Here is a 56,490-nt window from a genome sequence, read left to right on the forward strand (position 1 = left end):
TTGTGGGAGAAGGTGGCATAGGCGGCCTACGGCCGCCGTCCTAGAAATACGCCGGCGCGTAGCGTCGGCTACGGCGCCGGATGAGGGGTATCTCTCGGCAGCCGAGCTCGTGGAGAGATACCCCTCACCCGGTTCGCGTTCCGCGAAGCCACCCTCTCCCACAGGGGGAGAGGGTAAGAGCGCTCCGCACGAGATTTGGTCAGCTTTTGAGCAGCGATGGGTTGCCGGGTCAAGCCCGGCAACGACGCATCGAGTCAGGCGAAATAGATCAACCCGAGCCAGTCGGCGACCAGCGCCGGCTTGTCCTCGCCCTCGATCTCCACCGTGACGTTGGTGCGGGACTGCAACTCGTTGGGCTTGCGCAGCTTGGCTTCGGCCAACACGAAACGGCCGCGGACGCGCTTGCCCGAGCGCACCGGCGAGATGAAGCGCAGCTTGTCGAAACCGTAATTGACGCCCATCGTGGTGCCGGCGATGACCGGCATCACCTCGTACGACATGATCGACAGCAGCGACATCGTCAGGAAGCCGTGGGCGATGGTGGTGCCGAAGGCGGTCTCTTTCTTCGCGCGCTCCGGATCGACATGGATGAACTGGTGATCCTCGATCACGTCGGCATAGGTGTCGATGCGGGGCTGGTCGACCAGGTGCCACGACGACACGCCGATCTCCTTGCCGACCATGGCCTGATAGGCTTCGAGGGAAATCGGCGGCTTCTTCCAGACTTCGTTCACTTAGGTCTCACTCCGTGTTTTCGGCAGCTCCGGAAAATCCTCTTCCCGGAATTCGCGACCGCGCAGGGGATCGTTGCGGTCGTCGTCGCGCTCCAGCCGTCTGAGCTGCACGCGGCGGATCTTGCCCGAGATCGTCTTCGGCAGCTCGGTGACGATTTCAAGGCGGCGGATGCGCTTGAACGGCGCAAGGCGCGTGTGCAGATGCCTGAAGATCGAGAGCGCGGTCTCGGGCGAGCGCTCCGCACCTGATGTCAGCAGCACAAAGGCCTTGGGGATCGCGAGCCGGATCGGGTCCGGGCTCGGCACCACCGCAGCTTCTGCGACGAGCTCATGCTCGAGCAGCACGCTCTCGAGCTCGAACGGGCTGATGCGATAATCGGAGGATTTGAACACGTCGTCGGAACGGCCAACGAAGGTGAGATAGCCATCCTCGTCCGCGAACACGACGTCACCGCTGCGGTAGAGCGCGCCTTCCGCGCCCGAAAGCTTGCCGTCGTCGCCCTGATAGCCCTGCATCAGGCCGGCCGGACGGTCAGCACCCAGCACCAGAGCCACCTCGCCCTCCGTCGCAGGATGGCCGTCGGCGTCGCTGACCTGCACGCGATAGCCCGGTAGCGGCCGGCCCATCGAGCCGACCTTGATCTTTTGGCCCGGCGAGTTGCCGGCCAGTGCGGTGGTCTCGGTCTGGCCGTAGCCGTCGCGGATGGTGAGACCCCAGGCGGCCTGCACCTGGTCGATCACTTCAGGATTGAGCGGCTCGCCGGCGCCGCAGACCTCGCGCAAGCTCACCTTGAACGCCGCAAGGTTCTCCTGGATGAACAGCCGCCACACCGTCGGCGGCGCGCACAGCGTGGTGACGCCGCAGCGGCCGATGGTGGCGAGCAGACCCTTGGCATCGAAGCGCGGCTGGTTGACCACGAACACGGTCGCGCCGGCATTCCAGGGCGCGAAAAAACAGCTCCAGGCGTGCTTGGCCCAGCCGGGCGATGAGATGTTGAGGTGGACGTCCCCGGGCTTCAGCCCGATCCAGTACATGGTCGAGAGATGGCCGACGGGATAGCTGCGCTGGCTGTGCAGCACCAGCTTTGGTTTCGCCGTGGTGCCCGAGGTGAAATAGAGCAGCATCGGGTCGTCGGCGTTGGTCGAACCGTCAGCCGTAAAGCTCTCCGAAGCCTTCGTTGCCTCGTCATAGGCAAGCCAGCCATCGGAGGCCGCACCGACGACGATGCGGACGATATTCTCAGCACCGAGGCTTGCGAATTTCGCGACCTGGTCTTGCGCCGCGACCACCGCCTTCGCCTTGCCGCGATCGAGCCGGTCGCGCAGCTCGTCCGCGGTGAGCAGCGTGGTGGCGGGAATCACGACGACGCCGAGCTTCATCGCCGCCAGCATCGTCTCCCACAACGGCACCACATTGCCGAGCAGCAGCAGCAGGTGGTCGCCGCGCTTCAGGCCCTGCGCGCGGAGGAAGTTTGCGACCTGGTTGGAGCGCTGCGAGAGCGCCGCGAAAGACAGCTTGGTTTGCTTGTCCTGTGCGGCATCGACGATCCAGAGCGCGGGCCGGTCCTTGGCGTCCGCATCCTTCGCGAGCTCGTCGAACCAGTCGAGCGCCCAATTGAAGGGAACTGGATCGGGCCAGCGGAAGTCTTTGACCGCTGTCTCGTAATCCGTGCGGTGTTTAAGCAGAAACGCGCGCGCGTCCTGAAATGTCGTCATTAGGCTTTCCCGGCTAGCCCCCTAACGTGCTTGATAATTCCGGAAAAATCCACCCCGCCCTGCCCGGCGGCATCGAAGGACTGATAGATCTCCTGCGCATGCTTGCCGAGCGGCGTGGCCGCGCCCGCGGCCTTGGCGGCGTCCTGCGCCAGCGTCAGATCCTTCACCATCAGCGCCGAGGCAAAGCCCGGCTTGTAATCGTTGTTGGCGGGCGAGGTCGGCACCGGGCCCGGCACCGGGCAATAGGTCGTCAGCGACCAGCATTGGCCCGACGAGGTCGAGGCGACGTCGAACAGCGCCTGATGCGAGAGCCCGAGCTTCTCACCGAGCGCAAAGGCCTCGCTGACCGCGATCATGGAAATGCCGAGGATCATGTTGTTGCAGATCTTTGCCGCCTGCCCGGCGCCGGCGCCGCCGCAATGCACGATCTTCTTGCCCATCTTCTCCAGCACGGGCTTTGCCGCCGCGAACGCGCTCTCCTCGCCGCCGCACATGAAGGTGAGCGTCGCGCCCTTGGCACCCCCCGTGCCGCCGGACACCGGCGCGTCGACCGAGAGCACGCCGTGCTTGGCCGCCAGCGCATGCGCCTGACGCGCGCTCTCGACGTCGATGGTGGAACTGTCGATGATCAGCGCGCCCTTGGCCATGGCCGGAACAACCTCGCTCCAGACGCCAAGCACGTGCTTGCCAGCCGGCAGCATGGTGACGACGACATCGGCTCCCTTCACTGCACCCGCGGCGCTGTCGGCAATGCCGGCGCCATCGGCCTTGGCCTGCGCGCGCGAGGCCTCGACGAGATCGAACGCGACGACCTTGTGGCCGGCCTTGACCAGATTGGCCGCCATCGGGCCGCCCATGTTGCCGAGACCGATGAATGCGATCGTGGCCATATCGATATCCTCCGCTAGACGTTTCGTTGTTTAGTTGAACTTCAGCTCGTCGGCGCCGATCTCGGCGAAATACGGCGCGATCATCGCCGGCGTCACGTCCTCGATGCGCGGCGGCGACCAGGTCGGATTGCGGTCCTTGTCGATCACGGCCGCGCGCACGCCTTCGCGGAAATCGTCGCTGCGGAAGACCTCCAGCGCGGCGCGATACTCGCGCACCAGGCACTCTTCCAGGCTCGATGCGGCGCGCGCGAGCCGCAGCAGCTTCAGCGTCACCACCATGCCGCGCGGCGATTTCTCGTTGAGCGTCTTCAGCGTCGCCTGCGCGAATTCGGAGCCGTCGCGCTTGAGCGCAGCGACGATGTCCTCCATGCGGTCGAAGCCGAACAGCGCGTCGATAACAGGCTCTTTCGCGGCGACCGGCCCCGCTGTCTCACCAGTCGCAAAACCGTTGATGAGCTTGCTCACGTCGGCCGCAGTCGCCCCCTGACCAACCTTCGTCAGCGCGTTGCGCAGCTCCGGCCATTTGGCGGCCGGCACCACGGCATCGGCGAACCTCGCGTGGATCGCATCGGGCCCGTTCATGGTCTGGCCGGTCAGGCCGAAATACGTGCCGATCTCGCCCGGCGAGCGCGACAACAGAAAGGTGCCGCCGACATCGGGGAAGAAGCCGAGCCCGACCTCGGGCATCGCGAGCCTGGTGCGGTCGGTGACGACGCGGTGGCTGGCATGGGCGGAGAGCCCGACGCCGCCGCCCATCACGATGCCGTCCATGAACGCGACATACGGTTTCGGAAACTTCTTGATCCGGGCGTTGAGGATGTACTCCTCGCGCCACAGGATCTTGCCGAGGTCGCCGTTGACCTTCGAGCTTTCCCAGAGCGTGCGGATATCGCCGCCGGCGCACAGGCCGCGCTCGCCGGCCCCCTCCAGCAGGATCACGGCGACGGCCGGATCAGCCTCGAAGCGGTCAAGCGCGGTCTCGATGTCCCGAAACATCTCCAGCGTCACGGCATTGATGGCCTTGGGGCGGTTGAGCCGGATCACGCCGGCCGCACCCTCGACGCGGGCGACCAGATCGCCCTCCTCCACTGAACTCATCGCGCGCCCTCGATCAGTTTGCGCGCCACGATGAGCCGCATGATTTCATTGGTGCCTTCGAGGATCTGGTGCACGCGCAGATCGCGCACGATCTTCTCGATACCGTATTCGCTGAGATAGCCGTAGCCGCCGTGGAGCTGGAGCGCCTGGTTGGCGACCTCGAAGCCGACATCGGTGCCGAAGCGCTTTGCCATCGCGCACAGCATGGTGGCATCGGGGTCCTTGCGGTCGAGCGCCGCCGCTGCACGCCACAGGAAGGTGCGCGCGGCCTCGAGCTCGATCGCCATGTCGGCGAGCCGGAATTGCAATGCCTGGAATTCGTCGAGACGTTTTCCAAAAGCCTTGCGCTCCTTCATGTAGGCGCGCGCCTTGTCGAGCGCGGTCTGCGCGCCGCCGAGCGAGCATGCGGTGATGTTGAGGCGGCCGCCGTCGAGGCCGGCCATCGCGATCTTGAAGCCGATGCCCTCCTCGCCGAGGCGGTTGGCGACCGGCACGCGCGCGTTCTCGAACATCACGGCGCGGGTCGGCTGCGCATTCCAGCCCATTTTGCGCTCATTGGCGCCGTAGGAGACGCCGGGCGTGTTGCCGTCGATCACGAGGGTCGAGATGCCGCCGGGGCCGTCACCGCCAGTCCGCACCATGGCGACAAGGAGATCCGTGCCGCCGGCGCCGGAGATGAACTGCTTCTGGCCGTTGAGGACGTAATGGTCGCCGTCGCGCACGGCACGGGTGCGCAGCGCTGCCGCATCGGAGCCGGCGCCCGGCTCGGTCAGGCAGTAGCTCGCGATCAGCTCCATCGAGCAGAGTTTTGGCAACCATTTGTGGCGCTGGGTGTCGCTGCCGAAGGCATCGATCATCCAGGACGCCATGTTGTGGATGGAGATGAAGGCCGAGGTGGTCGGACAGCCCGTCGCTAGCGCCTCGAAGATCAGCGCCGCGTCGAACCGCGTCATGGCGGAACCACCGACATCCTCGCGGATGTAGATGGCGCCCATGCCGAGGGTCGCCGCCTCGCGCATCACGTCGACGGGGAAATGCTTTTCCTCGTCCCAGCGCAACGCGTGCGGCGCGATCTTCTCGGCCGCAAACGCCAACGCCATGTCGCGAACCGCGACCTGATCCTCGTTCAGAGCGAACTGCATCCCCGGCCTCGCTCTTGAGAGGGTTACTTCATCAGCGGGATCGAGAACTCCGCACCTTCCTTGACGCCAGACGGCCAGCGCGAGGTCACCGTCTTGGTCTTGGTGTAGAAGCGGACCGAGTCCGGGCCGTGCTGGTTGAGATCGCCGAAGCCCGACTTCTTCCAGCCGCCGAAGGTGTAGTAGGCGATCGGCACCGGGATCGGCACGTTGACGCCGACCATGCCGACATTGACCTTGGCCGCGAAGTCGCGCGCGGCATCGCCGTCGCGGGTGAAGATGGCGACACCGTTGCCGTAGTCATGGTCCGACGGCAGCGCCAGCGCTTCCTTGTAGTCGTGCGCGCGCACGACCGAGAGCACGGGCCCAAAGATTTCTTCCTTGTAGATCCGCATGTCCTTGGTGACGTTGTCGAACAGCGAACCGCCGAGATAGAACCCCTTCTCGTAGCCCTGCATCTTGAAGCCGCGGCCGTCGACGGCGAGCGTCGCGCCTTCCTTGATGCCGATGTCGATGTAGCTCTTGACCTTCTCGACCGCCTCGCGCGTGACCAGCGGACCGTAGTCGGCGGACGGATCGATCGAGGTGCCGATCTTGAGCGACTCGACGCGCGGGATCAGCTTTTCCATCAGCCGGTCGGCGGTGGACTTGCCGACGGGAACGGCGACGGAGACGGCCATGCAACGCTCGCCGGCGGAGCCGTAGCCGGCGCCGATCAGCGCGTCGACTGCCTGGTCCATGTCCGCGTCGGGCATGATGATGGCGTGGTTCTTGGCGCCACCAAAACACTGGCAGCGCTTGCCGGTCTGGGCTGCGCGCTCGTAGATGTATTGCGCGATCGGCGTGGAGCCGACGAAGCCGATGGCCTTGATGTCGGGATCATCCAGGATGGCGTCGACCGCTTCCTTGTCGCCGTTGACGACGTTGAGGATGCCGGCCGGCAGGCCCGCCTCGATCATCAGCTCGGCGAGCATCATCGGCACGCCGGGGTCGCGCTCGGACGGCTTCAGGATGAAGGCATTGCCGCAGGCGATGGCGGGGGCGAACTTCCACATCGGGATCATCGCCGGGAAGTTGAACGGCGTGATACCGGCGACCACGCCGAGCGGCTGGCGCATGGAATAGATGTCGATGCCGGGGCCGGCGCCTTCGGTGTATTCGCCCTTCATCAGATGCGGGATGCCGCAGGCGAACTCGGCGACTTCGAGGCCACGCTGAATGTCGCCCTTGGCGTCCGGCACGGTCTTGCCATGCTCACGCGCGAGTAGCTCGGCGAGCTTATCGTAGTCGCGCTGCACCAGTTCCACGAACTTCATCATGACGCGGGCCCGGCGCTGCGGGTTGGTCGCGGCCCATTCCGGCTGCGCGGCGCGGGCGTTCTCGACGGCAGCGCGGACCTCGGCCTTTGACGCCAGCGCCACCTTGGCCTGGACGTCACCGGTCATCGGCTCGAATACGTCCGCCGTCCGGCCTGAGGTGCCCTTGACCTCCTTGCCACCGATGAAATGTCCGATTGAACGCATGGAATGATCTCCTGAGGTCGAGCGTGAACGCTTTGACAAATCCTATCGACCTGCATTTTATAGGATTCAAGTCTGAGATAATGCACCATAGATGTGCGAAAATGCTGGATCAAGGTAGCATCGACTGGGACGACTTCCGCTTCGTGCTGGCCATCGTGCGGGGCGGCTCGGTTTCGGCTGCGGCTAAACAGCTCGGAGTGGACCACGCCACCGTGATCCGCCGCGTCGACCGGCTGGAGAGACACCTCTCGGCAAAGCTGTTTGACCGGCGCAAGACCGGCTATCTCCTCACCGAGGCTGGCCAGCGCGTCGCCGACAGCGCGGAAGCCATGGAATCGACCATCGTCGCCAACCAGGAGCAGGTCGGCGGCTCGGTGGCACGGCTGACCGGAACGGTGCGGATCGGCGCGCCCGACGGGTTCGGCACCGCCTTCCTGGCGCCGCGGCTGGCGCCGTTCGCCGACCGCTATCCCGACCTCGATCTGCAACTTGTGGCCACCGCGCGGCTGTTCAGTCTCTCCAAGCGCGAAGCGGATATCGCGATCAGCCTGACCATGCCGAAGGAAGGCCGCATCGTCGGCCGCAAGCTCCTGGACTACCGCCTCGGGCTTTATGCGGCGCCGGCCTATCTCGACCGTTTCCCGAAAATCACCTCGCGGCAGGACCTGCCGCAGCATCGCTTCGTCGGCTATATCGAGGAGCTCCTGTTCACGCCCGAGCTCGATTACCTCCCGCAGGTATCGCCGCGGATTTCGGCGCGCTTCCGCAGCGCCAATCTGATCGCGCAGCTCAATTCGACGCTCGCGGGCTTCGGCATCGCCGTGCTCCCGCATTTCATGGCGAGCGATTATCCGCAGCTTGTCGCGGTGCTGCCGGAGGAGATATCGATCACGCGGACGTTCTGGATGCTGATGCACGCGGACAGCAAGGATCTCGCGCGGATCCGCGCGGTGGCCGATTACATCGGCGAGATCGTGGAGCGCGAGCGGGCGTTGTTTGCGGGAAGGTAACGACGGTCTCGTAGGGTGGGCAAAGGCGCCCTAGCGCCGTGCCCACCATCTCTCCACACTCGCGGCTACATGGTGGGCACGCTTCGCTTTGCCCACCCTACGGCACTGCCAAACCCTCATGGTGAGGAGGCGCGAAGCGCCGTCTCGAACCATGCAGGCCGACATCTCGCCCGCAGCCATCCTTCGAGACGACCGCTTCGCGGTCTCCTCAGGATGAGGTTCTGAGAGCGTAGTTGGCCTAATTCTGCTTCGCCTTCTTCGCCGCCGTCACCTTCGGCTCGCGCTTCGCGCCATCGAGCGCGCTGTCCTTGCCGGCCTTCAGCACCTCGTCCGACAGTTCGCTCGAGCCTGCAATGCGCGCCAGCAGCATGGTGCCGGCCATCGTGGCCAGCGTCGCGATCGCCTGCTTGCGCGCGGCCTTGCGCGGCAGGTTGGGGATGAAATCGGTCATCATCTCGACCATCTCGTCGAGCTTTCCGGCAAAGGCCTTGCGCGTCTTCGGGCTCTCGCGGGCGATCTCGGCGCCGAGCGCGGGAATAGAGCAGCCGTGGCCAGGATTGTCCCGATGCAGCGCCGAAAGATAAGTCTCGACGATCTGGGTCAGTTGCTTTTCGGGCGCGACCTGATCGGACTGCTTGCGCCAGTGCTCCATCGAGCGGTCCATGGCGTAGGCAAAGGCCTCGATCACCAGCGCCTCGCGCGAGTCGAAATGCGCGTAGAAGCCGCCATGGGTCAGGCCCGCCTCCTTCATGAGGTCGGCGACGCCGATGCCGTGAGCGCCTTTTTCGCGCAGCCGCACGGAGGCCTTCTTCACGATTCGGTCGTGGGTTTCCTGCTTGTGTTCCCGGGAATAGCGCATGCGGGTCTCATTGAATGTCGGAGATCATCTCATAACACAGAAATGGACCAGGCGGTGCATTAATTCATGTTAAGTTGTCGCGCCGATCATGGAAAAGGTTGCAGTTGCATGGACTGCGAGCGCGCCCTTGCCGTCGCGCACGAAACCTTCCGTGTAACTGGTCTGACGCCCCAGCTTGATGATCTTGCCTTCAGCCGAGATCAGCCCGGAACGGACCGACAGCGGGCGCAGGAACGTCATTTTCAGGTCGAGCGTCACGGACGATTGCCCGGGCTCCAGCCGCGTCGAGATGGCGCAGCCCATGGCGGTATCAATCAGCGCCGCGGCGGTCGCGCCGTGCAGGAGGCCGATGGTATTTTCGAGATCCTCACGCGGCTCCAGTTCCATCACGATCCGGCCCGGCTCGACCACCGCCATGGTGAAACCGATCAATTTTGCGAAGGGCGGCGGCGGCAACCGGCCGTCGCGGATTCCCAGCATCGCGTCCATGCCTGAAAGCCCCATCGCTGCTTGTGCAACCGGCGCAGGCACCTGCCAGTCCACCACGCGCTCACGCCGCTGCGCGGGCGAAAACAGGTCGAGTTGATCGTTACAGGTCATGGCGGCCTCTTTGTATGATGTATGTCATACTATGTCACGAACTTCGCCATGGCAACTCCGCCCCCCACCCGCTTGACAAGCAGAGCGTTTCGGCACCGAAGTGATCCCGACCCGCGCCCCTCGCGCATGTCCACGAAACTCCGAGATGCTCCGATGGAAATGCTCAACAATCACTGCGGCGTGACGCGCGATGCGCGCGGCGTCGTTCATGTCGCGATCTGCAACGCCGGCTCGCTGAACATTCTGGGCTCGCCCGTCACCGATGCCGTGCGCGAAGGCCTGCAGACCCTCGCGACTGACCGCAGCATCCGCGTCGTGGTGCTGCGCGGCCAGAGCGAGAAGAGCATGATCGGCGGCGCCGACATCAAGGAGATGGCCAAGCTCGACCAGAAGTCAGCCGAAGCCTTCATCAGCCGCCTGCGTGATCTCTGCGAGGCCGTCCGCCAATTCCCGGCCCCCGTGATCGCGCGGATGCCGGGCTGGTGCCTCGGCGGTGGCCTCGAAGTCGCCGCCGCCTGCGATTTCAGAATCGCTGCACACGATGCGCATTTCGGCATGCCGGAGGTCCGCGTCGGCATCCCCTCGGTGATCCACGCCGCCCTGCTGCCGCGCCTCATCGGCTGGGCCCGCGCGCGCTGGCTGGTGATGACGGCGGAGAACATCGACGCGCCGACCGCGCTGGCCTGGGGACTGGTGGACAAGGTCGCGCCGGAGGGCGGATTGGATGCCGAGGTCGAACACGTCGTGAAGGCGCTGCTCGAATGCGGCCCGGAGGCGCTGCGGTCGCAAAAGGCGCTGCTGCGGCAATGGGAGGAATTACCGCTGACGGAGTCGGTAAATCTCAGCGTCAAGGTGTTCGGCGAGTCGTTCCTGACAGACGAGCCGACGCGGCTGATGCAGGCTTTCGTAAACAGGAAGAGGTAATCCAAAGACAGTGTCATGCCCCGCGAAGGCGGGGCACCCAGTACGCCGCGGCCCCTCGATTCATCACAGCTGTCTCGGAGTACTGGATCGCCCGCCTTCGCGGGCGATGACAGTGTTTGGTGTGGCGGCTACCGCCCCCCCCAAGCCGCACCCCTCCTCCAATCGAACGACCAAATCTCATCCGAACCACGACAATTTCTCATGCCGGCCGCGGTTGCATTTTTTGCGCCGCATCATATGATGATCATAATCTTTTCCGTCATCGCTGGGAGTTTCATCATGGCCGAAGCCGCCGATCCCGTCGTCATCGTCTCCGCCGCCCGCACCCCGCTCGGCCGCTTCATGGGCGAGCTGTCGCCGCTGGCGGCACACAAGCTCGGATCGCACGTGATCGGCGCGGCGCTGGAACGGGCGAAGCTTGCGCCTGAGAAAGTTGACGAGGTCTTCATGGGCTGTGTGCTGCCGGCCGGACAAGGCCAGGCACCGGCGCGCCAGGCGGCGCGCGCGGCCGGCCTGCCCGACGCCACCGGCGCCACCACCGTCAACAAGGTCTGCGGCTCCGGCATGAAGGCGACCATGCTGGCGCACGACATCATCCGCGCAGGCTCGGCCGAGATCGTCGTCTCTGGCGGCATGGAGAGCATGAGCAACGCGCCCTATCTCCTCGCCAAGGCGCGCGGCGGCTACCGCGCCGGGCACGACCGCATCATCGACCACATGATGATGGACGGGCTGGAGGATGCCTACGAGACCGGCCGTTCCATGGGCGATTTCGGCGAGGCCACCGCGGAAGCCTATCAGTTCACCCGCAAGGACCAGGATGCCTACGCGATGGAGACGCTGAGCCGCGCGCGCAAGGCGGTCGAGGGCGGCGCGTTCAAGGCCGAGATCGCGCCGATCACGCTCACCGAGAAAGCCGGCCCGCGCATCGTCGCCAATGACGAGCATCCGCTGAAGGTCGATCCTGCGAAAATCCCCGGATTGAAGCCGGCGTTCCGCGCCAACGGCACCATCACGCCGGCCGCCTCCTCCGCCAATGCCGACGGCGCCGCGGCGCTGGTGCTGACGAAGCGCTCGCTGGCTGATCGCAACGGCCTGCCGGCAATCGCCGAGATCAAGGGCCACGCCACCCACAGCCAGGAGCCGCAATGGTTCACGACGGCTCCGATCCCGGCGATCCGCAAGCTGCTCGACAAGGTCGGCTGGAGCGCCGGCGATGTCGACCTGTTCGAGATCAACGAGGCCTTCGCCGTGGTGGCGATGGCGGCGCAGCGCGACCTCGGCATCCCGCGCGAGAAGCTGAACATCAACGGCGGCGCCTGCGCGCTTGGCCATCCCATCGGTGCCACCGGCGCGCGGCTGATTGTGACGCTGCTGCACGCGCTCGAGGCGCAAAACCTCAAGCGCGGCGTTGCGGCACTCTGCATTGGCGGCGGTGAAGCCACGGCCATCGCCGTGGAGCGTCTGACGCACTGACCTAGATACGTCCGAAAATGAGGGAACTCTGTCATTTTCGACAGACGCGTCCCGTGCCATTCTACAAGCTCGTGCAGGTGTCTCAAAGCCTGCCCATCAAACATTGAGGCCCAATGATCTCGAACTGGCTCGCGGCGACACTCGGCCGCCGCAATATCCACTACGGCTGGGTGATGGTCGGCGTGACCTTCCTCACCGCGCTGATCAGCGCCGGCACGGTCGGCGCGCCCGGCGTCTTCATCGTCCCGCTTCAGCACGAGTTCGGCTGGAGCACGGCGCAGATTTCCTCCGCGCTGTCGATTCGCTTCATCCTGTTCGGGCTGATGGCGCCGTTCGCGGCCGCCCTGCTCAACCGCTACGGCCTGCGCAACGTCACGCTGACCGCCCAGCTCATCGTCGTCTCGGCGCTGGTGGCTTCGCTCGGCATGACGCAAGTCTGGCAGCTCGTGTTGCTGTGGGGCGTCGTGATCGGCATCGGCACCGGCATGACCGCGCTGGTGCTGGGCGCCACCATAGCGACGCGCTGGTTCGCCGCGCGGCGCGGCCTCGTCGTCGGCATCATGACCGCGAGCGTCGCCACCGGCCAGCTCGTATTCCTGCCGCTGCTCGCAAGCCTGACCGAACGTTACGGCTGGCGGCTCGCGCTCGGCTTCGTCTGCATCGCGCTCGGCGTCTCCGCCGTGGCGGTTCTCCTCGCCATGCGCGACCGGCCGAGCGATGTGGGCCTTCGCCCGTTCGGCGACGAAGGCACCGAGCCCCTGCCGGCCCCGCCGGTCAGCCATGGTTCGATCACCGGCGTGGCGCTCGGCACACTGCGCGACGCCTCGAAGTCGCGCGCGTTCTGGATTCTCTTCGCGACCTTCTTCGTCTGCGGCGCCTCGACCAACGGCCTCGTCCAGGTGCACCTGATCCCGATGTGCCTCGATTTCGGCATCCCGCAGGTACAGGCGGCAGGCCTGCTCGCCGCGATGGGTATCTTCGACTTCTTCGGCACCATCATGTCGGGCTGGCTGTCGGACCGCTACGACAACCGCTACCTCCTGTTCTGGTACTACGGCCTGCGCGGGCTCTCGCTGATCTTCCTGCCCTTCAGCGATTTCTCGTTCTACGGGCTGTCGATCTTCGCGATGTTCTACGGCCTCGACTGGATCGCCACGGTGCCGCCGACAGTGCGGCTCACCGCGCAGAAGTTCGGGCCCGAGCGCGCCAATCTGGTGTTCGGCTGGATCTTCGCCGGCCATCAGCTCGGCGCAGGCACAGCGGCGTTCGGCGCCGGTTTCTCGCGGACGGTCTATGAGAGCTACCTGCCCGCGTTCTTCATCGCCGGCGCGCTCTGCGTGTTCGCCTCGCTGATCGTGCTGGCGCTGTCGCGGCAACCGAAGGCCGAGCCGAAGCCGGCGATGGCCTAGTACCTGATCGTGGTGGTGACGCCGAAGACTGCGGCGTCACCGATCCGCGAAACACCGGTCGGATCGTTCGGATTGGGGATGCCGCCGGAGGGGCGGAACACGTATTGGAAGTAAGGCGCGATCAGCCAGCCCGGCTTGATATGCGCCTCGTAGATCATCTCGATCAGCGTCTCGTTGCTGCGCACCGGACTCTGGATGCCGGTGAAAGCCTGCGTATCAATGTCAAGATTGCGCGCGGTGTTCGAAATCCGCATATAGGCCATCGCCACGCCGAAGCGATCGAGCGGACGGCCTGGCGTGAAGCCGACGAAGCCGATGCCGCCGTCCACATAAAGGTCGATCAGATTGCGGTCCGGCGGGCTGTAGGCGATGCGGCCGAACGCGGTGACGCCCGGGATCGAGGCTGACGTGGTGTTGTCCTTCACCTCCGGCGGGCGATAGAGCACCTGCTCGATCACGGCGAAGACACCGTAATTGCCGCGAAGTTTTGCAGGTACACCGCTTCCGCCGGGATCGGCGATCGAGAGCCCCTCGGCCGTAAAACGCTGGCTGTCGAACGAGCCGTAATGCTTCCAGGCGCCCGGCGTGAAATTGCCGGCGAGCGGCCGGCCGCCGATATCGATGTCGTAGTTGAATCGGACCTGCCCGATCACCCACGGCGGATCGTTGACGCGGAACGCCAGGCCATGATGGTCGCGCAGCTGCGGATCCTGATCGCCCGGACCTGACGGATCGCCGTTGAACACCGCACCGAACGCGGTGATGGTCTCGGTCAGCGCCGCCTTGATGCGGATACCGGGCACCGCGATCGGCGGTGCCGGGCCGCCGGCTGGAAGATTGCTTGCCTTGATCGCGGGCCAGCCGAAGGTGCCGTTGATGAAGAGGTCGTCGGTCTGGCTGTCGAAGAACTCGACGTCGGCGGCCTGCTGGCCGGCCCTGATGTTCAGGCGGTCGCCGAAGAAGCTCTGCTCGAAATAGGCGTTGTAGAGCCGCTGGTCCGGCAATGCCTCGATCTCGCTGATGGTGGCGAGGTTCATCACGTAGTTGCGGGAGAGCCCCTGGCCGTAGATCACGAACGCATTGGCGTAGAAGCGGCCGCCGGTCCAGCCGACGAGCTTGTCGAGATCGGCATCGACCGAGAGATCGAGGCGCCCGAAATGGATGGCGCCACGCTTCACGCCGCCGGAGACGTTGGCGATGTTGTCGGCGATATAGGTGGCGCCGAAATTCAGCCCCTTGTTGGCGAGCCCGTCATGCCATTCGTTGAACCATTTTGGCGCCAGCCATGCGGCCGCGCTTTCGTCCTTGGCGCCGGCGAGCGCGCCGGTGCTCGCCAACGTTGAGACCAGCACAATCGCGGCCGCATTTCGCAGCGGAAATCTGTGGGACGTCCCGATCACGGCTGATACCGGCTGCGTACGCTACCTAAAGATACCCGTGCGCCGCATGAACAGATAGGCCGCGCCGACCGACGAGGCCATCAGGAGCGCCGCCCAGAGAAATCCGCTCTCGACATCGGTGAGCGGCAGGCCCTTGGTGTTCATGCCGAAGATGCCGGTGATCAAGGTCGGCGGCAGCAGCAGCGAGGTCACGATGGAGAGCGTGTGGAGGTGGTGGTTGCTCTCCTCCTCGTTCTTGAAGCGCACCTCCTCCTCGAGCAGGCGGCTGCGTTCGCGAAGCTCGACGATGTCGTGATCGAGCCCGTCCAGCCGCTGCGCCAGCTTGCCGGCGTGGATGCGCAAGGCCGGCGCGAGATGATCGGTGTTCTTCTGATCGAGGCGGTGGAACAGCACGCGCAGGCCGGTGAGCTGGCGATGCAACCTGACGCAGGTCCGGCGCAGCCGGCCGAGATTGCGGCGCATCTCCGGCTTGGCGTCGTCGGCCAAAATCCGTTCCTCGATGTCGTCGATCTCCTGGCCGAGCTTGTCCGCCATCCGGTCCAGCGTGTCGGCGACCTCGTCGACGATCTTTTCCAGGAGATGGGCGACGTTGTCGACGCGGTAGCCACCTTCGAGCACGCGGCGCGTCGCATCGGCCGAGCACAGCGCCTGATGCCGGCCGCTGACGAGAAGATGCTCGGTCATGGCGAAACGCAGGAACGCGGTCTCTTCCGTCGCGCTGTCGATGTCGCGCACGAGATCGGAGAAGACGCCGTAGACGCAGTGGTCGATGACGTGAAGCTGCTGGAAAGTGTCGTTGGACAGTAGGAGGTCACGCGCGAGCGGCGGCAGCTGTGACGCCGCGATCCAGGGCCGTGCGCGCGCATCGGTCAGGTTGAAATGCAGCCAGAGCCGGCCGTCATGGCTGAACTCGATCGGCTGGTCGATCGGCAGCGCCTCGGCGCTGCCGTCGCCGTGCAGCCGGAACGCCCAGACCAGGCCGGGAATGGCGGGCACGGAATCCGATATCGCGCTGACAAGCTTCGCCGGCTCAGCCATGGCCAACCCCAACCGTCAACAAATGCCCCGCTTCCGGAAGATGGCTGACGGCATCTTCCGGACCTCTCACGGGTACTCAATTACGGCTTTGTTACAGTTTGATGATGGCCGCCCTACTCCGCGGCCAGCCCCGTCGCGGCCATCGCCTCGGCCTCCTTGACGTAGTCGTGCACGACGCGGCCGAACGGCAGCGTGAGATCGGCGATGTAGTGGTGCGCGCCCAGGCAGCGGCGAACCGGAAAATCCGCGACCGGCGCGTTGACATGCGGCACCAGATGCAGCCGGCCGGGCCCCATCCAGGAGCCCTTCGGCACGATGTCGATGAGGTTGATCGCGACGAGCTGACAGACTTCGAGACGGCCGTCGACGCCCGGGATCATCTTCAGATTGATCTGCGTCTTCGACAGCGTCGCACGGGTGCGATCGCCGTTGCCGGCCATGCTCTCGTGCTTGTAGCCCATCGTGCCCATGGCGACGAGCTGACCGGCATATTCCAGCGTGCCAGTCAGCGTGTCCTTGACGATCTCGAGTTTCGGATGGGCGTACTTCTTGGGAAAGCCCCAGATCTCGCGGCCCGCCGCGATCGGCGGATCATCATCCAGATACATCTGCGAGACGAAATTGACCTCCTCGCCGTTGAGGCGCGCGGGGATGACGAGGCCGGATTCGGTGTAGCTGCCGAAGCCTGAGGAGTCCGGCATCTTGATCCATTCGTAGTGCACGATCGGCTGGTCGATCGGCTCCAGCGGCTCAGGCAGGCCGGCGCGGATCAGCTCCGGATCGGTCTCGTAGGTGATGACAAGGAATTCGCGGTTGACGAAGCGATAGGGCCCGGCCGGATAGCTCGGCCCCGCCGCCGGCATGGACGGAAGTCTCAGCACGTCTTCCTTGCGCATCCTGATCTCCTGTGTGTGATGCCCGCCCGGCGGCGTCAGGCCCGGATCGCAAATTGCTAGCCGCCGTCATTGACTGCGATGTGAAGGATTTCCGTCAGGCGCACGACCTCCCGCCATTCCCGCTGCGGTCGGCCTGCATGCAGACGACGCATCGGCGCTGAAATTGTCATCACGCCGTCACTGCCGGACGCAATCGTTTGGTCCACGCTAGGAGGCACCCATGGACGCCCGCACGTCGCAACCGGCTCATCAGACGCATCAGCCTCCCGCACGGGGCTGGCGCCCCGAACGCTGCGACCGCGTCGCGCTGGTGCTGCAAGGTGGCGGCGCGCTCGGCGCCTACCAGGCCGGCGTCTACCAGGCGCTGCACGAAGCCGGCATCGAGCCCGACTGGGTCTGCGGTGTCTCGATCGGTGCAATCAACTCCGCCATCATCGCCGGCAACAAGCCGGAGAAGCGGCTGGAGGCGCTGCGCATCTTCTGGGAGCGCATCACCAATCGCAAGATCTGGCATTACACGCCCGACGGCGACATCTTCCGCCAGTGGCGCAATCTCACCAGTGCGTGGATGACGTCGGCGATGGGCCAGCCCGGCTTCTTCACCCCGCACCAGGTCAATCCCTGGTTCAGCCCGGTCGGCGCGCGCACCGCCACCAGCTATTACGACACGATGCCGCTGAAGGAGAGCCTGCTGGAGCTCGTCGACTTCGACCTCATCAACGAGAAGAAGGTCCGTTTCGCGGTCGGCGCGGTCAACGTGCTCTCGGGCAACTTCATCTATTTCGACAACTCCCATGACGAGATCGAGCCGGAGCACATCATGGCCTCCGGCGCCCTGCCCCCGGCGCTGCCGATGGTGCGGATCGGCACCGATCATTTCTGGGACGGCGGCATCGTCTCCAACACGCCGCTCCAGCATCTGCTCGACCAGGAGGATGCGCTCAACTCGCTGGTGTTCCAGGTCGACCTGTTCAGCGCACGGGGCGTGCTGCCGCGCTCGATCCAGGACGTGATGGCCCGCCACAAGGACATCATGTATTCCTCGCGCACGCGCCACAACACCGACGTCTACCGCCGCACGCACAACCTCAAGGTTCTGCTCTACAAGGCCCTGGCGAAAGTCCCGGACGAGCAACTCTCCGACGAGGATCGCCAGCTCAAGTCGAGCCTGCGCCGCATGCCGGAGATCGCGATCCTGCACCTGATCTACCAGCAGAAGGCCTATGAGGGCGACGCCAAGGACCATGAGTTCTCGGGCACCTCGATGCGCGAGCACTGGACGAGCGGCTACGAGGACACCAAGCGCACGCTGAAGCGCCGCGACTGGATCAAGATGCCGGACGAAGGCATGGGCCTCGTGGTGCACGACGTGCACCGGGAGACGGAGAGCGCGTAAAGCACCCCGCGCGGGCTGCTCCAAACAAAAACTGCGAAAACAACCCCATGCACAGTAGCCGGCGCGCGGCGGATCAATGACTTACGTTTTACCGAAGTAAACTTGACTCGTCGGGCAAAACAGGAGCATGATGGCATCATTGCAAAATCGCACGATGCATCCGCTCCAGGCCGATCGCGCCACATGGTCAGACTACGCCGCATCCCCTAAATTGCGCGCGGAATGACGTTGGGAGGCTGGCTTGCGCGCCATCAGCGAAGCCGCTTACTTCTTCAGCAGCGACAGATTATTCCCTCCGCAGGAGCCTTCGGGGCGAGCTTGCGGAGCGAAGCGGCGTGCTCCGCCCGATCTGCTCCAGTCGTTGCTTGAAACGCCAGAACGGTCGTCGCGTCAGGTTGCCGTTCGCGTCGGCCGGATTGTTATGAAGTTCTAACCGCAAGACGATCAAGCAAATCGCAGGAGACACCATGTCCAAAGGAAAAGTGCTCGTTGTCGGCTCCAATGCCACCCGTATCGAGATCCAGGGCGGCGGCACCGGACCGACCGGCCAATACCTCAATGAAACCGTCGTGCCGGCGATGGCCGTGATCGATGCCGGCTACGAGGTGGTGCTGGCGACGCCGAACGGCAAGCAACCGTACATCGATCCGGCCTCCGATCATGCGGCCCATTTTGACGGCGACGAGAAGGCCTACCGGCGGGGACGCGACTTCTTCGACAAGGACCCGGCGATGACCAACGTCCATACGTTGCGCGCGATCGTGGACGGAGGACTGGATCAATACGCCGCCGTTTTTGTCCCCGGCGGGCAGGGCCCGGTCGTCGACCTCATGCAGGATCCCGAGCTCGGCAAGATTCTGCGATATTTCCACGAACGGAAGAAGATCACGGCGCTGCTCTGCCACGGACCGATCGCAACTCTGGCCGCCCTGCCCGACGCCAAGGCCTATCGCGCCGCCCTGATCGCCGGCGACAAGGCCAAGGTCGCGGAGCTGGGCAAGGGCTGGCAATATGCGGGATATAAGATGACGGTGTTCACCGCCTCGGAAGAGATACCGATCGAGGAGCAGTTCCTGCACGGCAAGATCTACTTCACCATGCCGGACGCGCTGGGAGCTGCGGGTGCCGAGGTCAGCCGAAGCGCCGTCGACTTCGAGCCTTACGTCGTCGAGGACCGCGAGCTGATCACCGGCCAGAATCCGCGGTCCGACCATCCCATCGCGGCAAAGCTGATCGCAGCGCTCGACCGCGCCACTGTGGCGGCGTAAGCGTTTACTCCAATGTCATCCGGCCCGGTGCGCAATTGCGCACAGGGGCCGGGAGGAAATCGGGACGGAAGCGTGCCTCAGCGGCATCCGGCTTCTTTCGGACCGCGTTCCGTGAAACTAACAGGTCTTCTGCTGCAAGTGCTGCACGCAGGTGCAGGTCTTCGCCGCCGGATATTTCACGTCGTAATAGGGAAAACTCGACGTGGCGGGGGTGTTCGTCGAGCAGCGGGGGAACAGGTAATAGCTGTCGGACAGCTTCACCGTGCCGGCGATCGTGAAGCCGAGGTTGGGCGCGTAGTCGTAGGACACCTCGCTCAGAATGAGCGAGATGTTGGCATTGCTGGTGCCGCCCGGCGCGGTAAAGGACGACAAGGTCATCTGCTGACCGGCGGCCCTCGCCCCCGACGTACTGGTCGACTTGCTCCATTGCACCGTCGCGTTGCCATTGCTGTCGGTCGAGACCTCGGAGACCGTGATCGTCATCAGCGAGGTGCTGCCGTTCTTGATGGGATAGGGAGCCATGATGGAGCTCGCCGCAGCGAGAATGCCGTCCATCTGGGTCGACGTGACGGCCGTGTTCTGCGAGATCATGTCGGCAACGCTGTGCGCAGTCGCGCTGACCTTGACGTTCATGGCGAGCCCGTTCCCGAGCTCGACGCCGCCGACATAGAGCACCAGCATGAACGGCGTCACGATGGCGAACTCCGTCGCTGCAACAGCGCGTACATCGGTCAACATCTGCCGAGCGCGAGACGACAGGGCGGAGATCATCAGGTAGCTCCTGGCTCGTTCTGGAACGCGGCGGACGACATGAGCAGCCGGTTGCCATTGCTAAGGTTCGAGAGATTGAAGCCGAGCGGCCCGAGCACGACCGGCCAGACATACATGACGCGGAGAACGACGATATCGCCGGAATCGCCCGGATTGTATTGCCAGCTGTTGGTCACATTGCCCGAGCCGTCGAAGGTCAGCGTGGGCGTCGCCGTGTTCGCGGAAGACCAGGACGTTGCGACCTGCATGTCGACCATCAGACCGCTGCAATTGAACAGGATCACGATCTGATCGCAGACCTTCTGCTTGAAAACCGCCTGGTTCATCTGCGCCGACTGAACCTGCCCCGTCATGACGAGACGCGCCGACTGGCGCACCACGGTTTCAAGCATCTGCTGGGCAAAGAAAACCAGAAACGTCTGGATGAGCGCGATGATGAGGGCGAGAAACGGCGCGGCAACGAGCGCGAATTCGACGGCCGTGGCTCCGCGGCTATCGCCGGCGAAGGCGGCGCAGCGGTTGCGGCGTCTTTTCGTTGTCGTGACCTGTCGGGTCATGGCGCCTTCCCTACTGCACGAGGCTGGCCGTGCTGGACGCAACCTTGATGAAGAGGTTGGTCAGCGCAGCGGAAATGTCGCCACCTGTCTGCACGCTCGCATACAGACCGGGCGATGCGCACGATTGCAGCCGTGTCGCGATCGTGCCGGTTGACGAGGATGGATTGTTGAACTGCGAGATGCGGCTCGTGTACCAGCTGTCGCTCAGCTGCAGATACTCGGTGTAGAGGACCGCGATGCGAATGCCGCGGTTCTTGATCGTCGTGCAGACCGTCGTGTCGAGCGGTTGCTGGCACCGCAAGGTCGTCGAGTTGGCTGTCGGAAGCGCATAGGTGGCATTGGGGTCGCAGGAGCCCCCCGTCTTCGGGATGAGCTTGTCCTCGACGCCGTCGGTGACGAGGAAGACCACTTCCTGCGGCGTATCGCCCGCCTGATTGGTGCCGGTGCCTGGCGCAGGCATCACGGTGTTGACGCCCGTGAGCCCGCCCGAGATATCCGTGCCGTAGTCGGTGGTGTAGGTGCAGTTGCCCTTGCTATCGACAATGGGGCAGTTCTGGTGGTCGACCGTCAGGAGCTGAATGTTGTTGATCTTCGTGGCGGCGGTGTCCGGCGTGGTCAGCACCTGAATCGTGTTGAGGGCGTAGTCGAAGGTGTAGATGGCGGCCTTGTAGGTCGTGTTGTTGAGCGCCGACATGCACTGCATGACGCCGCCCGTCACACCCGCCTGCGGGCACGTCCAGGGTCCCTTCAGCAATTGCGTAACGGCGTTGGTCACGAGATCGATGCGCAGCGTGATGTTGTTTGCGCGTGCGACGGTGAGATTGTCCTTGTTCGTCGAGCTGGCAGTTGCGTTGTTGGGACGCGCCTCATGGCAGGCGAACGAGCAATTCTTCGCGTAGCTGGGCTGGTTCTTCGTGGCCGCGATCATGTTGGTGATGTCGGCCTGCGTCGCGGCAAGCGCCATCGACGGCGAGTCGTCCAGCAGCAGGTAGAAATTCATGTTGGGCGCACTCGACGCCTTCGCCGTTGAGGAGCCAGAGACGTCCCAGGTCTGCTTGCCGAGAACGCTGGGGAAATTATTGACGGACTGCGCGGTGTACGAAACCGTGATGCTTCGTGCGAGGCCGGAATCCGTGACGGTGATGGTCGGCGTCGGCGTCGCCGTCAGACCGGGAAGATTCGCCTTCGCTGCAAAGACGGCTGCGGCGGTCGCCTGGACGACCGTCTTGTCGGTCTGGGTCAGCATCGCCGGCCGCACGGCTGCGATCGCGGCCGCGTCGGCGGCTGCGTTCAATTGCTCCCGCTTGCGGACGGCCTGCGTGTAGTCGAGCGTCATGCCCAGGAGAAAGACGATCGGCACCATCGTGAGGGCGAAGATAACGGCGATGTTGGCCTTCCGGTCTCTTGCGAAACGGAGCACTACCCGGCGGAGCATGACCTTCATCCTGATTGCCGTCGTGGCGGCAGAGAGCAATTCCTAAAGTCTTTTGATCGGGGCAACCGGTGGGATTACCGCTGCCGGTCAGCCCGCCAATCGCAGGCTGGAATATGGATATGGCCTTCTTAATCAACACTTACGGGCAATCCACAAACAGGGAGTGCAACGGAGTGGGATGTTCCATATCGAGAAGACATCATTAACGTCGGTTAAACGCGATCGCAGAGATTGAGGGGTAAGCGGCCTCAGGTGCGGTCGATACGGCCTCAACGCCGGCGCTGGCGGGTGCGTCCGGTGGGCTGCGCAGCATCACCGCGCAGCAGGCACGTCGGTCTGGTTAAGGACGGCTATGGCACAGAGGCCAAGGCATCATGCCGTCATCGGGCATCTGCGCCATCGTCGTCTTCAACTTGCAGAATGGTGTCGGATAGCAGAGCGGCGGCCTTTTGAAGCGGCGCTATGAACCGGTCCAGTTCGGCGAAGCTCACGCGGGCCACCGGTACAGAGACGCCGAGGCAAGCGATCAACTCCCGATCCGGTGACAGAATGGGGACAGCGCACCCCACCACCCCCTTGACGTACTCTTCGTTTGTCTTGGCCCAGCCGCGTTGTCGCGTCTCCTCGAGAACCTTCATCAGCGCCTGGACATCGACGATCGTCGTTTTGGTGAATTTGGTGAGGGGTAGCGCGCGGCACAGCTTCGCCCGGATCCGCTCGGGCAGTCTGCTCATATAGATCTTTCCGGTCGACGTGCAGTGTAACGGCGCCGCTTCCCCCGGATTGAACTGAAGACCTTGCGGCTCCGAAACGCGAACGCTGTCGACATAGGCAACGACGTTGTCGCGTACGACGCCGATCTCACACTGTTCGCCGATTTCTTCCGCGACCGCCCGAAGCACCGCGTGCCGCCGCGCAGTGCGAAATGCAGCGCCGATGACAGTCGCGGACAGTGTGACGAGCTGGTTTCCCACAACGTACCGCTTGGTACCCAACGCCTTCTGAAGCAGTCCGCGGTCTTCGAGGTTTCCGATCAACCTGTGTGCCGTTGGAAGCGGCAGCGAAAGAGCCTTTGCGATCTCTGCGGCCGAGACGGCTTTGCGTTGGTCGGCAACATGCCGAACGATCGCGAAAGCACGATCCAACGGTCCTTCCTTCCCAATTCGCTTCGTCATTTCCCACCCGGCCAAAACTGGAAGTGAAATCAAGATCAACGCCGAGTATTATCATTTTTCGGAATAAAATATATTGAAATTCGACAAAATCAATTGTCGAAATCCTGAAAGCTCATATTCTTGGCGTCACCGGCGATTGACCAGAAATTGTGCAGTGCGGTCTCGCCGTTCCGAAAATCGCGCTCCGCCGCTTGGCCGGGAGCCAAGTTCTGCCGGCGCGCTCAACAGGAGATGTGCATGTCTCGTCATTACGACGTGGAAGCCGTGAGGAAGGAATTCCCCGCCGTCGAACGAATGGTCTATCTGGATTCCGGGTTTCAAACGCCGCTCGCGCGTCCCGTGAAGGCCGCGATCGAGCTTTTCCTTCGCGAGGGCTTCGAGACAGCCGGTCCGAAGAGCATCTGGCTCGATCGGGTCGAGCAGACCCGTGCCAAGGTCGCCCGCTTTCTCGGCGTGACGGCGGATGAGATTGCCTTCACGAAAAACACGTCGGAAAGCATGAACATTGCGGCAAACGCACTGCCGCTACAGGCCGGCGACAACGTCCTGATGATCCACGGCGATCACCCGAACAACGCCTACGCGTTCCTCAATCTGCAACGGAAAGGCGTCGAGATCCGCTTCATCCCGATGACGGACGTCGTCGACGCCGACAGCTTTGCTCCCTTCATTGACGAAAGGACGCGTGCGATCTCGATGTCGCATGTGACTTTTCACGCCGGTCACCGCTTTGACATCGAGAGCGTCGGCGCGATGTGCGTCAGGAACAAACTCCACTTCGTGGTGGACGTGATGCAGGCCATCGGAGTCGTGCCTGTTAACGCCAAGGCGATCGGCGCAAGCTTCATCGGCTCCGGCAGCCACAAGGGATTACTGGTTCCGCAAGGGCTCGGGCTGCTCTATTGGGACCAGACGCTCAAAGAGCTCGAGCCGACCTATCTGGCGGCTGCGAGCCTCGCCGAGATCCCGAGCGACCTCATCGCGCGTGCCGACGGGATGGCGCCCTCGCCGGCCGCCAAGCGCTTCGAGCTCGGCAACTTCAACCTGCCCGCAGTCCACGCCCTCGGTGCTTCGCTCGACATGATCGAGCAGATTGGGGTGCAGAACATCCAGAACCATTGCTTCGATCTCGGCGATCACCTGATTGCACGCCTGGACGAGCTGGGCGTCCGCCTCGTTGGTCCGCGCGAGCGCAAGCATCGCGCTCCGCACATCTACGTCATCGCCCTGCCCGCAGCAGACTGGCTCGGCCATTTCGAGGAGAACGGCGTGCGCGTGTCGCCCGAACGAGATGGCATTCGCGTCTCGCTCGGCATGTTCAACACCGCCACCGACATCGATCGCCTGATCGACGTCATCCGTCGGCGAGGGCTCGGACGCCCGTCCGTCGCAGCTTGAGTTTGACAAACGATGGGAAGGCAAAGACCATGAAGAAGCTCGTTCAGGTATTGGGACTTCTCCCGGCGCTCCTGGCTGTCAACGCAAGCCCGTCCGCGGCAGCCGACAGCGCGACGCTCGACAAGATCAAATCCAGCGGCGCGATCACGATCGGCTACCGTGAGGCTTCGATACCGTTCTCATACCTCGGGCCGGATCAGAAGCCGATCGGATTCTCGCTCGAGCTCTGCGCGGCGATCGTCGATCGCATCAAGGATGAGCTGAAGTTGCCCAGTCTGAAGGTCAACTACACGCCGGTGAACTCCTCGAACCGGATTCCCCTGATCCAGAGCGGGACTGTCGACATCGAATGCGGCGGCACCGCCAACGACAAGAAGCGGCAGGAACAGGTCTCGTTCTCGGTCGCAACGTTCGTCAGCCAGCCGCGCTGGCTCGTCAAGGCCGCCAGTGGCGTGAAGACCGCCGGCGATCTGAAAGGCAAGACGGTTGTCGCTACGCAAGGCTCCAACGCGGTCGGTTTCGCGCAGAGCGTCAACGCCAAGGAGCAGCTCGGCCTCAACATCGTCCAGGCCAAGGACCATGCGGAATCTTTCCTCATGCTGAACACCGGCCGTGCCGTCGCCTTCATGGAGGACGATATCCTTCTCGCCGGGCTCAAGGCTGCGGCGCCGAATCCGGACGCGCTCCTGTTCCTTTCCGAGGGTTACGCGAAGATCTACTATGGACTGATGTTCACCAAGGGCGATGCCGGCTTCAAGAGGCTCGTCGACGACGTTCTCTCCAAGCAGATGGCATCCGGCCAGTTCGAGAAGACCTACGCAAAATGGTTCACCATGCCGATCCCGCCCAAGGGTGAGAACCTCGCATTCCCGCTCACCGACGAGTTGATGGAGCGGATCGCACATCCCAGCGATGCCGTCGACTGATTGACGGAGCTGATCGTCTCGGAAAGTCATCCTCGTCCGCACCTGCAACCCGGAGGCTCGCGATGTTCGGAGTGCTTTTTGAACAGGCGGCAGACGGCCAGCGCTATATCGACTGGCTTCTGTCGGGTCTCGGTTGGACCCTGGCTCTGGCCTTCTTCGGCTGGTGGATCGCCTTCGGCATCGGCGTATTCGTCGGCGTGGGCCGCACAGTCCAGAATCGTTTCGTCTCGATTCCGGCCCGGCTCTACGTCGAGATATTCCGGAACATCCCTGTCCTGGTGCAGATGTTCCTCTGGTACTTCGTTTTCCCGGAGGTGGTGCCGACCGCGCTCGGAAATGCCATCAAGCAGATGCCGCCGCCTTGGGCATCGTTCTTCCCGGCTCTCCTTTGCCTCGGACTCTACACAGCGTCTCGAATAGCCGAGCAGGTCCGGGCCGGCATCGAAGCGCTTCCGAAGGGGCAGATTGAGGCCGCCAACGCTCTCGGCCTCAGTGGCTACCTCACCTATCGGTACATCGTCGTGCCGCAGGCTCTGCGCCTGATCGTGCCGAGCCTCACCAGCGAGGTGATGGGAATATACAAGAACACCTCCGTCGCACTCACGATCGGCTTGATGGAGCTGACCGCACAGGCGCGCCAGATCAGCGAGGCAACGTTCCAGACATTCTCGGCATTCGGCGCGGCGACGATCATCTATCTTTGCCTGGCGCTGGTTGCGTATCAGATCATGACGCTCATCGACAAGGCCTTCAGGATTCCGGGTAGCGCCCCGGTGAAGCTCACTGCTGAACAGGATCTCGCCGCCGACATGCAGCAAGGCAGCGCTCTGCCTGGCACCATGGAGACCGTGAAATGAACACCCTCGATTTCTCGATCGTCGCGCAGTCGTGGCCTTATCTCTGGTCGGGCCTGCTCTTCTCGCTTTCGCTCACGGCGGCCGCATTCGCCATCGGCATGGTGCTCGGAACCTGTCTTGCGCTGGTACAGCACTTCGAGGTCCCGGTGTTCGCGCAGATCGTCCGCGGCTACGTCGCGATCATCCGGTCGATCCCGTTGATCCTCGTTCTCTTCTGGTTCTTCTTCCTGGTGCCGATCGTGCTTGGGCACCTGAGCGGCAACGGCCGCCCGATTCCGATCGGGGCGACCTACACGGCGTTCATCACCTTTGGCTTGTTTGAAGCCGCCTACTACTCCGAGATCATCCGCGTCGGACTGCGGGCCGTGAACAAGGGTCAGTTCGAGGCCTGCCAGGCGCTCGCGCTGTCGACCTACGACACCTACCGTCATGTCGTTCTGCCGCAAGTCCTTCGCGTGGCGAGCCCGATCATCCTTAGCCAGACGATCATCCTGTTTCAGGACACGTCTCTCGTCTACGTGCTGTCGTTGACGGATCTTCTGGGCGCGGCTTCCAAGCTCGCACAGCTCAATGGACGTCTCGTCGAGATGTACCTCGTCGTCGCGGTGGCCTACCTCGCCATCAGCTCGGTGGCCTCCCAGTGCGTCGCCACCCTTCGCAAGCGATATGGCCTTGCCACAGCACGGTGATCCTCGGGATACCCAACGGCCTCGTATTCGGGAGACGAACATGCCTCAAGCGACTGTCAGCAATGCCACGCAGCCCAGTGCAATCGTCCTCGTCGAGAATGTGATGAAGCGATTCGGCGCATTCAATGCGCTGAACGACGTCAATCTCAGGGTCGGCAAGGGCGAGAAGATCGTGCTGTGCGGCCCCTCGGGCTCCGGCAAGTCGACGCTCATCCGGTGCATCAACCATATCGAGAAACACGACGGCGGCAGGATCGTCGTCGACGGTTTCGAATTGAGCAACCGCATGGCCGACATCAACAGCGTGCGCTGCGAGGTCGGGATGGTCTTTCAGAGCTTCAACCTCTTTCCGCACCTCACGGTCGCCGAGAACTGCATGCTGGCTCCGATGAAGGTTCGCGGCATCTCGCAAGCGGAAGCGCGCGATCGCGCACTCGGCTTGCTGCGGAAGGTCCGCATCCAGGATCAGGCGGACAAGTATCCCGCGCAATTGTCGGGTGGTCAGCAGCAACGCGTCGCCATCGCGCGGGCGCTGTGCATGCAGCCCAAGATCATGCTGTTCGACGAACCGACGTCCGCTCTCGACCCCGAGATGGTCAAGGAAGTGCTGGACACCATGGTCGAGCTGGCGCGAGATGGAATGACGATGGTCTGCGTGACGCACGAGATGGGATTCGCCCGCGAGGTCGCCGATCGGGTCGTCTTCATGGATCGCGGAAGCATCGTGGAGGAGGCCGATCCGGAGACATTCTTCCGGGCTCCGCGCACGGAACGGGCGAAGGGTTTCCTGAACCAGATCATCCACTAGAATCCCGCTCGGCCGAGACCAAGCGCCGTCGGTGACGGCAGCTGCTCGACGCGTTCGTCCACGGTCCCCGCTTCGAGACATATTGCCATTAGACTCCGCGCCGCAAACGTGGAGAATGCCCCCGCACGTTACGTGCGCAGTGCACACCAAGATGCGCCAGGGGAAACAAAATGCCGGCTGCCTTCCCGTCCTCCCTACCCACCATCCCGACCGCTCCTTTGACCGCCCGGATGCGCGATGCGTTGCGCGCGATCGTCGGCGAGAAGGGCCTGATCGAGGACGAGCACGGCAAGCAGCCGTTCGTGACGGATTGGCGCGGATTGCTGGTTGGCGGCGCGGGCGCCGTCGTTCGTCCTGGCAGCACCGAGGAAGTCTCGAAAGTGGTCCGGCTTTGCCACGAGCACGGCGTCGCGATCGTGCCGCAGGGTGGCAACACCGGTCTGATGGGCGGGGCCACGCCCTGGCCGGCGCACACCGGCATCGTGTTGTCGCTCGGCCGCATGAACCGCGTGCTGGACGTCGATGCCGTCGGCTACGCGATGACGGTCGAGGCCGGCTGCGTTCTCCAGACGCTTCAGGAGACCGCAAGCCGTCACGACAGGTTCCTGCCGCTCAGCCTTGGCGCCCAGGGCTCATGCATGATCGGCGGCAACCTGTCGACCAACGCCGGCGGCGTGCAGGTGCTCCGCTATGGCAATGCCCGCAATCTCGTCTTGGGGCTCGAAGTCGTGCTGGCCAACGGGGATGTCTGGGACGGACTGCGTGCGCTCAAGAAGGACAACACGGGCTACGACCTCAAGCACCTTTTCATGGGTGCCGAGGGAACGCTGGGCATCATCACGAAGGCCGTCCTCAAGCTATGGCCCGCGCCAAAGGACGTCTGCACGGCGTGGCTGGCGATCCGCGATCCGCGCGCGGCGCTGGAGATCCTGTCGGAAGCGCATGCGGCATCAGGGGACAATGTCGGCTCCTGCGAGCTGATGAGCCGCAGCGCCATCGACATGGTGCTGCGCCATATCCCCGGCACCCAGGATCCTCTCAAGGCGGACACGCCATGGTACCTCCTGCTTGAATGGTCGTCCTCGCGGGCCCGACAGGACGGGACCGAGGGCATGACCGAGAAGCTGGAGCAGTTTCTCGCCGATCAGCTCGAGGCCGGCCGCGTGCTCGACGCGGCGATCGCGCACACCGGAAATCAATCGCGCAACATGTGGCGCATCCGGGAAAGCGTCGCCGAGGCCTCCCGTGCCGAGGGGCCGGGACTGAGCTACGACGTGTCGGTGGCCATCTCCAGGATTCCCGGCTTCATCGACCAGGGGCTCAAGGCCGTGCTCGACATTCTCCCGACCATTCGCCCCTATCCTTTGGGGCACATCGGCGACGGCAATCTGCATTTCTCGTTCATGGGCCCCAAAGGCATGGATCAGCAGACGCTGACCCAATATTCGTCCGCCATCACGCGGGCCGTGAACGATCTCATCACCTCGATGGGCGGCTCGATCTCGGCGGAGCACGGCATCGGCATCGACAAGCTCGACGAGCTCAGTCACTACCGCTCGAAGACCGAGCTCGACATCATGCGCACCATCAAGCGCGCGCTCGATCCGCAGAACATCATGAATCCGGGCAAGGTGCTGCGGCTCTGATCGACGCCGGATAGCCTCGTCTACAACGATGCCTGCCTTCGCGCGACCTCCACGCGGGCGCCGTAGTCGGACTGGCCAACGGAGAAGTGAAAAAGACTGAGAGCGTCTCCGGTCAGGACCGCGTCGCCGGACGTGAGATGATTGAGGCCAACCCAGCCATCGCGCATCCAGACCACCCCGGGCTTCACGTCGTCGGTGACGCAGGCCTTTGCCGCGAACTCGCCCCGTTGATTGTAAATCCTGATCGCATCCCCGTTGCTGAGCTGACGCGCCTCTGCATCCACCGGCGATATCCAGAGTTGCGGGGCGACATTGTGCTTTGCCAATGCCGGGAGAGCCTGACCCTCGTCATAGAACGAATGAAAATGTGTCAGCGTCCTTCCGAAGCTCAGCGACAACGGATAGGGCGAAGCCTGGTCGCCGCCATGCACCGGAAGTGGCGGAAGCCCGAGCCTTGCCGCCTGCGGCGAGCAGAATTCGATCTTCCCGGACGGTGAATCGAATTTCCGATCCGCATAGGCGACCGCGGGCACGTTAAGAGGCAAAAAGCCGCCGGCAGCGCGCAGCGACGCAACAGTCGCATGGCCGGTTGTCGTGTCATTCAAGATGACATCGATCACCTCTTCGATCGACGCCCACGGAAAGAAGTCAGCAAGCCCGAGGGAGTCTGCCAAAGAACTCAGGATTTCATAGATCGGGCGCGTCTCTCCCTCCCGCTCTAGTGCACGCTCCATCAGATAGAGGTGCGTGTTCGTCACCTTAAATCCCAATTCCTCGAGCCAGGCGGTTCCAGGCAACAACACATCGGCGAAACGCCGCGCCGTTTCATTCATGAACAGATCGACGCAAACGACCAGACCCGTCTTGTCGAGACCATGGGAGATTTCACCGGCGTCCGCGAAGGACGACAGCATGTTGGTCCCCAGCAGGAGCAAAACCTTGAGCTGCCCGTCGGACAAGGCCTTTGCGATGTCGGGCATTTGATTGGCAACATAATTGCCCGACGCGCGTGCCACACCCGTATTCAGATTGCACATGGCCGCACTGTGGGCGCCATGACGTGGGCCGAGACCGCCGCCTGCAACCCCAAAATTGCCGGTCAACGCCGGCAGACAGCTGATCGCACGCGCCGCGCGCCAGCCGTTGGCACTCTTGTGCATGGAGCTGCCGCCGAGAAGGATCATGGCTGGTCGCGTGGACGCGTACGCTCTGGCGAACGACGCAATCTGGCCTTCCTCAAGACCGGTCTCGGCTGCTGCCCAGGCCGGCGTGAAGGGCAGAACGTGAGACGACAATTCCGCGAAGCCGACGGTATGCGCTTCGATAAACTCAGAGTCGTAGAGCTTTTCAGTGACGATGACGTGCATGACGGCCAAAGCGAACGCAGCGTCCGATCCAGGGCGGATCAGGAAAACTTCATCCGATTGAGCCGCCGCTTCCGTTCTCCTTACATCGATCGTGATGACTTTTGCCCCGCGACGCCGAGCCGCGACGATATGACGGGCGGTATTGGGCTGACTCGAAATGTTCGCGCCCCAAAGCACGATCATGTTCGAGTTCTCAGCCATATCCTCCTTGGTATTGACCTTGAGCGCGCCCGTCAGACCCACTCCAAAACCGCCAAGCCCCCAACAGACCATTGCAGGATGCCAGTTCTGGCATCCATACATATGCGCGAAACGCTGCATCAACTGCACCGTCACGGCACTGCCCACGGTGAAGCCGCCATGCCCCGCCCATAGACCCACCGCCTCGGGTCCAGCCGACCGCATCCGCTTCGCCATGAAATCCAGCGCCTCGTCCCAGCTTACCCGGCGCCAGATGTCGGTGCGGCGATCGTCGCGAATCTGGGGGTAGAGCAGTCGCTTCGGATTGCCGAAGATCTCGCTGGTCGCGCGCCCGCGAACGCAAAGAAACCCGGCACTGTCCGGATTATCCTTGTCTCCGCTCAGCGTCTTGAGCCGACCGCTCTCGACCTCAACCTGCATTCCGCAAAACGTCGGGTGGCAGTTCATCGGACACATGGTGCGGACGATCTTCGCATCGACAGCCGACATGAGCGAGCCCTCCCGGTCTCATTCCCGAGATGATCTTATCAGAGACGGGATAGGTCGGCAGCCCCAATGAGTTCCCCGTTCGCGCCGCTACGGCCGTATCGTCATGTTCTCCGGCGGACGCCGGTGACACACGACCAAGTCCGCTACGGCGCCTCCATCGCACTAACCCGCGGCTTCATTCGCCGTTGTTATTCGACACGCCAGCGCTATTGTGCGCGGGCGGCGCAGCCGCGGCATTCATCCAATAATTCAGATTATGGGAGAATCGCATGAAATTCATTACAACCTGGAGCGTACCTCAAGGCACCTTCAATGCGGCCGTCAGCCGTTTTCTGGAAACCGGCGGAGCGCCACCCGAAGGCGTCAAGATGCTGGGCCGGTGGCATGGCATGAACGGACAGGGATTTGCGATCTCTGAATCGAGCGATCCAAAGGCGATGTATCGGTGGCTCGCACAGTGGGCTGACCTGCTCCCATTGACCGTCACACCCTGTCTGGAGGATGGCGACGCGGGCGAAGTGATGGCCTCGCTGCCCAAGCGCTAATCGTCAATCCTCATGTCGCTGCCGCTGAAGACCGGCGGCAGTGACATCCCCGGCAGGTCTAAAATGTCGATCTGTCCGGCCGAAGGCGTGGCCGTTTCCGTGGCGGCTTACAACGAATGTGTTTGCGGGTATTTCGATAGGGCCGTCAGTGACGGCCGCGATTCCTTTAGCGCTCAGGTGGCGGGCGTGGAATCACCCATTGCTCGAGGCGATCGATTGATGCCTCCCGTTCATGCTGGCCCAGCCAAACCGTAAAGAGAACCAGCGCGGCGGCGAGAGCCCCGATGCCGAAATACAGGTTCCTCATGCGCGTTTGAATGCACAGCGCCGGAAATGGTTCCACGCATCACGACTTGCACCGCGCCGCTCCACGAGGAGCGAAGCGACGAAGCAATCCAGACGGCCTCCGCGGGTAAAGTCAGGATTGCTTCGCGGAGCCCGTCATCGGGACTTCGCTTCGCGCGCCCCCGGTTGCTCGCCATGACCGCAACCTAAGGCCTGATCGTCATGTTCTCCGGCGGCCCCGCCTTCCGCAGCGGCTCGGCCAGCCTCGCGAACTCGCACAGCAGCGACCGCGTCTTCCGGGGATCGATGATCTCCTCGACCCAGAATTTTTCGGCGGAGCGGAACGGCGAACGCAGCTTGTTGAGACGTTCCTGGATCTCCTTGAGCTTGCCCGCCTTGTCCTCGGCCGCATCGATGTCGGCACGGTAGGCGGCTTCGATGCCGCCTTCGAGCGGCAGCGAGCCCCAATAGGCTGACGGCCAGGCGTAGCGGATCGAGAAGCGGTCGGCGGGCTGATGCACCACGCCGGCGACACCGAAGGCGTTGCGCAGGATCACGGTGCACCAGGGCACGGTGGTCTGGTTGACCGCGGCCATGGCGCGGACGCCGTGGCGGATGGTGGCGGCCTTCTCGGCATCGAGGCCGATCATGAAGCCCGGGCAGTCCATGAGATAGACGATCGGCAGATGAAACGTTTCCGCGAAGTCGACCCAGCGCACCACCTTCTGGCACGCATCCGCAGTCCACGAGCCGCCATAGTGAAAGCTGTCGCTCGCAAGCACCATCACCGCCCTGCCCTCGAGCCGGGCGAGACCGACGATGATTGGCTTGCCGAAATTCTTGGCGACCTCGAAGAACGAGCCCTTGTCGACGACCTGCTCGACGATCGGCCGCATCTTGTAGACCTGCTTGCGGTTGCGCGGCACCGCATTCATCAGGGCTTCTTCGGTGCGCTCCGGATTGTCGGTGCAGGGCAAGGTCGGCGGCAGTTCGTAGACCGATGACGGCAGATAAGAGAGGAAACGTCGCGCGCAGGCGAACGCCTCTTCTTCCGTATCGACGGCGTGATCGACCGCGCCGGCGCGAGTCTGGATGTCGGCGCCGCCAAGCTCCTCCTTCGAGAGGTCCTGCCCGAGCGCCTTCACCACCGGCGGCCCCGCGACGAACATCGCGGACTTCCTGGTCATGATGGAATAGTGGCTGGCGGCAAGGCGCGCCGCGCCAAGGCCCGCGACCGAGCCGAGACCGAGCGCGACGACCGGCACGCGCGACAAATTCTCCGTCGTGAAGCGATACCAGCGCGTGCCGCCGATGCCGCCCGGCAGATTGGCCGCGCCCTTGGTCTCGATGGTCTTGACCGAGCCGCCGCCGCCGGAGCCCTCAATGATGCGGACGATGGGCAGACGGAAGTCGTGCGCCATCTCCTCCGCCATCAACGGCTTGGCCGAGATCGACGCATCGGCCGAGCCGCCGCGGACGGTGAAATCGTCGCCGACCACGACGACCGTGCGGCCTTCGACGCGCGCGCGGCCGAACACGCAGTTCGCCGGCGTCAATTTCTGCAACTCGCCGCTGGAATCGTACTCACCGATGCCGGAGACGGCACCGATCTCGTGAAAGGTGCCGCTGTCGATCAGTCTGTCGATACGCTCCCGAACAGTCAGTCGGCCCTGGTCATGCTGACGCTTGACCTTGTCAACGCCGCCCATCTCCCGCGCGAAGGCTTCGCGCCGGGCGAGCTCGTCGAGTTCCGGCTTCCAGTTCATTCACTCCCTCCGAATTGATCGGCTTGTTATTGTTATGCACGGCCATTGCGACCGGTTTGCGCGAGAGGCGGTTGTTGAAGACATCACCTTCGGCGCCCTCCATCAGGCTTCCGAGCGAGCGGCCGAGCGCGACCATCAACGGCGCGACTTCCGCATGCAGACGCTGCTCGTCATACATCGACGACAACAGCCCGATCGTGATGACGACGAAGGTCTGGTATTGCGGCGACCAGATCGGCACCGCGAGGCCGTTGATGTGCGGGCTCCACAGGCCGCAGGCCGTGACATAACCGCGCTCGAGCAACGACTGCCTGTTGGCCTCGATGCGGGGCCGCAGGATCTTTGCAGCTTCGGGCGCTTCCCGTTCCATGTCCGTAATGAAGGCATCGCCGACTTCAGGCGAAAGCGCCGCGGTGTAGGCCGCGCCCGCGGCCGTCGAGGCCATCGAGATGCGGCTGCCGGTGCCCTCATGCAGACCGAGCGCAGTCGCCGAGCGCGCGAACTGGAGATAGACCAGATGGAAGCGATCGGGGACGACGAAGCCGACAGTGCCTGGCAATTGCTCGGCGACTTCCTGCAGCCGCTGCCGGATCATGCTGCGCAGCTGCGCGCCCTTCATCATCGAGGCGCTCATCGCCACCGCGCTCGGGCCGATGCGATATTTCTGGTCGCGCGGCAGGTACACGAGTTGCCCCATCCGCGTCAGCGTGTGCGTGAGCCGCGACACCGTCGAGCGCGGCAGGCCGCAGCGATTTGAAATCTCGAGATTGCCGAGTCGGGCCTCATGGCCCTCGAAGCATCGCAACACGTCGAACGCGCGCGACACCACCTGGATGACATCACCCTCGCCGGCATCGCCAGCGAGCGCACCTTGCCTGCTTAACCGCTCCGATCGTCGTCCCATGTTCCCTACCGTTCGTTCCGCTCTGCGGAATTAAATTCCACTTGCAGACGACGCTACCTCAGGCATTTTGCAACGACAACAAAAAGGCGATGGCATGCCAGAAATTAAGATCGTCACGGAGGTCGCGGGTCGCATCTGCGCAACTCCCGTGCAAGTTGGAGGAACCGTTGCGGATGGCGATGACGTTGTAGTCGTCGAAGCCATGAAGATGGAGATACCTGTGCCCTCGCCCGCGAGCGGCACGATCAAATCGCTGCTCGTCAAGCTCGACGATGTCGTCGCCGAAGGACAGGCGATCGCGATCGTCGCGAACTGACTGCATTATCCGTGGCTTCCGCGACAATCTGTCTGCCTCATCGCCGCGTTCGCGGTACGGCGTTGCCATCGCCTGATCGCGATGACATGATCCGTTTCAAACAAAAAACTGTTTCAAACAAAGAATGAAACTCTTCGCGGCAAACGCGAGGATCATTGGAGGGAAAAATGCTTCGTGAGCTGACCATGCTCGCGCCTGCCTTGGTTGCGGGCATTTCTTTTGCGTCTACAAGCTATGCAATCGCCGAAGACATCAAGCTGCCGGCGACATTGACGTTCACCGCCTATGACACCGGCACCGCCGGCTTCAACATCGCGGTCGGCGTCGGCAAGATGATGAAGGACAAATACGGCACCGATGTGCGCGTGCTGCCCGCAGGCAACGACGTCGCGCGGCTTGCACCATTGCGCGCCAAGCGCGCGGCGTCATCGGCGATGGGATCGGGTACCTATTTCGCGCAGGAAGGCGTGTTCGAGTTCGGCTCGAAGGAATGGGGCCCGCAGCCGCTCCAGATCATGCTCTCGAGCGTCGATTGCAATTGCGGTTCGCTTGGGGTCGCAGCCGATAGCGGCGTGAAAGATCTGAAAGACCTGAAAGGCAAGCGCGTCGGCTTCGTCGTCGGCTCGCCCGCGCTGAACCAGAACTCGCTCGCGGTGCTCGCCTTCGCAGGCCTGACGCAGAAGGATGTCAAGGTCGTCGAGTTCGCGAGCTACGGCGCGATGTGGAAGGGCCTGATCAACAACGACACCGACGCCGCCTTCGGCACCACCATCACCGGCCCCGCCAAGGAAGCCGAGACCTCGCCGCGCGGTCTGGTCTGGCCGCCGCTGCCCGCCAAGGACAAGGAAGGCTGGGCGCGGATGCAGAAGGTCGGCTCGTTCTTCTTCCCGCAGACGGCAACCTGCGGCGCCGGCATCACGCTGGACAAGCCGATCGAGCTCGGCAACTACCCCTATCCGATCTTCGTCGCCTATGCCTCGCAACCGGCAGACCAGGTCTATGCGATGACCAAGGCGATGATCGTCAGCTACGACGCCTACAAGGACTCCGCGCCCGGCGCCGGCGGGCTCGCCGCCGACCGGCAGACCAAGAACTGGGTGGTGCCCGTGCATCCCGGCGCGGTGAAGGCCTTGAAAGAAGCCGGGCAATGGTCTGACGCGCAGGACGCCCACAACAACAAGCTGTTCAAGCGACAGGAAGTGCTTGGCGCGGCGTGGGCGGATTACGGCAAGTCCAATCCGCCGTCGGACGAAAAGGCCTTCCTCGAGGGCTGGATGAAGGCGCGCGCCACGGCGCTGGCCAAGGCCGACATGCCGAACGGGTTTGACTGACCGTCAAGCTGCCTGCCGCAGAACTGTTTTAGGAGAGCGCCGATGTCAGAGACTGCGGCAGCGCCGGCGACGAAGGTTGAGTTCGCAGATCCGCATCTCGGCGCCGCCGCCGACTTGCAGGAAGCCGAGGTCACGCGCGTCCGCACATTGAAGGGCGCGTGGCGCTGGGTGCTGATGGCGGCCACCGCAGCCACTATTCTGTTGTGTGTGAACCAGCAATTCTCGCTGCGGTTCTTCATCGACTACACCCAGCTCAACACCGAATATTTCTACCTGCTGATCGCGTTGATGCTCCCGTTCACCTTCCTGATCTTTCCGGGATCGGAGAAGGCGCCGCTCGACCGCATCCCCTGGTATGACCTGCTGCTGTTCGCCGCGACCTTCGGCTCGGCGATCTGGCTGATGCTCAACATCCGCAAGGCCGCGCAATTCGGCTGGGAGTTCGATGGCGCGCCTGGCAACGTCATCGCCGCCGGGCTCGTGATGTGGTTCGTGCTGATGGAGGCGCTGCGGCGCACCGGCGGCTGGAGCCTGCTGCTCAGCGTGCTGCCCTTCACGCTCTATCCGCTGTTTGCGGACTCTTCCTGGCTCGGGCCGTTCCGCGGCACGCAGTCGACGCTGCAGCAGACCACGTCCTATCACATGCTCTCCGGTGAGAGCCTGCTCGGCATTCCCATCCAGGCCTTTGCCGACACCGTGATCGGCTTCCTCGTCTTCGGCACCGCGCTGATGATGACGGGCGCGGGCAAATTCTTCATCAACATCGCCTTCGCGATGTGCGGCACCTTCCGCGGCGGCGCGGCAAAGGTCTGCGTGTTTGCCTCCGGCCTGCTCGGCACCGTCGGCGGCAGCATCGTCTCCAACGTGCTGACGGCGGGCACGATGACGATCCCTGCGATGAAGAAGACGGGGTTCACGCCGTCCTATTCCGGCGCGATCGAGGCCTGCGCTTCGACCGGCGCCGTGCTGGCCCCGCCCGTGCTGGGCGCCACCGCCTTCGTCATGGCGCAGTTCATGAACACGGGCTATGCCGACGTCGCGCTCGCCGCGACCATCCCCTCGATCCTCTATTATGTCGGCCTGTTCGCGCAGGTCGACGCCTATGCCGCCCGCCACAAGCTGAAGGGCCTGCCACGCGCCGAGCTGCCGCGCTTCTGGGACGCTTTCAAGGAGGGCTGGTATTATCTCTTCGTGATTGTCGTGCTCGTGGTCATGCTGCTGTATTTCAAGCGCGAGAGCCACGCGCCGTTCTACGCCTCCGTGCTGCTCGTGATCCTGCATCAATGGTCCGGGCCGGCGCGCTGGAGGCTCGGCAATACGCTGGTGCTCGCCGGTTCGATCGCGGCAACGGCTGCGATGTTCTGGTTCGGCGTGCTCAACGCCGCGCTGTGGGGCATGTGCCTGCTGGCAGCACTGAACGAATTCTTCCCCGGCAAGAACTGGGGCGGCGCGCGCTGGCTGCATTTCCTCGAACTCAACGGCAAGACCTTCGTCGAGCTGATCGCGATCCTCGCCGGCTGTGGCCTGCTGATCGGCGCCTTCTCGCTCACCGGCGTGATCTCGAGCCTCGCCAACGACCTGCTCAGTATCGCCGGGGGCGATGCCTTCCTGCTGCTGATCATGTGCGCCATCACCAGCCTGATCCTCGGGCTCGGGCTGACCACGACCTCCTGCTACATCTTCCTGGCCATTCTGGTGGCGCCGGCGCTGGAGAAGCTCGGGCTCAACAAGATGGCGGTGCACATGTTCATCTTCTACTGGGGCATGCTGTCCTCGATCACGCCGCCGGTGGCGATCGCCTCCTTCGCGGCGGCCGGCATTGCCGGCGCTCCCGCGATGAAGACGGGCTGGGAGAGCATGTGGGTGGGCAGCATCATCTATTTCATCCCGTTCTTCTTCGTGCTCAATCCGGCGCTGCTGCTTCAGGGCAGCAACCCGTATCTGGAGGCATTCGGGCTGACCGGACTTGCCTGCTTCGGCATCGTCTTCATCTGCGGCGGCATCCAGGGCTACCAGGCTTTTGTCGGCGACCTTCGCGGCGCGGGCCTGATGGAGTGGCCTTTGCGGGTGCTGCTGGTGATCGGCGGTTTTGTCGTGGCCACCCCGGGCGGCGGGATCATGCCGCTGTCGCAGATGCAGGTCACGCTGCTGGGCCTCGCGATCCTCGTGCCCACGGTTTTGATCGCCCTGCTGCTGGTCCGGCGGCAGGCCGTGGTGCCGGACGGGTTGCGCGTGCCCTGATTGCGTTGCACAAAGACAGGCGATGACAACGCACTCGCCTGCCGCCTCCGCCTGGACCCGCTCGAAGCCGCCCTTGCTGCGGTTTCTGGGCAATTGTCTCAACGAATTCTCGGCCGAGACCTCCGGCGCCGTCGCCGACTACATCCCCGAGCTGAGCAAGGCCGACCCTGCCCATTTTGGCATCAGCCTCGCGACGCTGGACGGCCATGTCTACGAGGTCGGCGACAGCCGGGTGCCCTTCACCATCCAGTCGATGTCGAAGCCCTTCGTGTTCGCGCTGGCCCTGGACCTCCTGGGCGCCGGCCGCGTCGAGAGCGCGATCGGCGTCGAGCCCTCGGGCGATCCCTTCAACTCGATCCGGCTCAATTCCGACAACCATCCGTTCAACCCGATGGTCAATGCCGGCGCGATCGCCTGCACCGGGCTGATCTATGACAACAAGGGCACGGAAGCCTTCGAGCAGATCCGGCTTGCGCTCAGCCGCTTTGCGGGGCGCGATCTCGCGGTGGACGAGGCCGTTTACAGCTCGGAGAGCCAGACCGGCGACCGCAACCGCGCCATCGGCTACCTCCTCAAGACCAATGCGGTGATCTCGGACAATGTCGCCGGCGTGCTCGACGTCTATTTCCGGCAATGCGCGGTGCTGGTCACGGCGCGCGACATCGCGGTGATGGCGGCGACGCTCGCCAATCGCGGCGTCAATCCCGTGACGGGCGAGCAGGTGCTGACGCCCTACGCGATCTCGCGGACGCTCTCGGTGATGACGTCGTCGGGCATGTACGACTACGCCGGCGAATGGATCTACCGGATCGGCATCCCCGCCAAGAGCGGCGTCGGCGGCGGCATCCTGGCCGCACTCCCTGCCCGCCTCGGCCTCGGCAGCTATTCGCCGAAGCTCGACAAGCACGGCAACAGCGTGCGCGGCATCAAGGTCTGCGAGGCGCTGTCCTCGCATTACGACCTGCACATGCTCAACCGCAGCGACGACGCCCGCAACGCCGTCATCGCCGACTACGACATCGGCAAGAGCCCGTCGCGGCGCGTGCGCCGGCCGCAGGAGCGCGAGATTCTGGCCGGGCATGAGCAGGAGGTGCGGGTCATCGAGCTGGTCGGCACGCTGTCGCTGTCGGCGGTCGACTATGTCTCGCGCAGGCTGGCCGGACAGCCGCGGCCGCAAATCGTGATCTTCGATCTCCACCGCGTCACCTCCACCACCCGCGCCGGGGCGCGGCTCGTGGCCGAGGCGTTCGAGGAGCTGGCAGCGCTGAACGTGACCGTCGTACTGTCGGGGGTCAGGCGTGCGTCGAAGGAATGGGACAGCCTGCGGGAATGGACGGCGGAGCTGAAGAACGTCCGCGACTTCTATTTGCTCGACACCGCGATCGAATGGGCGGAAGACCAGATCGTCTACCGCTACGGCGGCTCGATCGATTTCCACGAGACCACCGAGCTTGCCGAGCAGCCGCTGCTATCAGGCATGAGCGAGGAAGAGCTGACCGACCTCGCCTCGATCTGCACGATCCGGACCTTTCCATCCGGGGCAAAGATCATCACGACCGGCGACCCCGCCGATTTCCTGTTCTTCCTGCGCAGCGGCGCCGTACATGTCACCCTGCCCGACGGCGTGCGGCTGGCGACGCTGACCGCCGGCATGGCCTTCGGCGAGATGGCGCTGCTGGAGCCGACGCGTTCGGCCGATGTTTTCGCGGACATGGCGGCGACCGCATTCGAGGTGCCGCTGAAGGATTTCGAGCGCTTCCGCAAGCAGCACCCGCGCGCTTCCGAGCGCATCATGCGCAATCTGGCGCAGCTGCTCGCCGACCGCCTGATCGTCGCCAATGCCAAGGTCGACATTCTGACGTCGACGTGAGCGCGCTGATCCGGGTCAGCGGCTCGCGGCTTCGCTCAGTCGCCGCTTGATCTTGGCAGCGCTGGCCTTGAGCAATTCGGACGGCTGCTGGCCGGTCGCGGCGCACAGGCAGGCCCAGTAATAGATGACATCGCCGAGCTCATCGACGAGGCCCGCCTTGTCGAGCCAGTCATCGCGCAGCAGCTTCTTGATGTGGTCGGCGACCTCGCCGGATTCGCCGGCGAGGCCGAGCCCGAGATAGGACAGCCGCTCGTTGGACGGATGCTCATCGACTTTCGCAATGCTCGCGGCCCAGACCGCGTATTCATCGATCGTCATCGGCAAACCTCGCCACAGTTTTTGGATCAGCCCACCACTTCCGTGACGGGCTGGAGGTCGATTTCAAAAGTCTCCAGAAATTTCGAGGTCATGATGTAGAAGCCGACCGAGAGCTGGAGCTCGACCAGCGCGGCCGGTGTCAGCTTCGACGCGATCGCCTTGAACGTCGCATCCGTCGGCTTCTTCAGCTTCACGATCTCGTCGGTGAAGGCGAGTGCGGCGCGCTGCACCTCGTTGAAGCAGGTCGCGGCCTGCCAGTTCTCCAGCGCCTCGTTCTGCTCGTCGGTGACGCCGACATTCTTGCCGATGCGCTTGTGCGCGACGATCTCATACGGCGCCTCGCACAAAATCCCGGTGCGGGTGATCGCGAGCTCGCGCACGATGGGATCGAGCTCGCCCTTGTGGCGGATGGCTCCGCCGAGCCGGCAGTACTGCTCAAAGTAGCTCGGCGAGTGCGCCATCATGCGGAAGATGTTGGCGTTGCGGTTCTTGTCGAGAATTTCGCGGGTGCGGTCGGACGCCTTGAACGGGTCGCTGTAGTTGATGCGGGCCATGATTTACCTGAAGATTTCCTTGACGATTTCCTTGGGCCTTTGATGCTTTTTGTCGTTAGCGGCGAGAGTCCCACGAAACTGTATTCTGGCGTGACCGCAACAGCAACATCATCGAGTCAAAATGCCGCCGCATTGCTGATCGACCTTGGGACAGTCGATATTCGCCGTGTGGGGACAAATCACGGTGAATACTCGCAAGGGGTGTTCCGAGTAAAAAACAATTGACCGTCGGGTGCGCTAGCCGCGCAACGATGAGTCACGCCCAAGTCTAGGGAGAAAAAGGCATGAAGGAAGCCACCAAGGGGGCGGCCTCGGGAGCGCTCGCGCATATGCTGGCGGTGACGGCGATGCTCGTCATCGCCAGCATATTGTTCTACGGGCGTTAGCAAGAGTTGCGTAGAGTGTTTTCGTCATTCCGGGGTGGCTCTCGCACAAGCCAGGCTCAGAATCCCGTTCCAGGCTCGGTCCCTCGGACCGCCCCCGAATGACGGATCCTACTATTTCCTTTTGCTGAAAAACGGCACGAGCTTGCCGGCAAACGTCGGGAAGCTCGCAGTGACCTCATCGCCGATAGCTAGATTCGTCTCGCCGTGCGCCATCATGCGAAATCCCTCTGCGCAATCGACCAGCAGGATGTTGTAGGGCAAGTGCGCCCGGGTCTCGGGCGTGGCGGCGCGGCAGACCAGCGAAGTCGCATAGACGCTGCCCTTGCCGCAGGCGCGCGCATCGCGCGGATCGGGCGCGCCGCAGGCCGCGCAGAAGGCGCGATGGAAATACTGCGCATGGCCGCATGCGCCGCAGGTCTGAAAGGTGATGGCCTGCTCACCCTTGGTCCAGTCCGCGATTCGTTCGCTCATCGCACGCGCTCCAGAAACATGCTCACGTGGGACGACAGCACGCCGCCGTCGCCGTGCAGCAGCGCGATCGATGCGTCGCGCACCTGGCGGCTAGCCGCCCGCCCCGTCATCTGCAAATGCGCCTCGACCAGATGCGCCATCGCGCCGCCGACGCCGCAATGGCCATAGCTGAGCAGGCCGCCATGGGTGTTGAGCGGCATCGCGCCGTCGCGGCTGAAATGGCCTGATCGCACGCGCGCAGCCGCCTCGCCGCGGCCGGCGAGGCCGAGGTCTTCCAGCAGCATGGCGAGCGTGATCGTAAAGCTGTCGTAGATCGCGGCGTAGCGCACGTCGGAGATCGCAAGGCCGGTGGCCTCCTTGGCGCGGGCGATGGAGATTTCAGCACCGAGCTCGCTGAGCGCGGGCGCGGCCGTCACGTGCTGATGGGTATGCGCCTGGGCGCAGCCGCGGATGCGCACGCCGGCCTCGCCGGTCCGCTCACGGCTGATGACGAAAGCCGCGCCGCCGTCCGACACCGGGCAGCAGTCCAGCAGCTTGAGCGGCATTGCCACCGGCTTCGAGGCGATGACATCGGCGACCGTGATGGGATCGTGGAATTGCGCGCCGGGATGGGTGCAGGCGTGCGCGCGCATCAGCACCGCGAATTCGGCGAGATCCTCTTCCGTCACGCCGTATTCGTGCATGTAGCGGGTGGCGACCAGGCCGTAATAGGCGGGAATGGTCGGGCCGAGCGGCACCTCGTAGTCGGGATGCCCGACCTGCGCCAAAGCCTGGATCGAAGCGTCGCGGCTTTGGCCAGTGAGGCGGTTCTCGCCAGCAACGACGAGGACGTTGCGCGCGACGCCCGCCTCGACGAGGTGATGGGCCAGCATGGTCATAGCAAGGCCCGTCGCGCCGCCGACCTGCACGGCGTGCGCGTAAGACGGACGGATGCCAAAATGCTCGGCGAAGACGGTGGCCAGCATGATGTGGGGCGAGACGGTCGAGTAGCCGCAGAGGATGCCGTCGATGTCGGCGCGCTTGAAACCGGCATCGTCGAGTGCGGCTTGCGCCGCCTTGCTCATCAGGTCGAGCGAGGACGAGCCTTCGTGCTTGCCGAAAGGTGTGAGGCCGACGCCGGTGATGAAGCTCATGATGCCCCTCCCTGCTCCGGCGGCGAACGCGTGACGCCATCGCGGACCATCGCGTCGATCTCGTCCGCGGAATAGCCGATCTCACGCAGGATCTCCGCGCCATGCTCGTTGAGCCGCGGCGCCAGCCTTGCCGGCTCGGCCTCGGTCTCCGACCAACTGGCCGTCACCTTCATGCTGCGGATCGGGCCTTCGGTCGGATGGTTCACGACCGGGAAGAAGCCGGTGGCTTCCAGATGCTCATCGTGCAGGATCGACGCGAGGTCGTGCATCGGCATCACGGGCACGTCGGCCTTGGTCAGCAAATCGATCCATTCGGCCGTGGTGCGCGTCTCGAAGATGCGCGCGAGCTCGGCATAGACGACGTCGATATTGGCGGCACGGCCGGCGAAGGTCGCGAATTTGGGGTCGGCACGCAGATCGTCGCGGCTCGTTGCCTTGAAGAAGTTCTCCCACTGCTTGTCGTTGTAGACGATGACGCTGAGATAGCCGTCCGAGGTCTTGTAGGGCCGGCGGTCGCGCGAGAGGTGGCGGGCGTAGCCGCCCTTGTCGAGCGGCGGCTCGTAGGTGAGCCCGCCCATGTGGTCGCCCATGACGAAGCCGGCCATGGTCTCGAACATCGGGATGTCGACGCGCTGGCCGCGGCCGGTGCGATCCCGATGCACGAGGCTGGCACAGATCGCGCCGACCGCAGTGAGACCGACGATGCGGTCGACCAGCGCATTGGGCACATAGCGCGGCACGCCGTCACCGGTCTGCGCCATCAAGGCGGGGAGCGCGGTCGCGCCCTGGATCAAATCGTCGTAGGCGGGCTTGGCGGCATATGGCCCGTCCTGGCCGAAGCCGAACACCCCGGCATAGACGAGGCGCGGATTGATTGCGGAGACGACGTCGTAGCCGAGCTGAAGCCGCGCCATCGCCTGCGGGCGGACATTGTAGACGAGAACGTCGGCGTCCTTCAGCAGCCGCAGCACGGCATCGCGGCCAGCGGGCTTCTTCAGGTCGAGGCAGATCGAGCGCTTGCTGCGGTTGGTATTGAGGAACACCGGGCCCATGCCGGCATGGCGCATCGGGCCGATCAGGCGAGTGACGTCGCCGTCGAGCGATTCCACCTTGATCACGTCGGCACCGTAGTCGCCGAGCATCTGGGTCGCATAGGGACCCATCAGCACGGTGGTCATATCCACGACCTTGATGCCCTTCAGCGGCCCCATCCGTTCGCTCCCGATTGCGCGGGCTCAACCTGGCCCTGCGATTTCGGTCCAGCTAAGGGCAGCGACGCCGCGCGCGCAAGGGCGGCCGGGGTATGGCCGCATGCGCGGTGCCGCGGCCGCTATTTCTTCTGGCGGGATTCGCGGATCTTGATGAGACGGTCGAGCTCATCGTTCTGCTGGTTGATCCGGTCGGCGATCCGCGACTCGTTCTGCTCGCCGGAGGCGGCCGCGGCCTGCTCGATGAGCTGCCGGATATTGTCCTCGAGGATCGCGATGCGATCGTTGAGTGCGTCTATCGACAGCGAGTCTTCGTAGTCATTGCCCATGATGCATTCCCTGCCAATCAATGAAGAGCCGCAGGATGGGCAAAGCGTAGCGTGCCCACCATGATCTAGCGCAACAAAAAGGTGGGCACGGCGCAAACGCGCCTTTGCCCACCCTACGAGAACTTACTTCAGCGGCTCCAGCACGGAAACGTAATTCGCGACCGCTGCGCCGCCCATGTTGAAGATGCCGCCAAGCTTGGCGTTCTTGAGCTGCATGCCCTCGGGCGCCTGGCCAGCGAGCTGCATCGCGGTCATCACGTGCATGGAGACGCCGGTGGCGCCGATCGGGTGGCCCTTGGCCTTCAGGCCGCCGGACGGATTGACCGGCAGCTTGCCATCCTTGAGGGTCCAGCCTTCCTTGATGGCGCGGGCACCCTGCCCCTTCGGCGTCAGGCCCATCGCTTCGTACTCGATCAGCTCGGCGACGGTGAAGCAGTCATGGGTCTCGACGAAGGAGAGATCGGTGAGCGCAACGCCCGCCTTCTCCAGCGCGCGCTGCCAGGCGACCGTGCAGCCCTCGAACTGGAGGATGTCGCGCTTGGACATCGGCAGGAAGTCCTGGGCGTGCGCGGTGGCGCGGAAGCCGATCGACTTGCTCATGCCCTTGGCGGTCTCGGCATCGGCCAGCACCAGCGCCGCGGCGCCGTCGGAGACCAGCGAGCAGTCGGTACGCTTCAGGGGACCCGCGACATAGGGGTTCTTCTCGCTCTCGGCGCGGCAGAACTCGAAGCCAAAATCCTTGCGCATCTGGGCGAAGGGATTGGCGACGCCGTTCTTGTGGTTCTTGGCCGCGATCAGCGCCAGAGCATCGGACTGGTCACCGTATTTCTGGAAATAGGAGCTGGCGATCTTGCCGAACACGCCGGCGAAGCCGCCGACGGTGTCGCCGTCCTCCGGCAGATAGGATGCCTTGAGCAGGTTCTTGCCGATCTCAGGCCCGGGGGTGCGGGTCATCTGCTCGACCCCGACGACGAGCACGATCCTGGCCGCGCCTGCGTCGATCGCACGCAGGCCCTGATGGACCGCGGCGGAGCCGGTGGCGCAGGCGTTCTCGACGCGGGTCGTCGGCTTGAAGCGCAGCTTCGGGTCGGCCTGGAGCACCAGCGAGGCGGTAAAATCCTGCGGCGAGAAGCCGGCGTTGAAATGGCCGAGCACGATCTCGTCGACGTCGGACGCGGAAATGCCGGCATCGGCCATCGCCTCGTTGGCCACGCGGGTGACGAGGCTTTCGACGGTCTCGGTGTCGAACTTGCCGAACGGCGTATGCGCCCATCCGACGATGCTGGCGGTCATGGTCATCTCCCTGGGGTCTCTTACTGACCTAAGTCTTAGCCCACCAACCGCAAGACTTCACGTGGCTTTCAGGGCCTTGAGGGTGCGCTGGCAGATGGCAGTTATGCCGGCCCAGTTCCCGGCCTTGATCTCCGCCGACGGGCATAGCCAGGAACCGCCGACCGCGACCACGTTGGGCTCGGCAAGCCAGGTTGCCGCATTGGCCTCGCCCACACCGCCGGTCGGGCAAAACCGCACGTTCGGGAACGGGCCGCCCAGCGCGCGCAGGCCCTTGATGCCGCCGGCCTGCTCGGCCGGGAAGAATTTTGCGACGTCGAGGCCGTACGACAGCGCCAGCATCAGTTCGGACGCCGTGGCAATGCCCGGCGCGAACGGCAAGGAGCTGTCGGCGGCGACCTTCAGGAGATCGGGGGTCAGGCCCGGGCTGATGCCGAACGCGACGCCGAGCTTCTCGACGCGGACGAAATCGGCCGGATTGAGGATCGTGCCGATGCCGACGACCGCCTCGGGCACCTCGGCCATCATCGCCCTCGCCGCCTCGATCGCAACGGGGGTGCGCATGGTCACCTCCAGCGTGCGGACGCCGCCGGCCACCAGCGCTTTCGCCAGCGGCACGGCATCCTGGATCCGCTCGATGGTGAGGACAGGAATGACGGTCGCGGCCTTGAACAGCGCGACGAGGTGGTTCTGTTGGGCAGTCGTGGTCATCTTGGCTTTCGTTTCACTTGGTCGCTTGACGCGTGGTCGCCGGCCGGTGCCGCTTCTTCGGCGGCATGGCATAGCCCGGAATGATGGCGCCGGCATAGCAGATCACGAGGCTGGCGAGGCGGTGCCCGGCCTGGGCCGCCTCGACCGGATCGGAGCCGCCGAGCCGGGCCGCGATATAGGCCGCGGCAAAGCTGTCGCCCGCCGCTGTGGTGTCGACGACCGGGTTTGTCATGGGCTCGGCGCGGACTTCGCTGGTGCCGCCGGGAAAGCGCAGCAGGCTGACGGGCTCGGCGAGACGGAACACCAGCTCGGGCGTGGGAATGCGCGCCATCAACTGCTCGTGGCTTTCGCCGGGATAGAGCGCGAGCAGATCCTCGGTCGAGGTCAGCACGATGTCGGCGGTCGCAAACGCCGTGGCAAAGACCTCGCGGGCGACATCGCGGTCCGGCCATCCCCGCGCGCGGAAATTGGTGTCGAACACGAAGCGGGTGCCGAGCAGGCGCGCCCGCTTGATCGCCGCGAACAGGCGCTCGCGCCCGGCCGCATCGTAGATCGAGAGCGTAATCGCGGAGAGATAGACGATGTCGTAGCTCATCAGCGAGTTGAGCAGCTCGTCCGTCTCCGGCAGGCTCATCAATTGGCGCGCCGCCGCACTGTCGCGCCAGTGGAAGAACTGGCGCTCGCCCTTCGCATCCGTCTGGATCATGTAGAGGCCAGGCAGCTTGCCCGGCAGCCGGGAGACGCGGCGGGTCCCGACGCCCTCCGCATTCCAGGCCGCGATCATCTCGTCGCTCAGGGCATCGTCGCCGAGTGCGGTGAGATAGTCGACCTTGACCTCGAGCCGCGCCAGATACACCGCCGTGTTGAGGGTGTCGCCACCGAAGCCGCGCGAATACAGGCCGCCGCCCTGGCCATGCCCGCTGGACTGTCCAGCGGACTGTCCACCGTGGGCCTGCCGGAGCTCGACCATGCATTCACCGATGCAAGCAACGCTCGCCATCGTCATATCCACGCTGTTCATCAGTTCGATCAGGCGACGAAGTTGCCGCCGAGCTCGTCTTCGATGTGAATGCGGATGATGTCGTCAAAAGTCTTTTCTTCGGTGGTGAAGCCGAGCTCGCGCGCCCGCTTCGCCTCGAAATTGCGCGGCCAGCCGCCGACGATGCCGACGATGAACGGATCCAGCTCATGCTTGATGCGCGCGGCGACCTTGTCGCCCGCAACACGACGGAGGGCTGCGATCTGCTCACCGACGGTGGCCGAGAAGCCGGGCATGGTCAGGTTGCGGCGCGGACCGACCTTGGCGAGGTCCATGGTGCCGGCATGGAGCAGGAAGCCGACGGCGGAACGCGGCGTGGCGTGCCAGTGGCGGACATCCTCGGAGACCGGGAGCACCGCTTCCTTGCCGGCCAGCGGCTCGCGCAGGATGTTGGAGAAGAAGCCCGATGCCGCCTTGTTAGGCAGGCCGGGCCGGATGCAGATGGTCGGCAGACGGATGCCGATGCCGTCGAGGAAGCCGCGGCGCGAATAGTCGGCGAGCAGCAATTCACCGATCGCCTTCTGGGTGCCGTAGCTGAGCAGCGGGGTGTGGAAGAATTCGTCGCCGATCGCATCCGGGAACGGGGCGCCGAACACCGCGATTGACGAGGTGAAGACCACGCGCGGCTTGTAGCCGCCGCCGACGAGCCTGACGGCATCGAGCAGCATCCGCGTGCCGTCGAGATTGATGCGGTAGCCCTTGTCGAAATCGAGCTCGGCTTCGCCGGAGACGATCGCGGCGAGATGGAAGATCACGTCGGGGCGGCCGGCGATCAGCTTCTCGGCTGCGCCCGGCACGGCGAAATCGCCTGACACGGTCTCGACGGGGAAACCGGCCTTTTCCGGCTTCTTGGGCTCGACCACGTCGTGCATGGTCAGCTTGGTGATGTCGCTCTTGCCGAGCCGGCCGTCGCGCAACAGCCGTTCACACAATTTACGGCCGACCATGCCGGCGGCGCCCAGAACCAGAATGTGCAAGAGCCTACTCCTTCTTATTGGCCGGAGCGCGCCGCTCCTGACACGTTCTCCTGGCACGCTCTCAAGGCAGGCCCCGCGATCATTCCTTCACGGCGCCGGTCATCGCCGACACATAGTACTCCACGAAGAAGGAATAAAGGATAACTACGGGGACCGAGCCGATCAGGGCCGCCGCCATCAGCGCGCCCCAATGGTAGACGTCGCCGCTGACGAGCTCGGTGATGGCGCCGACGGGGATGGTCTTGTTCTCCGACGAGGAGATGAAGGTCAGCGCGTAGATGAACTCGTTCCAGGACAACGTGAAGGCGAAGATGCCGGCCGAGATCACCCCCGGGAGCGACAGCGGCAGCGTGATCTTGACCAGGATCTGGAGCCGCGTCGCCCCGTCGATCAGGGCGCATTCCTCCAGCTCGTAGGGAATGGTGCGGAAATAGCCCATCAGGAGCCAGGTGCAGAACGGGATCAGGAAGGTCGGATAGGTCAGGATCAGCGCCAGATTGCCATCGAACAGGCCGAGCTGGAACACGATCGCCGCCAGCGGAATGAACAGGATCGAGGGCGGCACGAGATAGCCGAGGAAGATCGCAAGGCCGACATAGCGCGAGCCCTTGTAGCGGAGACGTTCGATCGCGTAGGCGGCGCAGACGCTGGCGAACAGCGAGATGAAGGTGGAGGACACCGAGACGATCACGGTGTTCCACATCCAGAGCGGATAGTCGGTTTCGACCAACAGCTTCTTGATGTGCTCAATGGTCGGATTCACGATCCAGAACGGATTGTACTTCTCGTAATCGTACATCTCCGCGTCCGGCTTGAACGTCGCGACCGCCATCCAATAGAAAGGGAACAGCAGGAAGAAGATGATCAGGCCGAGCGGAAAGTAGACCCGCAAGAACTTCCGCGGGAAGCTCTCGAGATAATCCATTCCGACGCTTTGGTCGTCTGCGGTGCTCATGGTCAGTCCCTCCCGCCCTGCTGCCAGCGGGAGCGCTGAAGCCCGAAGAAGCTGAGCAGGATCGCTGCGACCAGGAACGGGATCATCGCGTTCGAGATCGCTGCGCCCTCCCCGAGATTGCCGCCGGTGATGGCGCGCTGGAACGAAAGCGTCGCCATCAGATGCGTGGCATTGATCGGCCCGCCCCGCGTGATGGTGTAGATCAGCTGGAAGTCGGTGAACGTCATCAGCACCGAGAATGTCATCACGACCGCGATGATCGGCGACAGCATCGGCAGCGTGATGTGGCGGAAGCGCTGCATGTTGGTGGCGCCATCGAGATTGGCGGCCTCGTAGAGCGAGGGCGAAATCGTCTGCAATCCCGCCAGCAGCGTGATCGCCACGAAGGGCACGCCACGCCAGATGTTGGCGGCGACGACCGACAAGCGCGCATTCCAGGGATCGCCGAGGAAGTCGATGTAGCGCGTGATCAGGCCGGCCTTGATCAGTACCCAGGAGATGATCGAGAACTGGCTGTCATAGATCCACCAGAACGCGATCGCGGACAGCACCGTCGGTACCACGAAGGGCAGCAGCACGATGGCGCGGATCATCGACTTGAACGGCAGCCGCTCGTTGAGCAGCAGCGCGAGGTAAAGGCCGATGGCGAATTTCACGATGCTCGCGGTGAACGTATAGAAGATGGTGTTGAAGACCGAGAGCCAGAACACCGAATCCTTGGAGAGCGAGACGAAGTTCGCAAAGCCGATATAGCGCCCGGCCCCGCCGATCTTGGTGTCAGTCATGCCGAGCCAGAAGCCCAGTGCCAGCGGATAAGCCAGAAACAGGATGAGGATCGCGATCGCCGGCACCATGAACATCGCGCCGAGCCAATTCCGGCTCTCGAATGCTCTGGTCCAGAGGCTGGCGCGCTTGACCTGCGCGACAGCGGACTCGGCCATGACTGCCATGTCGGATTCCCCTCGGGAGAAAAGTCACGGCGTCCGGCGAACCGGACGCCGCGCGGATTGGCGTTGATCAGACCTGGTAGTAGCGCTTGGCGCGCTCGGCGGCGCGCGCCGCCGCCTGCTTCGGCGTCGCCGAGCCGGAGGCTGCTTCCGCGAACATGTCGACGACGACGAAGTCGCCCATCACCGCGGCGGAGGCATAGCCGAGATCGCCGGCAAAGCCGTTGTCGCGGCAGCGCTTCAGGCAGTCGCGATACGGGGTGATCTTCGGATCCGACGTCCACACCGGGTTGTCGTTGTAGGCCGGCAGCGGCGGCGACACGTAGCCGTTGGAAGCGACCTCCCAGGCGTCGTAGTTCTCCTTGTCCATCATGAACTTGATGAATTCCTTGACCGCCTTGGGATACTTCGAGTGCTTGTAGCCGTAGTAGACCAGCACGTTCTGCTGCTCGGTCGACACGCCCACGGGGCCGATCGGCATCGGCGCGTGGTTCATGTCCTTGGCGATCTCCTGCTGCTTCGCATCGGTAGAGTTCTTGCCGACGGTCCAGATCGAGATGCCGTTCAGCGTCAGGCTGAGTTCGCCGTTCAGGAACGCCTTGTTGTTGTTCGAGTCATTCCACGACAGCACGCCCGGGATGAAGGTCTCGTAGAGCTGCTTAACGTATTCGAGCGCGGCGATGGTCTCCGGGGAGTCGATCACGACCTCGTTCTTGTCGTTGACGACCTTGCCGCCGAACGCCCAGAGCGCCCACTGGCACCAGCCATTGGCATCGCCCGTGGCATGGCCAAGCGCGAAGCCGGCCGGCGTGTTGTTCTTCTTCAACGCCTGGCAGAGCTTGAGGAAGCCGGCGGTGTCCTTGGGGAATTCCTCGAAGCCCGCAGCCTTCACGTGGCTGATGCGGTAGTTAAGGCAGCCGCCGGTTGCACCCTGCGGAATGGCGATCCAGCTGTTGCCCTTCTTGCCGTAACGTTCGGCAACCGGATACCAGCCACCATACTGCGCGCCGAGATAGTCGGCGACATCGGTCATGTCGATCAGCTTTTCCGGGAATTTGTGGGGATCGTCGAGCGTGCCGATGATGAGGTCGGGGCCGGCGCCGACATTGGCGGCCACCGCGGCCTTGGGGCGGATGTCTTCCCAGCTCTCGGCCTCGAGCTTGATCTTGACGCCGGTCTTCTCGGAGAACTTCTTGGTCTGCTCGGCGAACTTGTCGAACTCGGCCTGGATGAACTGCTTCCAGCGCAAGACGCGGATGGACGCGTTCGGTTCGGGCGTGTTGGTCCACTCCGCGGCGCGCACCGGCACGATGCCCGGGCCGGCCAGCAACGCTGCGCCGCCCAGGCCGGCCTTAAGCACACTTCGCCTGTCGAAATTGCTCATCGTTCTCTCCCTGAATTTTATATTTGTATTTGGGTCGTTCTTGAACAGTCGTTGGGCAATCCTTCGGCGCGGCTACATGCGTTTGCCCGTCGCCTCGTCGAACAGATGAACCAGTGACGGGTCAGGCTTCAGCTTGACCTTGTCGCCCGGATTGAACTGGTGACGCTCGCGGAAGACGGCGACGACCTGCTCGCCACCCACCTTCGCGAACACCTGCGTCTCCGAGCCGGTCGGCTCGACCACGATGATCTCGGCATCGGCGCCGTCGTCCGCGATGGTGAAATGCTCGGGTCGCACACCATAGACGACAGGGCGACCGTCGGACGCCGCCGGCGCGTTCTTGAGCGGCAGCTTGACGCCGTTCGGCCCCTCGAAGGTCGCAACGCCGTTGACGCGCACATGGCCTTTCAGGAAGTTCATGGCCGGCGAGCCGATGAAGCCGGCGACGAACTGGTTGTCGGGCTTGTCGTAGAGCTCGAGCGGGGTGCCCATCTGCTCGACGATGCCGTCATGCATGACGACGATCTTGTCGGCCATGGTCATGGCCTCGATCTGGTCGTGGGTGACATAGACGGTCGTGGTCTTCAGCCGCTGGTGCAGCTCCTTGATCTCGGTGCGCATGGCGACGCGCAGCTTGGCGTCGAGGTTCGACAAGGGCTCGTCGAACAGGAACACCTGCGGATCGCGCACGATGGCGCGCCCCATCGCGACGCGCTGGCGCTGACCGCCGGAGAGCTGGCGCGGATAGCGCTCGAGCAGCGGCGACAGCGCGAGAATTTCGGCGGCGCGCTTGACGCGCTTGTTGATCTCGTCGGAACTCGCGTTCCGCAGTTTCAGCGAGAAGCCCATGTTCTCGCCGACGGTCATGTGCGGATAGAGCGCATAGTTCTGGAACACCATCGCAATATCCCGCTCCTTGGGCTGGATATTGTTGACGACGCGGTCGCCGATCGAGATCGTGCCGGAGGTGATGTTCTCGAGGCCTGCAAGCATGCGCAGAAGCGTCGACTTGCCGCAGCCGGAGGGGCCAACCAGGACGACGAACTGGCCGTCCTCGATCGGAATCGAAACGCCGTGCAGGACTTCAAAATTGCCGAACGATTTCCGCACGTCGCGGATTTGCACAGACGACATCTAGCTCCCTCCTCGAAAGTCCACGACGCCTCACGCGCCGCGACCGTCTTGTTTTTCAGACTTCACCGAACGAAGCCCGATCTTAGCGAGCGACATTGTCGGCAGTTTGTGCGGTTTTGGCAATTTGTCTTTGGTTAGTCGTTGCTGGTAGCGCTGTCAACGTTCCTTTGTTTGCCGGACCGACTGTGATAAGAGCAACTAATGGGTCGAAAACGCACCAAGTCAGGTAAAATCCGGCTGGCGGAAGTTGCCGAGCTTGCCGGCGTCAGCCCGATCACGGCGTCCCGGTTCTTCCGCAATCCGGAGGCCCTGTCGGTCGCCAAGCGGACGCGGGTCGAGAGCGCGGCCAACGAGCTCGGCTATGTGCCGAACCTGGCGGCGCGAGCGCTGGCCTCGCAGCGCACCGAAGTGATCGGCGTCTTGATCCCGTCACTGACCAACAACGTGTTTTCCGACGTGCTGCGCGGCATCTATGACGCCTCCGAAGGCAGCCGGTACTCGATCCAGTTGTCCAACACACGCTACAGTATTCTCCAGGAGGAGAAGCTGCTGCGCCTGTTTCTTGCGCAGAAGCCGGCCGGACTGATCGTCACCGGCATCGACCAGACCGCGGAATCGCGCGCGATGCTGGAGGCCGCCGACTGCCCGATCGTGCAGATCATGGAGATCGGGCCCAATCCAGTCGACATGATGATCGGCTTTTCGCACTATGATGCGGCCCGCGCGGCGATCGCCCACCTGTTCGCGCAAGGCCATCGCAAGATCGGCTTCGTCGGCGCGCGCATGGATCCGCGGGTGCAGCGGCGGCTGGACGGATATGTCTCGGCCATGAAGGACGCCGCGCTGTTCGAGCAGCGCCTGGTCGTCACGACGGCGACACCGACCTCGGTGACGCTCGGCGGCACCCTGTTCACCGATCTTTTGGCGCGCGAGCCCGATATCGACTCGGTGTTCTGCGCCAATGACGACCTCGCGCTCGGCGTGCTGTTCGAATGCCGGCGCCGGGAGATCGCGGTCCCCGAGCAGATCGCGATCGTCGGATTCAACGACCTCGAATTCATGGCCTCCGCGGTACCCACCCTCACCAGCGTGCGCACCAACCGCTACGAGATGGGCAACACGGCCGCCACCATGCTGATCGAAGCGATCGACGGACGGCGCCCCGAGCAGCCGGTGCTCGATCTCGGCTTCAAGGTGATCGAGCGGCAAAGCTCGTCGTCGCGGCGTTCGGACGACAGGCCTACCGCATCAGGCGCGGGCGCCGCGAACAAAATGATAGCGTTACCAAGTGGCCAAGACTAGTATCGCACTTGTGAGGGAATGACCCGCCAACGGGCCTTTGAACCATGGATCGCGCCGTTGGGCATCGCACCAGCCGAAGCTGAGCTCCCGACGCCAGTGCGTTTGCATTGCAGGAGAAACCAATGACAAAAAAACCAACCAATGGGCATGCGCCCGCCAGCAACGGCGCTCGCCGTCACCTCCGCTCGCAGGAATGGTTCAACAATCCGCATAATCCGGGCATGACGGCGCTCTATATGGAGCGCTACCTGAATTACGGCCTCACCCGGGCCGAGCTTCAGTCCGGCAAGCCGATCATCGGCATCGCCCAGACCGGCAACGACCTTTCCCCCTGCAACCGTCACCATATCGAGCTGGCGCACCGCGTCCGCGAAGGCATCCGCGAAGCCGGCGGCATTGCGATGGAATTCCCGACCCATCCGATCCAGGAGACCGGCAAGCGCCCGACCGCGGCGCTCGACCGCAACCTCGCCTATCTCGGCCTCGTCGAGATCCTCTACGGCTATCCGCTCGACGGCGTCGTGCTGACCACCGGCTGCGACAAGACCACGCCCGCCTGCATGATGGCGGCGGCGACCGTGAACCTGCCCGCGATCGTGCTGTCGGGCGGGCCGATGCTGAACGGCTGGCATGCCGGCGAGCGCACCGGCTCCGGCACCATCGTCTGGAAGTCGCGCGAACGGCTCGCCGCCGGCGAGATCGACTATGAGGAATTCATGGAGATCGTGGCGTCCTCGGCGCCGTCGGTCGGCCATTGCAACACCATGGGCACCGCCTCGACCATGAACGGGCTTGCCGAAGCGCTCGGCTTCTCGCTGCCGGGCTGCGCAGCGATCCCCGCCCCCTATCGCGAGCGCGGCCAGATCGCCTACGAGACCGGCAAGCGCGCCGTCGAGATGGTCTGGGAAGATCTCAAGCCGTCGGACATCCTGACCCGCAAGGCATTCGAGAACTGCATCGTGATCAACTCGGCGATCGGCGGCTCGACCAACGCGCCGATCCACATCAACGCGCTGGCGCGCCACATCGGCGTCGAGCTGTCGATCGACGACTGGCAGAAATTCGGCCACGACGTGCCGCTGCTGGTCAACATGCAGCCGGCCGGCTTCTATCTCGGCGAGGAATTCCACCGCGCCGGCGGCGTGCCGGCCGTGGTGCGCGAGCTGATGAAGCACAAGCGCATCCACGAGGACGCGGTTACCGTGAACGGCCGCGGCATCGGCGAGAACTGCGCCAATGCGCCCGCGCCCGACAATGACGTGATCCGGGCCTACGACAAGCCGCTGGTGAAGGACGCCGGCTTCCTGGTCCTGAAGGGCAATCTGTTCGATTCCGCGATCATGAAGACCAGCGTGATCTCCAAGGAATTCCGCGACCGCTATCTCAGCAACCCGAAGGA

General features: G+C 64.0%; 51 protein-coding genes (1 of these 51 only partly in view). 19 read left to right on the top strand and 32 right to left on the bottom strand.

Annotation, left to right across the window (positions count from 1 at the left end; all coding sequences use genetic code 11):
* Positions 1 to 254: 254 nt before the first annotated feature.
* From ABIB99_RS17095 to ABIB99_RS17120, 6 genes are read right to left on the bottom strand one after another with little or no spacing between them, the layout of a single operon-like run.
* Positions 255 to 734, bottom strand: coding sequence for a MaoC family dehydratase (locus ABIB99_RS17095; RefSeq protein ID WP_014495943.1), 480 nt, complete (start codon positions 732 to 734; stop codon positions 255 to 257).
* The gene (locus tag ABIB99_RS17100) at positions 735 to 2,450 is read right to left on the bottom strand and encodes an AMP-binding protein (protein ID WP_354176741.1); all 1,716 of its coding nucleotides are present in this window, start codon (positions 2,448 to 2,450) and stop codon (positions 735 to 737) included.
* Positions 2,450 to 3,346, bottom strand: coding sequence for a 3-hydroxyisobutyrate dehydrogenase (gene mmsB, locus ABIB99_RS17105; RefSeq protein WP_354117636.1), 897 nt, complete (start codon positions 3,344 to 3,346; stop codon positions 2,450 to 2,452). Before mmsB ends, ABIB99_RS17100 begins: the two co-directional genes overlap by 1 nt.
* Before the next feature lie 24 nt (positions 3,347 to 3,370).
* Positions 3,371 to 4,438 carry an enoyl-CoA hydratase/isomerase family protein gene (locus tag ABIB99_RS17110; RefSeq protein WP_354176743.1) on the bottom strand — a complete coding sequence of 356 codons (1,068 nt, stop codon included), beginning with the start codon at positions 4,436 to 4,438 and terminating at the stop codon, positions 3,371 to 3,373.
* Positions 4,435 to 5,580 (bottom strand): isobutyryl-CoA dehydrogenase, encoded by a 1,146-nt coding sequence (locus ABIB99_RS17115; protein WP_354176745.1) that lies wholly within the window; start codon positions 5,578 to 5,580, stop codon positions 4,435 to 4,437. Before ABIB99_RS17115 ends, ABIB99_RS17110 begins: the two co-directional genes overlap by 4 nt.
* A gap of 23 nt (positions 5,581 to 5,603) precedes the next feature.
* The gene (locus tag ABIB99_RS17120) at positions 5,604 to 7,100 is read right to left on the bottom strand and encodes a CoA-acylating methylmalonate-semialdehyde dehydrogenase (protein WP_063983817.1); all 1,497 of its coding nucleotides are present in this window, start codon (positions 7,098 to 7,100) and stop codon (positions 5,604 to 5,606) included.
* A gap of 101 nt (positions 7,101 to 7,201) precedes the next feature.
* On the opposite strand from ABIB99_RS17120, the gene ABIB99_RS17125 reads away from it, so the two are divergent.
* Positions 7,202 to 8,110 (top strand): LysR family transcriptional regulator, encoded by a 909-nt coding sequence (locus tag ABIB99_RS17125; RefSeq protein ID WP_028157678.1) that lies wholly within the window; start codon positions 7,202 to 7,204, stop codon positions 8,108 to 8,110.
* A 238-nt stretch (positions 8,111 to 8,348) separates the two neighbouring features.
* Here ABIB99_RS17125 and ABIB99_RS17130 read toward each other — a convergent pair whose 3' ends face one another.
* Both ABIB99_RS17130 and ABIB99_RS17135 read right to left on the bottom strand, forming a co-directional pair.
* Complete coding sequence (locus ABIB99_RS17130; protein ID WP_028153393.1) at positions 8,349 to 8,969, bottom strand: TetR/AcrR family transcriptional regulator; 621 nt, start codon at positions 8,967 to 8,969, stop codon at positions 8,349 to 8,351.
* A gap of 69 nt (positions 8,970 to 9,038) precedes the next feature.
* Positions 9,039 to 9,569: a PaaI family thioesterase gene (locus ABIB99_RS17135; RefSeq protein WP_166352545.1), complete on the bottom strand. Its 531-nt coding sequence runs from the start codon at positions 9,567 to 9,569 to the stop codon at positions 9,039 to 9,041.
* Between the two features lie 153 nt (positions 9,570 to 9,722).
* Between ABIB99_RS17135 and ABIB99_RS17140 the strand changes: the two genes are divergently transcribed.
* From ABIB99_RS17140 to ABIB99_RS17150, 3 genes are all read left to right on the top strand, one after another.
* Positions 9,723 to 10,493 (top strand): enoyl-CoA hydratase, encoded by a 771-nt coding sequence (locus tag ABIB99_RS17140; protein ID WP_038941954.1) that lies wholly within the window; start codon positions 9,723 to 9,725, stop codon positions 10,491 to 10,493.
* 279 nt (positions 10,494 to 10,772) lie between these two features.
* On the top strand, positions 10,773 to 11,969 hold the full coding sequence (locus tag ABIB99_RS17145; RefSeq protein ID WP_166352541.1) for an acetyl-CoA C-acyltransferase: 1,197 nt from the start codon (positions 10,773 to 10,775) through the stop codon (positions 11,967 to 11,969).
* Between the two features lie 113 nt (positions 11,970 to 12,082).
* Positions 12,083 to 13,378: an MFS transporter gene (locus ABIB99_RS17150; protein ID WP_354176746.1), complete on the top strand. Its 1,296-nt coding sequence runs from the start codon at positions 12,083 to 12,085 to the stop codon at positions 13,376 to 13,378.
* On the opposite strand, the gene ABIB99_RS17155 is transcribed toward ABIB99_RS17150, so the two are convergent.
* The 3 genes from ABIB99_RS17155 to ABIB99_RS17165 all read right to left on the bottom strand — a co-directional run bounded on the left by ABIB99_RS17155 (position 13,375) and on the right by ABIB99_RS17165 (position 16,712).
* Complete coding sequence (locus ABIB99_RS17155) at positions 13,375 to 14,778, bottom strand: carbohydrate porin (protein ID WP_354176748.1); 1,404 nt, start codon at positions 14,776 to 14,778, stop codon at positions 13,375 to 13,377. The genes ABIB99_RS17150 and ABIB99_RS17155 overlap by 4 nt on opposite strands.
* 21 nt (positions 14,779 to 14,799) lie before the next feature.
* On the bottom strand, positions 14,800 to 15,816 hold the full coding sequence (locus tag ABIB99_RS17160; protein ID WP_354176749.1) for a transporter: 1,017 nt from the start codon (positions 15,814 to 15,816) through the stop codon (positions 14,800 to 14,802).
* A gap of 113 nt (positions 15,817 to 15,929) precedes the next feature.
* Positions 15,930 to 16,712 carry an acetoacetate decarboxylase gene (locus ABIB99_RS17165; protein WP_354176750.1) on the bottom strand — a complete coding sequence of 261 codons (783 nt, stop codon included), beginning with the start codon at positions 16,710 to 16,712 and terminating at the stop codon, positions 15,930 to 15,932.
* A gap of 220 nt (positions 16,713 to 16,932) precedes the next feature.
* On the opposite strand from ABIB99_RS17165, the gene ABIB99_RS17170 reads away from it, so the two are divergent.
* The gene (locus tag ABIB99_RS17170; protein WP_135214333.1) at positions 16,933 to 18,108 is read left to right on the top strand and encodes a patatin-like phospholipase family protein; all 1,176 of its coding nucleotides are present in this window, start codon (positions 16,933 to 16,935) and stop codon (positions 18,106 to 18,108) included.
* A gap of 467 nt (positions 18,109 to 18,575) precedes the next feature.
* Complete coding sequence (locus ABIB99_RS17175; protein WP_208086279.1) at positions 18,576 to 19,376, top strand: type 1 glutamine amidotransferase domain-containing protein; 801 nt, start codon at positions 18,576 to 18,578, stop codon at positions 19,374 to 19,376.
* A 117-nt stretch (positions 19,377 to 19,493) separates the two neighbouring features.
* On the opposite strand, the gene ABIB99_RS17180 is transcribed toward ABIB99_RS17175, so the two are convergent.
* The 4 genes from ABIB99_RS17180 to ABIB99_RS17195 all read right to left on the bottom strand — a co-directional run bounded on the left by ABIB99_RS17180 (position 19,494) and on the right by ABIB99_RS17195 (position 23,314).
* A complete protein-coding gene (locus tag ABIB99_RS17180) occupies positions 19,494 to 20,147 on the bottom strand; it encodes a TadE/TadG family type IV pilus assembly protein (RefSeq protein WP_028157690.1) in 654 nt (217 codons plus the stop codon).
* The gene (locus ABIB99_RS17185; protein WP_135214335.1) at positions 20,147 to 20,704 is read right to left on the bottom strand and encodes a TadE/TadG family type IV pilus assembly protein; all 558 of its coding nucleotides are present in this window, start codon (positions 20,702 to 20,704) and stop codon (positions 20,147 to 20,149) included. The genes ABIB99_RS17180 and ABIB99_RS17185 overlap by 1 nt, the downstream gene beginning before the upstream one ends.
* A 10-nt stretch (positions 20,705 to 20,714) precedes the next feature.
* Entirely contained in the window at positions 20,715 to 22,139 is a 1,425-nt protein-coding gene (locus ABIB99_RS17190; protein ID WP_071917521.1) for a TadE/TadG family type IV pilus assembly protein, read from the bottom strand.
* 380 nt (positions 22,140 to 22,519) lie between these two features.
* Positions 22,520 to 23,314, bottom strand: a complete 795-nt coding sequence (locus ABIB99_RS17195) for an IclR family transcriptional regulator (protein WP_354176752.1) — start codon at positions 23,312 to 23,314, stop codon at positions 22,520 to 22,522.
* Positions 23,315 to 23,551: 237 nt separating this feature from the next.
* Between ABIB99_RS17195 and ABIB99_RS17200 the strand changes: the two genes are divergently transcribed.
* The 6 genes from ABIB99_RS17200 to ABIB99_RS17225 all read left to right on the top strand — a co-directional run bounded on the left by ABIB99_RS17200 (position 23,552) and on the right by ABIB99_RS17225 (position 29,638).
* Entirely contained in the window at positions 23,552 to 24,712 is a 1,161-nt protein-coding gene (locus ABIB99_RS17200) for an aminotransferase class V-fold PLP-dependent enzyme (RefSeq protein ID WP_354176753.1), read from the top strand.
* Between the two features lie 29 nt (positions 24,713 to 24,741).
* Complete coding sequence (locus ABIB99_RS17205; protein ID WP_354176754.1) at positions 24,742 to 25,638, top strand: amino acid ABC transporter substrate-binding protein; 897 nt, start codon at positions 24,742 to 24,744, stop codon at positions 25,636 to 25,638.
* A gap of 62 nt (positions 25,639 to 25,700) precedes the next feature.
* Positions 25,701 to 26,495 carry an amino acid ABC transporter permease gene (locus ABIB99_RS17210; RefSeq protein WP_354176756.1) on the top strand — a complete coding sequence of 265 codons (795 nt, stop codon included), beginning with the start codon at positions 25,701 to 25,703 and terminating at the stop codon, positions 26,493 to 26,495.
* Positions 26,492 to 27,184, top strand: coding sequence for an amino acid ABC transporter permease (locus ABIB99_RS17215; RefSeq protein ID WP_354176758.1), 693 nt, complete (start codon positions 26,492 to 26,494; stop codon positions 27,182 to 27,184). The genes ABIB99_RS17210 and ABIB99_RS17215 overlap by 4 nt, the downstream gene beginning before the upstream one ends.
* 40 nt (positions 27,185 to 27,224) lie before the next feature.
* On the top strand, positions 27,225 to 27,992 hold the full coding sequence (locus ABIB99_RS17220; RefSeq protein WP_354176760.1) for an amino acid ABC transporter ATP-binding protein: 768 nt from the start codon (positions 27,225 to 27,227) through the stop codon (positions 27,990 to 27,992).
* Positions 27,993 to 28,162: 170 nt separating this feature from the next.
* Complete coding sequence (locus ABIB99_RS17225) at positions 28,163 to 29,638, top strand: FAD-binding oxidoreductase (protein WP_354176761.1); 1,476 nt, start codon at positions 28,163 to 28,165, stop codon at positions 29,636 to 29,638.
* A gap of 20 nt (positions 29,639 to 29,658) precedes the next feature.
* Here the strand turns inward: ABIB99_RS17225 and ABIB99_RS17230 are convergent, their stop codons facing one another.
* A complete protein-coding gene (locus ABIB99_RS17230) occupies positions 29,659 to 31,695 on the bottom strand; it encodes a molybdopterin-containing oxidoreductase family protein (RefSeq protein WP_354176762.1) in 2,037 nt (678 codons plus the stop codon).
* Between the two features lie 269 nt (positions 31,696 to 31,964).
* On the opposite strand from ABIB99_RS17230, the gene ABIB99_RS17235 reads away from it, so the two are divergent.
* Positions 31,965 to 32,240, top strand: a complete 276-nt coding sequence (locus ABIB99_RS17235; protein ID WP_038941960.1) for a DUF3303 domain-containing protein — start codon at positions 31,965 to 31,967, stop codon at positions 32,238 to 32,240.
* A 491-nt stretch (positions 32,241 to 32,731) separates the two neighbouring features.
* On the opposite strand, the gene ABIB99_RS17240 is transcribed toward ABIB99_RS17235, so the two are convergent.
* Entirely contained in the window at positions 32,732 to 34,291 is a 1,560-nt protein-coding gene (locus ABIB99_RS17240) for an acyl-CoA carboxylase subunit beta (protein WP_354176765.1), read from the bottom strand.
* Positions 34,221 to 35,195, bottom strand: a complete 975-nt coding sequence (locus tag ABIB99_RS17245; protein WP_354176766.1) for an IclR family transcriptional regulator — start codon at positions 35,193 to 35,195, stop codon at positions 34,221 to 34,223. The genes ABIB99_RS17240 and ABIB99_RS17245 overlap by 71 nt, the downstream gene beginning before the upstream one ends.
* A 94-nt stretch (positions 35,196 to 35,289) precedes the next feature.
* Between ABIB99_RS17245 and ABIB99_RS17250 the strand changes: the two genes are divergently transcribed.
* From ABIB99_RS17250 to glsA, 4 genes are all read left to right on the top strand, one after another.
* Positions 35,290 to 35,511: an acyl-CoA carboxylase biotin carboxyl carrier protein subunit gene (locus tag ABIB99_RS17250; protein ID WP_135214343.1), complete on the top strand. Its 222-nt coding sequence runs from the start codon at positions 35,290 to 35,292 to the stop codon at positions 35,509 to 35,511.
* Positions 35,512 to 35,678: 167 nt separating this feature from the next.
* Positions 35,679 to 36,842 carry a TAXI family TRAP transporter solute-binding subunit gene (locus tag ABIB99_RS17255; RefSeq protein WP_354176768.1) on the top strand — a complete coding sequence of 388 codons (1,164 nt, stop codon included), beginning with the start codon at positions 35,679 to 35,681 and terminating at the stop codon, positions 36,840 to 36,842.
* A 42-nt stretch (positions 36,843 to 36,884) separates the two neighbouring features.
* A complete protein-coding gene (locus tag ABIB99_RS17260) occupies positions 36,885 to 39,083 on the top strand; it encodes a TRAP transporter permease (protein ID WP_063983840.1) in 2,199 nt (732 codons plus the stop codon).
* A 22-nt stretch (positions 39,084 to 39,105) separates the two neighbouring features.
* A complete protein-coding gene (gene glsA / locus ABIB99_RS17265) occupies positions 39,106 to 40,953 on the top strand; it encodes a glutaminase A (RefSeq protein ID WP_354176769.1) in 1,848 nt (615 codons plus the stop codon).
* A gap of 15 nt (positions 40,954 to 40,968) precedes the next feature.
* Here the strand turns inward: glsA and ABIB99_RS17270 are convergent, their stop codons facing one another.
* The 14 genes from ABIB99_RS17270 to ABIB99_RS17335 form a co-directional block, all read right to left on the bottom strand.
* Positions 40,969 to 41,271 carry a nucleoside triphosphate pyrophosphohydrolase family protein gene (locus tag ABIB99_RS17270; protein WP_014495972.1) on the bottom strand — a complete coding sequence of 101 codons (303 nt, stop codon included), beginning with the start codon at positions 41,269 to 41,271 and terminating at the stop codon, positions 40,969 to 40,971.
* A 26-nt stretch (positions 41,272 to 41,297) separates the two neighbouring features.
* Positions 41,298 to 41,825 (bottom strand): carboxymuconolactone decarboxylase family protein, encoded by a 528-nt coding sequence (locus tag ABIB99_RS17275; RefSeq protein WP_028146557.1) that lies wholly within the window; start codon positions 41,823 to 41,825, stop codon positions 41,298 to 41,300.
* 497 nt (positions 41,826 to 42,322) lie between these two features.
* The gene (locus tag ABIB99_RS17280; RefSeq protein ID WP_063983842.1) at positions 42,323 to 42,682 is read right to left on the bottom strand and encodes a Zn-ribbon domain-containing OB-fold protein; all 360 of its coding nucleotides are present in this window, start codon (positions 42,680 to 42,682) and stop codon (positions 42,323 to 42,325) included.
* Positions 42,679 to 43,815 carry a thiolase family protein gene (locus tag ABIB99_RS17285; protein WP_063983843.1) on the bottom strand — a complete coding sequence of 379 codons (1,137 nt, stop codon included), beginning with the start codon at positions 43,813 to 43,815 and terminating at the stop codon, positions 42,679 to 42,681. Before ABIB99_RS17285 ends, ABIB99_RS17280 begins: the two co-directional genes overlap by 4 nt.
* Positions 43,812 to 45,026 carry a CaiB/BaiF CoA transferase family protein gene (locus ABIB99_RS17290; RefSeq protein WP_085401985.1) on the bottom strand — a complete coding sequence of 405 codons (1,215 nt, stop codon included), beginning with the start codon at positions 45,024 to 45,026 and terminating at the stop codon, positions 43,812 to 43,814. Before ABIB99_RS17290 ends, ABIB99_RS17285 begins: the two co-directional genes overlap by 4 nt.
* A 119-nt stretch (positions 45,027 to 45,145) precedes the next feature.
* Positions 45,146 to 45,352, bottom strand: coding sequence for a hypothetical protein (locus tag ABIB99_RS17295; protein ID WP_014495977.1), 207 nt, complete (start codon positions 45,350 to 45,352; stop codon positions 45,146 to 45,148).
* Positions 45,353 to 45,475: 123 nt separating this feature from the next.
* On the bottom strand, positions 45,476 to 46,645 hold the full coding sequence (locus ABIB99_RS17300; protein WP_063983845.1) for an acetyl-CoA acetyltransferase: 1,170 nt from the start codon (positions 46,643 to 46,645) through the stop codon (positions 45,476 to 45,478).
* A 57-nt stretch (positions 46,646 to 46,702) separates the two neighbouring features.
* Complete coding sequence (gene eda, locus ABIB99_RS17305) at positions 46,703 to 47,353, bottom strand: bifunctional 4-hydroxy-2-oxoglutarate aldolase/2-dehydro-3-deoxy-phosphogluconate aldolase (RefSeq protein WP_354176773.1); 651 nt, start codon at positions 47,351 to 47,353, stop codon at positions 46,703 to 46,705.
* Between the two features lie 13 nt (positions 47,354 to 47,366).
* Positions 47,367 to 48,353, bottom strand: a complete 987-nt coding sequence (locus ABIB99_RS17310) for a sugar kinase (protein WP_354176775.1) — start codon at positions 48,351 to 48,353, stop codon at positions 47,367 to 47,369.
* A 29-nt stretch (positions 48,354 to 48,382) separates the two neighbouring features.
* The gene (gene denD, locus ABIB99_RS17315) at positions 48,383 to 49,369 is read right to left on the bottom strand and encodes a D-erythronate dehydrogenase (RefSeq protein ID WP_166352496.1); all 987 of its coding nucleotides are present in this window, start codon (positions 49,367 to 49,369) and stop codon (positions 48,383 to 48,385) included.
* A gap of 79 nt (positions 49,370 to 49,448) precedes the next feature.
* A complete protein-coding gene (locus ABIB99_RS17320) occupies positions 49,449 to 50,324 on the bottom strand; it encodes a carbohydrate ABC transporter permease (RefSeq protein WP_014495982.1) in 876 nt (291 codons plus the stop codon).
* A gap of 2 nt (positions 50,325 to 50,326) precedes the next feature.
* Complete coding sequence (locus ABIB99_RS17325; RefSeq protein WP_063983847.1) at positions 50,327 to 51,274, bottom strand: carbohydrate ABC transporter permease; 948 nt, start codon at positions 51,272 to 51,274, stop codon at positions 50,327 to 50,329.
* A gap of 67 nt (positions 51,275 to 51,341) precedes the next feature.
* Positions 51,342 to 52,655, bottom strand: a complete 1,314-nt coding sequence (locus tag ABIB99_RS17330; RefSeq protein WP_071914934.1) for an ABC transporter substrate-binding protein — start codon at positions 52,653 to 52,655, stop codon at positions 51,342 to 51,344.
* Between the two features lie 72 nt (positions 52,656 to 52,727).
* On the bottom strand, positions 52,728 to 53,789 hold the full coding sequence (locus ABIB99_RS17335; protein WP_063983849.1) for an ABC transporter ATP-binding protein: 1,062 nt from the start codon (positions 53,787 to 53,789) through the stop codon (positions 52,728 to 52,730).
* A gap of 201 nt (positions 53,790 to 53,990) precedes the next feature.
* Between ABIB99_RS17335 and gntR the strand changes: the two genes are divergently transcribed.
* The gene (gene gntR / locus ABIB99_RS17340; RefSeq protein ID WP_354176777.1) at positions 53,991 to 55,091 is read left to right on the top strand and encodes an HTH-type transcriptional regulator GntR; all 1,101 of its coding nucleotides are present in this window, start codon (positions 53,991 to 53,993) and stop codon (positions 55,089 to 55,091) included.
* A 122-nt stretch (positions 55,092 to 55,213) separates the two neighbouring features.
* Positions 55,214 to 56,490, top strand: the 5' portion of a protein-coding gene (locus ABIB99_RS17345; protein ID WP_028146570.1) for an IlvD/Edd family dehydratase. It continues 553 nt past the right edge of the window; 1,277 of the gene's 1,830 nt are visible here — the first part of the coding sequence; its start codon is at positions 55,214 to 55,216; the stop codon falls past the right edge of the window.

The sequence above is a fragment of the Bradyrhizobium sp. LA6.1 genome (assembly GCF_040547805.1).
Classification (GTDB): Bacteria; Pseudomonadota; Alphaproteobacteria; order Rhizobiales; family Xanthobacteraceae; genus Bradyrhizobium; species Bradyrhizobium barranii.

Excerpts from the sequence above, each read along its gene's own strand:
- ABIB99_RS17100 (WP_354176741.1), bottom strand. The coding sequence starts at position 2,450 with ATGACGACATTTCAGGACGCGCGCGCGTTTCTGCTTAAACACCGCACG.
- ABIB99_RS17110 (WP_354176743.1), bottom strand. The coding sequence starts at position 4,438 with ATGAGTTCAGTGGAGGAGGGCGATCTGGTCGCCCGCGTCGAGGGTGCG.
- ABIB99_RS17115 (WP_354176745.1), bottom strand. The coding sequence starts at position 5,580 with ATGCAGTTCGCTCTGAACGAGGATCAGGTCGCGGTTCGCGACATGGCG.
- ABIB99_RS17120 (WP_063983817.1), bottom strand. The coding sequence starts at position 7,100 with ATGCGTTCAATCGGACATTTCATCGGTGGCAAGGAGGTCAAGGGCACC.
- ABIB99_RS17125 (WP_028157678.1), top strand. The coding sequence starts at position 7,202 with ATGCTGGATCAAGGTAGCATCGACTGGGACGACTTCCGCTTCGTGCTG.
- ABIB99_RS17130 (WP_028153393.1), bottom strand. The coding sequence starts at position 8,969 with ATGCGCTATTCCCGGGAACACAAGCAGGAAACCCACGACCGAATCGTG.
- ABIB99_RS17135 (WP_166352545.1), bottom strand. The coding sequence starts at position 9,569 with ATGACCTGTAACGATCAACTCGACCTGTTTTCGCCCGCGCAGCGGCGT.
- ABIB99_RS17140 (WP_038941954.1), top strand. The coding sequence starts at position 9,723 with ATGGAAATGCTCAACAATCACTGCGGCGTGACGCGCGATGCGCGCGGC.
- ABIB99_RS17145 (WP_166352541.1), top strand. The coding sequence starts at position 10,773 with ATGGCCGAAGCCGCCGATCCCGTCGTCATCGTCTCCGCCGCCCGCACC.
- ABIB99_RS17150 (WP_354176746.1), top strand. The coding sequence starts at position 12,083 with ATGATCTCGAACTGGCTCGCGGCGACACTCGGCCGCCGCAATATCCAC.
- ABIB99_RS17160 (WP_354176749.1), bottom strand. The coding sequence starts at position 15,816 with ATGGCTGAGCCGGCGAAGCTTGTCAGCGCGATATCGGATTCCGTGCCC.
- ABIB99_RS17165 (WP_354176750.1), bottom strand. The coding sequence starts at position 16,712 with ATGCGCAAGGAAGACGTGCTGAGACTTCCGTCCATGCCGGCGGCGGGG.
- ABIB99_RS17170 (WP_135214333.1), top strand. The coding sequence starts at position 16,933 with ATGGACGCCCGCACGTCGCAACCGGCTCATCAGACGCATCAGCCTCCC.
- ABIB99_RS17175 (WP_208086279.1), top strand. The coding sequence starts at position 18,576 with ATGTCCAAAGGAAAAGTGCTCGTTGTCGGCTCCAATGCCACCCGTATC.
- ABIB99_RS17180 (WP_028157690.1), bottom strand. The coding sequence starts at position 20,147 with ATGATCTCCGCCCTGTCGTCTCGCGCTCGGCAGATGTTGACCGATGTA.
- ABIB99_RS17185 (WP_135214335.1), bottom strand. The coding sequence starts at position 20,704 with ATGACCCGACAGGTCACGACAACGAAAAGACGCCGCAACCGCTGCGCC.
- ABIB99_RS17190 (WP_071917521.1), bottom strand. The coding sequence starts at position 22,139 with ATGCTCCGCCGGGTAGTGCTCCGTTTCGCAAGAGACCGGAAGGCCAAC.
- ABIB99_RS17195 (WP_354176752.1), bottom strand. The coding sequence starts at position 23,314 with ATGACGAAGCGAATTGGGAAGGAAGGACCGTTGGATCGTGCTTTCGCG.
- ABIB99_RS17200 (WP_354176753.1), top strand. The coding sequence starts at position 23,552 with ATGTCTCGTCATTACGACGTGGAAGCCGTGAGGAAGGAATTCCCCGCC.
- ABIB99_RS17205 (WP_354176754.1), top strand. The coding sequence starts at position 24,742 with ATGAAGAAGCTCGTTCAGGTATTGGGACTTCTCCCGGCGCTCCTGGCT.
- ABIB99_RS17210 (WP_354176756.1), top strand. The coding sequence starts at position 25,701 with ATGTTCGGAGTGCTTTTTGAACAGGCGGCAGACGGCCAGCGCTATATC.
- ABIB99_RS17215 (WP_354176758.1), top strand. The coding sequence starts at position 26,492 with ATGAACACCCTCGATTTCTCGATCGTCGCGCAGTCGTGGCCTTATCTC.
- ABIB99_RS17220 (WP_354176760.1), top strand. The coding sequence starts at position 27,225 with ATGCCTCAAGCGACTGTCAGCAATGCCACGCAGCCCAGTGCAATCGTC.
- ABIB99_RS17225 (WP_354176761.1), top strand. The coding sequence starts at position 28,163 with ATGCCGGCTGCCTTCCCGTCCTCCCTACCCACCATCCCGACCGCTCCT.
- ABIB99_RS17230 (WP_354176762.1), bottom strand. The coding sequence starts at position 31,695 with ATGTCGGCTGTCGATGCGAAGATCGTCCGCACCATGTGTCCGATGAAC.
- ABIB99_RS17235 (WP_038941960.1), top strand. The coding sequence starts at position 31,965 with ATGAAATTCATTACAACCTGGAGCGTACCTCAAGGCACCTTCAATGCG.
- ABIB99_RS17240 (WP_354176765.1), bottom strand. The coding sequence starts at position 34,291 with ATGAACTGGAAGCCGGAACTCGACGAGCTCGCCCGGCGCGAAGCCTTC.
- ABIB99_RS17245 (WP_354176766.1), bottom strand. The coding sequence starts at position 35,195 with ATGGGACGACGATCGGAGCGGTTAAGCAGGCAAGGTGCGCTCGCTGGC.
- ABIB99_RS17250 (WP_135214343.1), top strand. The coding sequence starts at position 35,290 with ATGCCAGAAATTAAGATCGTCACGGAGGTCGCGGGTCGCATCTGCGCA.
- ABIB99_RS17255 (WP_354176768.1), top strand. The coding sequence starts at position 35,679 with ATGCTTCGTGAGCTGACCATGCTCGCGCCTGCCTTGGTTGCGGGCATT.
- ABIB99_RS17260 (WP_063983840.1), top strand. The coding sequence starts at position 36,885 with ATGTCAGAGACTGCGGCAGCGCCGGCGACGAAGGTTGAGTTCGCAGAT.
- glsA (WP_354176769.1), top strand. The coding sequence starts at position 39,106 with ATGACAACGCACTCGCCTGCCGCCTCCGCCTGGACCCGCTCGAAGCCG.
- ABIB99_RS17270 (WP_014495972.1), bottom strand. The coding sequence starts at position 41,271 with ATGACGATCGATGAATACGCGGTCTGGGCCGCGAGCATTGCGAAAGTC.
- ABIB99_RS17275 (WP_028146557.1), bottom strand. The coding sequence starts at position 41,825 with ATGGCCCGCATCAACTACAGCGACCCGTTCAAGGCGTCCGACCGCACC.
- ABIB99_RS17280 (WP_063983842.1), bottom strand. The coding sequence starts at position 42,682 with ATGAGCGAACGAATCGCGGACTGGACCAAGGGTGAGCAGGCCATCACC.
- ABIB99_RS17285 (WP_063983843.1), bottom strand. The coding sequence starts at position 43,815 with ATGAGCTTCATCACCGGCGTCGGCCTCACACCTTTCGGCAAGCACGAA.
- ABIB99_RS17290 (WP_085401985.1), bottom strand. The coding sequence starts at position 45,026 with ATGGGGCCGCTGAAGGGCATCAAGGTCGTGGATATGACCACCGTGCTG.
- ABIB99_RS17295 (WP_014495977.1), bottom strand. The coding sequence starts at position 45,352 with ATGGGCAATGACTACGAAGACTCGCTGTCGATAGACGCACTCAACGAT.
- ABIB99_RS17300 (WP_063983845.1), bottom strand. The coding sequence starts at position 46,645 with ATGACCGCCAGCATCGTCGGATGGGCGCATACGCCGTTCGGCAAGTTC.
- eda (WP_354176773.1), bottom strand. The coding sequence starts at position 47,353 with ATGACCACGACTGCCCAACAGAACCACCTCGTCGCGCTGTTCAAGGCC.
- ABIB99_RS17310 (WP_354176775.1), bottom strand. The coding sequence starts at position 48,353 with ATGGCGAGCGTTGCTTGCATCGGTGAATGCATGGTCGAGCTCCGGCAG.
- ABIB99_RS17320 (WP_014495982.1), bottom strand. The coding sequence starts at position 50,324 with ATGAGCACCGCAGACGACCAAAGCGTCGGAATGGATTATCTCGAGAGC.
- ABIB99_RS17325 (WP_063983847.1), bottom strand. The coding sequence starts at position 51,274 with ATGGCAGTCATGGCCGAGTCCGCTGTCGCGCAGGTCAAGCGCGCCAGC.
- ABIB99_RS17330 (WP_071914934.1), bottom strand. The coding sequence starts at position 52,655 with ATGAGCAATTTCGACAGGCGAAGTGTGCTTAAGGCCGGCCTGGGCGGC.
- ABIB99_RS17335 (WP_063983849.1), bottom strand. The coding sequence starts at position 53,789 with ATGTCGTCTGTGCAAATCCGCGACGTGCGGAAATCGTTCGGCAATTTT.
- gntR (WP_354176777.1), top strand. The coding sequence starts at position 53,991 with ATGGGTCGAAAACGCACCAAGTCAGGTAAAATCCGGCTGGCGGAAGTT.